The sequence below is a fragment of the Thioclava dalianensis genome (genome assembly GCF_000715505.1).
Lineage (GTDB): Bacteria > Pseudomonadota > Alphaproteobacteria > Rhodobacterales > Rhodobacteraceae > Thioclava > Thioclava dalianensis.
Genome location: NZ_JHEH01000004.1, coordinates 1 through 52849, shown reverse-complemented (window position 1 = coordinate 52849; position 52849 = coordinate 1). Strand labels below are relative to the sequence as shown.

General features: G+C 62.2%; 69 protein-coding genes and 1 tRNA gene (1 of these 70 cut by a window edge). 15 read left to right on the top strand and 55 right to left on the bottom strand.

The genetic code is table 11. The annotated features are described in order from the left end of the window. Both DL1_RS04520 and DL1_RS20740 read right to left on the bottom strand, forming a co-directional pair. Positions 1–534: the beginning of an ABCB family ABC transporter ATP-binding protein/permease gene (locus DL1_RS04520; RefSeq protein WP_038063136.1), read on the bottom strand. It extends 1320 nt beyond the left edge of the window; only the first 534 of its 1854 coding nucleotides appear in the window; the start codon lies at positions 532–534; its stop codon lies off the left edge, out of view. A 115-nt stretch (positions 535–649) separates the two neighbouring features. Continuing rightward, entirely contained in the window at positions 650–2065 is a 1416-nt protein-coding gene (locus DL1_RS20740) for a LysM peptidoglycan-binding domain-containing protein (protein WP_051693310.1), read from the bottom strand. A 44-nt stretch (positions 2066–2109) separates the two neighbouring features. Between DL1_RS20740 and DL1_RS04510 the strand changes: the two genes are divergently transcribed. Next, positions 2110–2664 (top strand): LOG family protein, encoded by a 555-nt coding sequence (locus DL1_RS04510; RefSeq protein ID WP_038063133.1) that lies wholly within the window; start codon positions 2110–2112, stop codon positions 2662–2664. Positions 2665–2668: 4 nt separating this feature from the next. On the opposite strand, the gene rarD is transcribed toward DL1_RS04510, so the two are convergent. The 7 genes from rarD to DL1_RS04475 all read right to left on the bottom strand — a co-directional run bounded on the left by rarD (position 2669) and on the right by DL1_RS04475 (position 8198). Next, complete coding sequence (gene rarD / locus DL1_RS04505) at positions 2669–3607, bottom strand: EamA family transporter RarD (RefSeq protein WP_038063131.1); 939 nt, start codon at positions 3605–3607, stop codon at positions 2669–2671. A gap of 136 nt (positions 3608–3743) precedes the next feature. Then, on the bottom strand, positions 3744–4199 hold the full coding sequence (locus DL1_RS04500; protein WP_038063128.1) for a host attachment family protein: 456 nt from the start codon (positions 4197–4199) through the stop codon (positions 3744–3746). Continuing rightward, complete coding sequence (locus tag DL1_RS04495; RefSeq protein ID WP_038063126.1) at positions 4199–4417, bottom strand: hypothetical protein; 219 nt, start codon at positions 4415–4417, stop codon at positions 4199–4201. Before DL1_RS04495 ends, DL1_RS04500 begins: the two co-directional genes overlap by 1 nt. A gap of 200 nt (positions 4418–4617) precedes the next feature. Then, a complete protein-coding gene (locus DL1_RS04490; protein WP_038063123.1) occupies positions 4618–5223 on the bottom strand; it encodes a superoxide dismutase in 606 nt (201 codons plus the stop codon). A gap of 206 nt (positions 5224–5429) precedes the next feature. Then, positions 5430–5690, bottom strand: a complete 261-nt coding sequence (locus DL1_RS04485) for a hypothetical protein (protein ID WP_038063120.1) — start codon at positions 5688–5690, stop codon at positions 5430–5432. Between the two features lie 145 nt (positions 5691–5835). Beyond that, a complete protein-coding gene (gene folE2 / locus DL1_RS04480) occupies positions 5836–6930 on the bottom strand; it encodes a GTP cyclohydrolase FolE2 (RefSeq protein ID WP_038063117.1) in 1095 nt (364 codons plus the stop codon). 92 nt (positions 6931–7022) lie between these two features. Continuing rightward, the gene (locus DL1_RS04475) at positions 7023–8198 is read right to left on the bottom strand and encodes an aminotransferase class V-fold PLP-dependent enzyme (protein WP_038063114.1); all 1176 of its coding nucleotides are present in this window, start codon (positions 8196–8198) and stop codon (positions 7023–7025) included. Positions 8199–8405: 207 nt separating this feature from the next. Between DL1_RS04475 and DL1_RS04470 the strand changes: the two genes are divergently transcribed. Continuing rightward, positions 8406–9323 carry an alpha/beta hydrolase gene (locus DL1_RS04470; RefSeq protein ID WP_038063112.1) on the top strand — a complete coding sequence of 306 codons (918 nt, stop codon included), beginning with the start codon at positions 8406–8408 and terminating at the stop codon, positions 9321–9323. A 31-nt stretch (positions 9324–9354) separates the two neighbouring features. Beyond that, entirely contained in the window at positions 9355–10047 is a 693-nt protein-coding gene (locus DL1_RS04465) for a glutathione S-transferase N-terminal domain-containing protein (protein ID WP_038063575.1), read from the top strand. A gap of 46 nt (positions 10048–10093) precedes the next feature. Here DL1_RS04465 and DL1_RS04460 read toward each other — a convergent pair whose 3' ends face one another. Then, entirely contained in the window at positions 10094–11290 is a 1197-nt protein-coding gene (locus tag DL1_RS04460) for an MFS transporter (RefSeq protein ID WP_038063108.1), read from the bottom strand. A 79-nt stretch (positions 11291–11369) separates the two neighbouring features. Between DL1_RS04460 and DL1_RS04455 the strand changes: the two genes are divergently transcribed. Beyond that, entirely contained in the window at positions 11370–11699 is a 330-nt protein-coding gene (locus DL1_RS04455; RefSeq protein ID WP_143081649.1) for an ArsR/SmtB family transcription factor, read from the top strand. On the opposite strand, the gene DL1_RS04450 is transcribed toward DL1_RS04455, so the two are convergent. The 3 genes from DL1_RS04450 to DL1_RS04440 form a co-directional block, all read right to left on the bottom strand. Then, on the bottom strand, positions 11696–12322 hold the full coding sequence (locus DL1_RS04450; protein ID WP_038063105.1) for an inner membrane-spanning protein YciB: 627 nt from the start codon (positions 12320–12322) through the stop codon (positions 11696–11698). The two genes, DL1_RS04455 and DL1_RS04450, sit on opposite strands and share 4 nt — an antisense overlap. A gap of 3 nt (positions 12323–12325) precedes the next feature. Further along, on the bottom strand, positions 12326–13228 hold the full coding sequence (locus tag DL1_RS04445; protein WP_038063103.1) for an EamA family transporter: 903 nt from the start codon (positions 13226–13228) through the stop codon (positions 12326–12328). Positions 13229–13424: 196 nt separating this feature from the next. Next, the gene (locus DL1_RS04440) at positions 13425–15329 is read right to left on the bottom strand and encodes a DEAD/DEAH box helicase (protein ID WP_038063570.1); all 1905 of its coding nucleotides are present in this window, start codon (positions 15327–15329) and stop codon (positions 13425–13427) included. Positions 15330–15543: 214 nt separating this feature from the next. On the opposite strand from DL1_RS04440, the gene recJ reads away from it, so the two are divergent. Next, a complete protein-coding gene (gene recJ, locus DL1_RS04435; RefSeq protein ID WP_038063568.1) occupies positions 15544–17286 on the top strand; it encodes a single-stranded-DNA-specific exonuclease RecJ in 1743 nt (580 codons plus the stop codon). Between the two features lie 145 nt (positions 17287–17431). After that, a tRNA-Glu gene (locus tag DL1_RS04430) sits at positions 17432–17506 on the top strand. Between the two features lie 189 nt (positions 17507–17695). Here DL1_RS04430 and DL1_RS04425 read toward each other — a convergent pair. Next, positions 17696–18712 carry an aldo/keto reductase gene (locus DL1_RS04425; RefSeq protein ID WP_038063101.1) on the bottom strand — a complete coding sequence of 339 codons (1017 nt, stop codon included), beginning with the start codon at positions 18710–18712 and terminating at the stop codon, positions 17696–17698. A gap of 187 nt (positions 18713–18899) precedes the next feature. Here DL1_RS04425 and DL1_RS04420 point away from each other — a divergent pair, with 187 nt between their 5' ends. Further along, a complete protein-coding gene (locus DL1_RS04420; protein WP_248642584.1) occupies positions 18900–19790 on the top strand; it encodes an AraC family transcriptional regulator in 891 nt (296 codons plus the stop codon). A gap of 13 nt (positions 19791–19803) precedes the next feature. On the opposite strand, the gene DL1_RS04415 is transcribed toward DL1_RS04420, so the two are convergent. Beyond that, positions 19804–20535, bottom strand: a complete 732-nt coding sequence (locus DL1_RS04415; protein ID WP_038063094.1) for an SDR family NAD(P)-dependent oxidoreductase — start codon at positions 20533–20535, stop codon at positions 19804–19806. A gap of 148 nt (positions 20536–20683) precedes the next feature. Between DL1_RS04415 and argB the strand changes: the two genes are divergently transcribed. From argB to DL1_RS04400, 3 genes are read left to right on the top strand one after another with little or no spacing between them, the layout of a single operon-like run. Then, the gene (gene argB / locus DL1_RS04410) at positions 20684–21562 is read left to right on the top strand and encodes an acetylglutamate kinase (protein ID WP_038063092.1); all 879 of its coding nucleotides are present in this window, start codon (positions 20684–20686) and stop codon (positions 21560–21562) included. Then, a complete protein-coding gene (locus DL1_RS04405; RefSeq protein WP_038063090.1) occupies positions 21559–22179 on the top strand; it encodes a ferredoxin in 621 nt (206 codons plus the stop codon). Before argB ends, DL1_RS04405 begins: the two co-directional genes overlap by 4 nt. After that, entirely contained in the window at positions 22176–22694 is a 519-nt protein-coding gene (locus tag DL1_RS04400) for a SixA phosphatase family protein (RefSeq protein WP_038063087.1), read from the top strand. The genes DL1_RS04405 and DL1_RS04400 overlap by 4 nt, the downstream gene beginning before the upstream one ends. 88 nt (positions 22695–22782) lie before the next feature. Here the strand turns inward: DL1_RS04400 and DL1_RS04395 are convergent, their stop codons facing one another. The 30 genes from DL1_RS04395 to rpmC all read right to left on the bottom strand — a co-directional run bounded on the left by DL1_RS04395 (position 22783) and on the right by rpmC (position 43970). Beyond that, a complete protein-coding gene (locus tag DL1_RS04395) occupies positions 22783–23574 on the bottom strand; it encodes an amino acid ABC transporter ATP-binding protein (protein WP_038063084.1) in 792 nt (263 codons plus the stop codon). Positions 23575–23585: 11 nt separating this feature from the next. Beyond that, entirely contained in the window at positions 23586–24902 is a 1317-nt protein-coding gene (locus DL1_RS04390) for an amino acid ABC transporter permease (RefSeq protein ID WP_038063081.1), read from the bottom strand. 1 nt (position 24903) lies between these two features. Beyond that, entirely contained in the window at positions 24904–26169 is a 1266-nt protein-coding gene (locus DL1_RS04385) for an amino acid ABC transporter permease (RefSeq protein WP_038063078.1), read from the bottom strand. A gap of 136 nt (positions 26170–26305) precedes the next feature. After that, positions 26306–27322, bottom strand: coding sequence for an amino acid ABC transporter substrate-binding protein (locus DL1_RS04380; protein ID WP_038063075.1), 1017 nt, complete (start codon positions 27320–27322; stop codon positions 26306–26308). 222 nt (positions 27323–27544) lie between these two features. After that, positions 27545–28255 (bottom strand): ATP12 family chaperone protein, encoded by a 711-nt coding sequence (locus DL1_RS04375; RefSeq protein ID WP_038063072.1) that lies wholly within the window; start codon positions 28253–28255, stop codon positions 27545–27547. Continuing rightward, positions 28252–28917 carry an HAD-IA family hydrolase gene (locus DL1_RS04370; RefSeq protein WP_038063069.1) on the bottom strand — a complete coding sequence of 222 codons (666 nt, stop codon included), beginning with the start codon at positions 28915–28917 and terminating at the stop codon, positions 28252–28254. The genes DL1_RS04375 and DL1_RS04370 overlap by 4 nt, the downstream gene beginning before the upstream one ends. After that, positions 28918–29955 carry an RluA family pseudouridine synthase gene (locus DL1_RS04365; protein WP_038063065.1) on the bottom strand — a complete coding sequence of 346 codons (1038 nt, stop codon included), beginning with the start codon at positions 29953–29955 and terminating at the stop codon, positions 28918–28920. Beyond that, complete coding sequence (gene crcB / locus DL1_RS04360) at positions 29952–30329, bottom strand: fluoride efflux transporter CrcB (protein ID WP_038063061.1); 378 nt, start codon at positions 30327–30329, stop codon at positions 29952–29954. The genes DL1_RS04365 and crcB overlap by 4 nt, the downstream gene beginning before the upstream one ends. A 44-nt stretch (positions 30330–30373) precedes the next feature. After that, entirely contained in the window at positions 30374–31690 is a 1317-nt protein-coding gene (locus DL1_RS04355; RefSeq protein ID WP_038063059.1) for a replication-associated recombination protein A, read from the bottom strand. Between the two features lie 131 nt (positions 31691–31821). Then, the gene (locus DL1_RS04350; RefSeq protein ID WP_038063056.1) at positions 31822–32406 is read right to left on the bottom strand and encodes an acyl-homoserine-lactone synthase; all 585 of its coding nucleotides are present in this window, start codon (positions 32404–32406) and stop codon (positions 31822–31824) included. Between the two features lie 48 nt (positions 32407–32454). After that, positions 32455–33066 (bottom strand): autoinducer binding domain-containing protein, encoded by a 612-nt coding sequence (locus DL1_RS04345; protein WP_038063053.1) that lies wholly within the window; start codon positions 33064–33066, stop codon positions 32455–32457. A gap of 245 nt (positions 33067–33311) precedes the next feature. Further along, positions 33312–33731, bottom strand: coding sequence for a 50S ribosomal protein L17 (gene rplQ, locus DL1_RS04340; protein WP_038063050.1), 420 nt, complete (start codon positions 33729–33731; stop codon positions 33312–33314). 142 nt (positions 33732–33873) lie between these two features. Continuing rightward, complete coding sequence (locus DL1_RS04335; RefSeq protein ID WP_038063047.1) at positions 33874–34890, bottom strand: DNA-directed RNA polymerase subunit alpha; 1017 nt, start codon at positions 34888–34890, stop codon at positions 33874–33876. 119 nt (positions 34891–35009) lie between these two features. Further along, positions 35010–35399: a 30S ribosomal protein S11 gene (rpsK, locus tag DL1_RS04330; RefSeq protein WP_038063044.1), complete on the bottom strand. Its 390-nt coding sequence runs from the start codon at positions 35397–35399 to the stop codon at positions 35010–35012. A gap of 15 nt (positions 35400–35414) precedes the next feature. Further along, positions 35415–35783 (bottom strand): 30S ribosomal protein S13, encoded by a 369-nt coding sequence (gene rpsM, locus DL1_RS04325; RefSeq protein WP_038063041.1) that lies wholly within the window; start codon positions 35781–35783, stop codon positions 35415–35417. Positions 35784–36056: 273 nt separating this feature from the next. Further along, positions 36057–36713, bottom strand: a complete 657-nt coding sequence (locus tag DL1_RS04320; RefSeq protein WP_038063038.1) for an adenylate kinase — start codon at positions 36711–36713, stop codon at positions 36057–36059. A gap of 24 nt (positions 36714–36737) precedes the next feature. Next, positions 36738–38102, bottom strand: a complete 1365-nt coding sequence (secY, locus tag DL1_RS04315) for a preprotein translocase subunit SecY (RefSeq protein ID WP_038063036.1) — start codon at positions 38100–38102, stop codon at positions 36738–36740. Between the two features lie 104 nt (positions 38103–38206). After that, entirely contained in the window at positions 38207–38674 is a 468-nt protein-coding gene (gene rplO / locus DL1_RS04310) for a 50S ribosomal protein L15 (RefSeq protein WP_038063034.1), read from the bottom strand. 143 nt (positions 38675–38817) lie between these two features. After that, a complete protein-coding gene (locus DL1_RS04305) occupies positions 38818–39435 on the bottom strand; it encodes a MarC family protein (RefSeq protein ID WP_038063031.1) in 618 nt (205 codons plus the stop codon). A 236-nt stretch (positions 39436–39671) separates the two neighbouring features. Next, positions 39672–39860, bottom strand: coding sequence for a 50S ribosomal protein L30 (gene rpmD / locus DL1_RS04300; protein ID WP_038063028.1), 189 nt, complete (start codon positions 39858–39860; stop codon positions 39672–39674). 12 nt (positions 39861–39872) lie between these two features. Next, positions 39873–40448 carry a 30S ribosomal protein S5 gene (gene rpsE, locus DL1_RS04295; protein ID WP_038063025.1) on the bottom strand — a complete coding sequence of 192 codons (576 nt, stop codon included), beginning with the start codon at positions 40446–40448 and terminating at the stop codon, positions 39873–39875. A gap of 114 nt (positions 40449–40562) precedes the next feature. Then, positions 40563–40922, bottom strand: coding sequence for a 50S ribosomal protein L18 (gene rplR / locus DL1_RS04290; RefSeq protein WP_038063022.1), 360 nt, complete (start codon positions 40920–40922; stop codon positions 40563–40565). A gap of 11 nt (positions 40923–40933) precedes the next feature. Further along, positions 40934–41467 carry a 50S ribosomal protein L6 gene (rplF, locus tag DL1_RS04285; protein ID WP_038063020.1) on the bottom strand — a complete coding sequence of 178 codons (534 nt, stop codon included), beginning with the start codon at positions 41465–41467 and terminating at the stop codon, positions 40934–40936. A gap of 10 nt (positions 41468–41477) precedes the next feature. Continuing rightward, positions 41478–41876 carry a 30S ribosomal protein S8 gene (rpsH, locus tag DL1_RS04280; RefSeq protein ID WP_143081648.1) on the bottom strand — a complete coding sequence of 133 codons (399 nt, stop codon included), beginning with the start codon at positions 41874–41876 and terminating at the stop codon, positions 41478–41480. A gap of 13 nt (positions 41877–41889) precedes the next feature. Continuing rightward, a complete protein-coding gene (gene rpsN / locus DL1_RS04275; RefSeq protein ID WP_038063018.1) occupies positions 41890–42195 on the bottom strand; it encodes a 30S ribosomal protein S14 in 306 nt (101 codons plus the stop codon). Between the two features lie 19 nt (positions 42196–42214). Then, positions 42215–42772 carry a 50S ribosomal protein L5 gene (gene rplE / locus DL1_RS04270; RefSeq protein ID WP_038063014.1) on the bottom strand — a complete coding sequence of 186 codons (558 nt, stop codon included), beginning with the start codon at positions 42770–42772 and terminating at the stop codon, positions 42215–42217. Continuing rightward, positions 42772–43077 (bottom strand): 50S ribosomal protein L24, encoded by a 306-nt coding sequence (gene rplX / locus DL1_RS04265; protein ID WP_038063011.1) that lies wholly within the window; start codon positions 43075–43077, stop codon positions 42772–42774. Before rplX ends, rplE begins: the two co-directional genes overlap by 1 nt. Continuing rightward, entirely contained in the window at positions 43077–43445 is a 369-nt protein-coding gene (gene rplN / locus DL1_RS04260; protein WP_038063008.1) for a 50S ribosomal protein L14, read from the bottom strand. Before rplN ends, rplX begins: the two co-directional genes overlap by 1 nt. 82 nt (positions 43446–43527) lie before the next feature. Then, complete coding sequence (rpsQ, locus tag DL1_RS04255; protein WP_038063005.1) at positions 43528–43758, bottom strand: 30S ribosomal protein S17; 231 nt, start codon at positions 43756–43758, stop codon at positions 43528–43530. A gap of 11 nt (positions 43759–43769) precedes the next feature. Next, positions 43770–43970, bottom strand: coding sequence for a 50S ribosomal protein L29 (rpmC, locus tag DL1_RS04250; protein WP_038063003.1), 201 nt, complete (start codon positions 43968–43970; stop codon positions 43770–43772). 191 nt (positions 43971–44161) lie between these two features. On the opposite strand from rpmC, the gene DL1_RS04245 reads away from it, so the two are divergent. The 4 genes from DL1_RS04245 to queE all read left to right on the top strand — a co-directional run bounded on the left by DL1_RS04245 (position 44162) and on the right by queE (position 46638). Then, the gene (locus DL1_RS04245) at positions 44162–44785 is read left to right on the top strand and encodes a 2OG-Fe(II) oxygenase family protein (protein ID WP_038063000.1); all 624 of its coding nucleotides are present in this window, start codon (positions 44162–44164) and stop codon (positions 44783–44785) included. Between the two features lie 91 nt (positions 44786–44876). After that, positions 44877–45578, top strand: coding sequence for a 7-cyano-7-deazaguanine synthase QueC (gene queC, locus DL1_RS04240; protein WP_038062997.1), 702 nt, complete (start codon positions 44877–44879; stop codon positions 45576–45578). Beyond that, complete coding sequence (gene queD, locus DL1_RS04235; protein WP_038062994.1) at positions 45578–45931, top strand: 6-carboxytetrahydropterin synthase QueD; 354 nt, start codon at positions 45578–45580, stop codon at positions 45929–45931. The genes queC and queD overlap by 1 nt, the downstream gene beginning before the upstream one ends. Next, positions 45928–46638: a 7-carboxy-7-deazaguanine synthase QueE gene (gene queE, locus DL1_RS04230; RefSeq protein WP_038062991.1), complete on the top strand. Its 711-nt coding sequence runs from the start codon at positions 45928–45930 to the stop codon at positions 46636–46638. Before queD ends, queE begins: the two co-directional genes overlap by 4 nt. Before the next feature lie 200 nt (positions 46639–46838). Here the strand turns inward: queE and rplP are convergent, their stop codons facing one another. Genes rplP through rplB form a run of 5 tightly spaced genes read right to left on the bottom strand, consistent with a single transcriptional unit; the run spans position 46839 to position 49481 of the window. Continuing rightward, positions 46839–47252, bottom strand: a complete 414-nt coding sequence (rplP, locus tag DL1_RS04225; protein ID WP_038062987.1) for a 50S ribosomal protein L16 — start codon at positions 47250–47252, stop codon at positions 46839–46841. 14 nt (positions 47253–47266) lie between these two features. Next, on the bottom strand, positions 47267–47974 hold the full coding sequence (rpsC, locus tag DL1_RS04220; protein ID WP_038062984.1) for a 30S ribosomal protein S3: 708 nt from the start codon (positions 47972–47974) through the stop codon (positions 47267–47269). Continuing rightward, positions 47974–48354: a 50S ribosomal protein L22 gene (gene rplV, locus DL1_RS04215; RefSeq protein ID WP_038062981.1), complete on the bottom strand. Its 381-nt coding sequence runs from the start codon at positions 48352–48354 to the stop codon at positions 47974–47976. The genes rpsC and rplV overlap by 1 nt, the downstream gene beginning before the upstream one ends. 5 nt (positions 48355–48359) lie before the next feature. Beyond that, positions 48360–48638, bottom strand: coding sequence for a 30S ribosomal protein S19 (gene rpsS / locus DL1_RS04210; protein WP_038062978.1), 279 nt, complete (start codon positions 48636–48638; stop codon positions 48360–48362). A gap of 3 nt (positions 48639–48641) precedes the next feature. Further along, positions 48642–49481 carry a 50S ribosomal protein L2 gene (gene rplB / locus DL1_RS04205; RefSeq protein ID WP_038062975.1) on the bottom strand — a complete coding sequence of 280 codons (840 nt, stop codon included), beginning with the start codon at positions 49479–49481 and terminating at the stop codon, positions 48642–48644. A gap of 408 nt (positions 49482–49889) precedes the next feature. Between rplB and DL1_RS04200 the strand changes: the two genes are divergently transcribed. After that, a complete protein-coding gene (locus DL1_RS04200; protein ID WP_038062972.1) occupies positions 49890–50186 on the top strand; it encodes an SH3 domain-containing protein in 297 nt (98 codons plus the stop codon). A gap of 113 nt (positions 50187–50299) precedes the next feature. Here the strand turns inward: DL1_RS04200 and DL1_RS04195 are convergent, their stop codons facing one another. The 5 genes from DL1_RS04195 to DL1_RS21155 form a co-directional block, all read right to left on the bottom strand. Then, positions 50300–50611, bottom strand: a complete 312-nt coding sequence (locus tag DL1_RS04195; protein WP_038062969.1) for a 50S ribosomal protein L23 — start codon at positions 50609–50611, stop codon at positions 50300–50302. After that, a complete protein-coding gene (rplD, locus tag DL1_RS04190; protein WP_038062966.1) occupies positions 50608–51228 on the bottom strand; it encodes a 50S ribosomal protein L4 in 621 nt (206 codons plus the stop codon). Before rplD ends, DL1_RS04195 begins: the two co-directional genes overlap by 4 nt. Continuing rightward, a complete protein-coding gene (gene rplC / locus DL1_RS04185; protein WP_038062963.1) occupies positions 51225–52088 on the bottom strand; it encodes a 50S ribosomal protein L3 in 864 nt (287 codons plus the stop codon). The genes rplD and rplC overlap by 4 nt, the downstream gene beginning before the upstream one ends. Positions 52089–52099: 11 nt before the next feature. Then, the gene (rpsJ, locus tag DL1_RS04180; protein WP_038062960.1) at positions 52100–52408 is read right to left on the bottom strand and encodes a 30S ribosomal protein S10; all 309 of its coding nucleotides are present in this window, start codon (positions 52406–52408) and stop codon (positions 52100–52102) included. 286 nt (positions 52409–52694) lie between these two features. After that, the coding region (locus DL1_RS21155) for an EF-Tu C-terminal domain-related protein (protein ID WP_487044143.1) at positions 52695–52849 on the bottom strand (155 nt) is incomplete at its 5' end.

The window sequence follows — 52849 nt, the reverse complement described above, 5'->3', positions numbered from 1 at the left end:
GACCATGGTCAGCTCAAGGATCAGCGGCCCGACCGAGAACAGCATGAAACGCAGCAGGAACTCGACGCCCTTCACCCCGCGCTCGATGACGCGGCTCAGCCCGCCGGTCTTGCGGGTGATGTGATAGCGCAGGCTGAGCTGGTGCATATGGGTGAAGGTTTGCAGCGCCAGATGACGCAGCGCGCGTTGGGCCACACGCACAAACAGCGCATCGCGCAACTCGCCAAACGCCACCGTCATCAGGCGGGCGACCCCATAGGCCACCGTGATGCCGACGGCCCCCACACCCAAAGCCCAAGCCGGATCGACCCCTTCGCCCGAAAGCGCATTTACCGCCGCCCGATAGACGAAGGGCGTCGAGACCGAGATCACCTTGGCCACGACAAGCGCCATCATCGCAAACACCACGCGGCGCTTCACCCAAGGCGCGTCCTTGGCCCAGAGGTAGGGCAGAACCGCGCGGATCGTGCGCCAGCCCCGGCGGCGCTCCTCCGCGCTCAGCTTGCGGCTTGCAGTCGTCTCGGAGGGAGGCATGCGCGTCTGGTCCTTTGCTTGGCGGTGCGGATCCCGGCGGCTCCGCGGGACCGGCGCAAACTAACCAGAGCCGCAGCGGTCTTCCACCCCTGAAACGGTCCGACGCGCCTCGGGCCTATTGCGCAGCGGGAATATTGAACACCTGCCCGGGATAGATCAGATCGGGATTGCGGATCTGGTCCCGATTGGCGTCAAACACGCGCACATAGAGAACACCGTCGCCATAGACCTCGCGCGCGATGGCCCAAAGCGTGTTGCCGCGCACGATCTGCACCACTTTGACACCGTCGCTCGCAGCGCCGGGAGCAGCCCCGGTCGATCCGCTGGCGGAGCCCTGCGCCCCCTCCTTGGCCACCACGATAGAACTCGGCTGGTCGAAACTGGTCTCGGCACGCGCCACGACCTTGCCCGCATCCGCCCCGTCAGGCGCAGTGGCATCGATGCGCAGGGAATGCCCGCCCGGTGTCAGCCCCGGCAGATCAAGCACCCAGCGCCCGGACTGGCCCGCCGTCGTCTGCCCCACCAGCTTGTCGTCGAGATAGGCGCTCAGCGTGGTGCCCGCAGGCGCGCCGCGCCCTTGGGCCGACGCGCCCTGCCCCCGCCCAAAGGCAATCGTGTCGATCACGAGCTGATCGCTGGAGGGTGCCAGCAGCCGCGCGCCCGACGCATCCGTCACAATCGGCGCGGGTGTCTGGCCCTGTACGGGATCTGCGGCGGCACCCTGAGCTGCAGCGCTGTCGGCCACGGGCGCGGTGCCATCCGCCGCAGGCGCGGCACTGGCGATCTCTGTCGTGCCCTGCGCGCTTTGGGCGGGTCTCAGCACGACGCTCTCGGCGCTTTCGCGCGCCACGCCGTCCGTGCCGGTCACCCGCAACGAGAGGGCACGCGGCGCGGTGCTGGGCGGCAGATCGAAGAGCGAGGCAAAAGAGCCCGACCCATCCGCCTGCGCCTTGGCCACGGGCTGCCCGTTGACAAGGATCTCGACGGACGCGCCGGGTGCAACCCGACCTGCCAGCGTGATCGAGCCGTCAGGCGTGGCGCGCAGCGCGTCGAACTGCACCTGCGCGGTGGCGTCACTGGCGCGCGCGTCGCCCCCGCTGCCCGCATCGGATTGCGGGGCGGCGGCAGTTGCGGTGTCAGAGGGGGTCGAGGGCGTGGCTGACGCCGCAGACTGGCTCGCCTCGGCGGTCGGATCAGCGCCCGTCTGCGGAGCTGTCGAGACGGCTGCGCTCTGCGTGGTCCCTGTCGCCCCGGTCTCGGCGGCACGCTCCGGGCTGGCAGCGCCCGGGCTCTGCATAGGGCCCGCGCCAGAGGCGGAGAGATCCGGCGTGCCGCGCTCGTACCAATAGGCCCAGCCCATCAGGGCCAGAACGACCAGACCCAGCGCCGAAACACCTCCCCACATCCCGCCAGACCACGCCGCAGCCTTGGCCTTTTGCTCTTGTACCGAACCCTCTGACATCCCCATCCCTTTCAACACCGCGCACGGCTTCTCGCGGCCATGCAGCTTGAGCGAGCTTAGCAACCCCATTATCACCGCTCAAGGAAAGCCTTTTTTCACGCATTGGAGTCGCAATGAGCAATTTACGATCAGTCTGTGTCTATTGCGGCTCACGTTCGGGGGCGCGGGACAGCTATGTCGCGGCGGCGCGCTCCACCGGCGAGATGATCGCCGCGCGCGGTTGGCAGCTTGTCTACGGTGCGGGCGATGTCGGTCTCATGGGCGAGGTCGCGCGCACCGCGCAACAGGCCGGTGGGCGCATCTTTGGCGTCATCCCCGAGCATCTTTTCCCGCGCGAGGTTGGCAAGCGCGACCTGTCGACCTTTGTCGTCACCGAGACGATGCATGAGCGCAAGAAGGTGATGTTCATGAATGCCCATGCGGTCGTCGTGCTGCCGGGCGGCGCGGGCAGCCTCGATGAGCTGTTCGAAGTGCTCACATGGCGCCAGATCGGCCTGCATGAAAAACCGATCTTCGTGCTCAATACCGACGGCTATTGGCAGCCACTTCTGGCGCTGCTTGATCACGTGATCGCCGAGGGCTTCGCCGATCCCAGCCTGCGCGACATGGTCATCGCCGTGGATACGGTCGAGGATTTGGAGACCGGGCTGGTGGCCGCCCTCGCCTAAGCGCCTAGCCCGGGCTATTGCCGCCCAGCGCCGCAGGCGGGCGCGGCTCCGCGCGGTGCTGGCGCAGCGAGACGCTGGAGTAAAGCGCCAATGCGCACCAGATCAGCCCCAGCGCGATCACATGCCAGATCGTGACGGGTTCCTTGAACAGAAATGCCGCGACGACAAGCTGCACGGTCGGGTTGAGATATTGCACCTGCCCGAGTGTGGCCAAGCGCACCCGTTGGGCGGCATAGGAAAACAGCAAGAGCGGCATGCCGGTCAACACGCCCGAGAAGACCAGAAGCGCGGTCATCTGCCAATCCGTCCCAAACACGCCCACCGCCGGAGACGTGCCCCACCAGCCGAAATGAAAGCCCAAAAGAACCGTCAGTGCGATCGGTGAGAGCATCAGCACCTCGGTGAAGACCGACACCATCGGCCCCGCCGTCACACCGCGTTTGATCACCCCATAAGCGCCAAAGCTGAAGGCCAGAACAAGCGAGATCCAAGGGGCCACGCCAAGCCCCAGCGTGAGCACGCCCACCGCAAGTGCCGCAAGCAGCACGGCGGCCCATTGCACCGGGCGCAGCGCCTCGCCAAAGACCAACCGCCCCAGCACGACGCTCACGATCGGCAATATGTAATAGCCAAGGCTTGCCTGCACGGCAAAGCCCGACTGCACCGACCAGATGAAGATGAACCAGTTAAGCGAAATCGCAAGGGCTGCTGCGAAAATCAGCAACGCGCCGCGTCCGGATCGAGCCGAAAGAGCCGCGCGCACCTCCCCCAGCCGTCCTTTCAACGCCAGGATGATGCCAAAGAACACCATCGACCATAAGGTTCGATGCGCCAGCACCTCGATGGGCGGAACCGCATCAAGAAATTTGTAATAGATGCTCGACAGTCCCCAGATGAGGCAGGCTGCGATCACCGCCCAAAAACCCTTGGCTACGTCTGACATTCTCGCCCCCGTCGTTTGTCTGCGCAAACTGTCGCATCACCCCGGAAAAGGAAACCGCGAAACGAAAGAGGTCGCGCGCATCGCGAATTTTGCGAAATGCGCACGACCCCTTAGGGCGCTCAAGGCCCGTTTCGGCTCAGGCGGCCTTGAGATGCCCGGCCACAATTTTTTCGATCTCGTCAATCGGGTGGTTGGTCAGCGTTTTGTCGATCTCGCCCACAACGATATTTGAAACCTCGCTATGCAGCTTTTGGCGCACTTCGCCAAGAATGCGCGGCGCGGCCGCGATTACCAGCCGTTCGATGCGCCCCTTATGGACCAGCTTGAACAAGGTATCGGCCAGATCATCGGCAAAGCGCATCTTCGCCAATTGATGCCAATCGGTATCGTCCAGCGCCGAGCGCTGCCCCATCCCGTTATCAGCCATACGACCCGGACGGTCGGTGCCCTGTGCGTGATCGGCGGGGTTTTCCTGCTCATCGATGCGGCGCACCACAAGATAGGGATCCTCCGCATCCATCGTGTTTTCCAAAAACAGGGCCTTTTCACCATCGGCGATCACGACCCAAGTGCCAGATTTCAGCTCGGTCATCACATCTTCTCCTTGTCGCCGCTGCCATCTTGGTCCTGACCCAGCGGGCGCGTCTTGCCTGCAGAGGTCTCATCTACCCGTTTCTTCTCATCCCGGGTGCCGACCTTGCGCTGCAATTCACCCCCGGCACTGCCTTGGGATGTCGGTGTCGCGGGCGTGTCGCCAAGGATTTCGCGGGTCTCGCTGCGGCCGTCTTGGGACTGGATACGCTCTGCCATCATGTCCTCCATTTTCGATGTGTCGCTGAAAACAAAACCCGCGCCATGCCGGGACGGTTCCTGATTGGACAGATGACGTCGTGACATGAGCGGTCCCGCGCCAGTCGCCGCGCCCGAGGGGCCGCGCATGAAAAAGGGCGCCCCAAGAGGGACGCCCCGAAAATTCTGGGATCGCGCAAAGGGCTGCGCGACCCTGCGTGTTACGCCGAGAGGCGCAGCGCCACGTTTTCCCAGTTCACCAGCTTCTCGAGGAAGTTCGACAGGTAAGCGGGACGCTTGTTGCGGAAGTCGATGTAGTAGGAATGCTCCCACACATCGCAGCCCAAAAGCGCGGTCTGATTGAAGCAAAGCGGGTTCACGCCGTTCTCGGTCTTGGTGACCTTGAGCGAGCCGTCAGTGTCTTTCACCAGCCAAGCCCAACCCGAGCCGAACTGCGCGCCACCGGCTGCGGTGAACTCTTCTTTGAACTTGTCGACGGAGCCGAAGGACTCAGTCAGCGCCTTTTCCAGCTCGCCGGGCATGGCGTTGCCGCCCGGGCCCATCATTTGCCAGAACTGGCTGTGGTTCCAGTGCTGCGACGCGTTGTTGAAGATGCCGCTTTGCGCGACCGCGTCGGGGTTGTAGGTGCCCTTCACGATCTCATCGACAGTCTTGCCAGCCCACTCGGTGCCCTCAATCGCCTTGTTGCCATTGGTGACATAGGCGTTGTGGTGGATGTCGTGGTGATACTCGAGGGTTTCCTTCGACATACCCAGATCGGCAAGTGCGTCATGGGCGTAAGGAAGATCGGGAAGTTCGAAAGCCATAGTATCCTCTCAGGTTTCGCTGTGGTTCCAGTGTCCAACAAGAAGGAAGGGCGCTGGGTTCCAAGGTCAAGCGGATTGCGACCGATCTCGAGATCATCGCGAGATCGACCGGTCGGTACCGACGCGGCGGACGCTATGCCATCGCAAGCCCGCGGCCAAGGGGGTGATCCCAAGGCCGCGGGCGCGCATCGCGTCGAAGACGGGTTTCAAATGACAGCGTAGCCTTCGCGCAGCGTGTGACGCAGCCCGGCGGTCAGCCGCCGGACGCGGTCCTTAGAGAGCCGGAAGTAGCGCGCGATCTCGGCATCGCTGAGACCCAGATCGATCAGGCAGGTCAGCGTGGCGCGCGGGTCCGGGCCAAGCACATCGCGCAGGCGCTCCGAGCGCGCTTGAGCGCGCGCGGATCGGGTCGAAGTGACGGGTAGCGAGTGGTGCGACGCAAAAGCCGCAGTGGCAGGCAAGATCATCGGCAGTCCCCCTGAAGGTGTTGACGATACCTCACAGAGTATAACCGATTCGTGATCTCAGGAGTCGCAAAACGCCCGATATTTTTTGCGCATGGGCGCCATATTGCCCAAGCGCGCGGGTGCTCAGACCTGCGCCCGCAAGCGCTCAGCCCTGATGTATCAATGTGCTGAACAGCTTGGGGTCCAGACTTGCCTGCGCGAAGGTGTCGCCCTCGGTCAGCACGGCAACCGCATCATGGCTGTGCAGGCTTTCCTGATGGCTCGCGACAATGCGAAAATCGCCCACGCGCGCCTCGGCCAGAAGCCCTTGGGCAAAGACCCGCACCGCATCCTCGACAAAGATCGGATTGGCGGCATTCAGCTCAGCGAAGGCCTGCTCATCCTCGCGCTTGACCATCACTTGCGTCTCGGTCGGAACGGCGGCGCGCGCCAGATCGATCAGGTCCTCGAACCACAGGACCTCGCCCGGCTCGATCACCGTAGAAATCCGCGCGACCGAGCGCTGCGAATGCGGCGTGGCGAGTTGCCCGCGCGTGGCGCGCGCATGCTCTGACAGCTCCAGCGAACAGGGGCATGTCGAGGAATAGACGTAATCGAGATGTACAATCTTGCAGCGCTGGCCCGCCACCTCGCTCAGCTCAAGCGCGATGTCGTAATATTGCCAGCCCGACAGACCCGAGCGCAGCGACGGACGCTTCACGGGGAAGGAAAAGCGCATCATCAGCCGCGCATCGAAGCTGTCGAGATCGTCCTTGTAGTCGTCAAGCGCCGCTTCCATCACCTCGAAGGAGAAACGCTCCTCCGCATGGCTGTAAAAGGAGCGCATCACGCGGCTCATATTGATGCCCTTTTTCTCCGCCTCAAGACTGACCGTGCCGGTAACCGACGCCTCCAGCGTCAGATCCCCCCCGTCGCGGGTGCGCAAACGGATCGGCAGGCGGAAATTGGAGATCCCGACATGCTCGATCCGGGTCTTGGCGCCCACGATCAACGACGACGGGCCGTTCTGAAGATCGGGCAGCGAGGCCTTGTAGGCGGCATCCACTTTGAAATCAGGATCGAAGCTGCGGCTCAGATCGGGATAATTCGCCACTTCATGTCCGGGCAGAAGACGTGCAATCGCCGGGTCAAGGCGCGCGACCTCCACCGGATCGGCCTGCGCGGCCCAAGCGCGCAGCGTATCGAGCGCTGCGCGGGCGTCTTGCTCATCTGGAGTGTCGATCTGGCCGTGCACGTTCATATCCTGTCCTCCGGTCTCGCCCGTTCCCCAGATATGGGGGGCTCACAGACAATGTCCAAGAGATTACGCACGTATCGATCGAACGGTTCAGCCTAAACGGCAGAAAGCGCCTGCTCGATATCTGCCAACAGATCCGCGCCATCCTCGATACCCATCGAGACCCGCACGAGGCCCGGCGTGATGTTGATCAGCGCCCGCTCCTCCTCGGAGAGGTTCTTATGGGTTGTGGTCGCGGGATGGGTCGCAATCGATTTGGCATCGCCCAGATTGTTCGACAAGAGCACGATCTCAAGCGCGTTGAGGAAACGGAAGGCCGCCTCCTTGCCGCCTGCCAGATCAAGCGCGACCATCGTGCCGCCCGACCCCATCTGCGCCATCGCCAACGCATGTTGCGGATGGCTTTCGAGGCCGGGATAGATCGTGCGTGCGAGCGCGGCATGCCCTGCGACCGCACCCGCCACCCGCGCGGCGTTGTCGGCCTGCGCGCGTACCCGCAGGTCCAGCGTCTGCAGCCCCGACAGCAAGAGCCATGCGTGAAACGGGCTCATCGCGCCGCCGGTATGTTTCACATAGGTCTCAAGCGGACCGCGCACATAGTCGCGGCTGCCCAAAACGATCCCGCCCAGCACGCGCCCGCCGCCATCGATATGCTTGGTCGCGGAATAGACGATCACATCGGCCCCCAGCTCGACCGCGCGCGAAAAGACGGGAGAGGCGAAAACATTATCCACCACGACGACCGCGCCGCCCGCATGGGCGATCTCGGCGACACCGGCGATATCGATCACTTCAAGACCGGGATTCGAGACGCTCTCGAAGAAGCAGATCTTGGTATTGGGCCGCATCGCCGCGCGCCATTCGTCAAGCTTGGTCCCGTCGATCAGCGTCACCTCGACGCCAAAGCCCTCCAAGACCTTGAGCACATGCAGACACGAGCCGAACATCTGCCGCGCCGCCACGATATGATCGCCCGATTTGACGAGGCAGCTCAGCGCGCCGTTGATCGCAGCCATCCCGCTTGCACAGGCAAACCCGTCCTCGGTGCCCTCGATCGCCGCCATCCGGTCTTCGAACATCCGCGTGGTCGGATTGCCGTAACGCGCATAGATGAACTCGTCATCGCCCTGATCGAGAAACCGCGCCTCGGCATCCTCGGCAGTCGGGTAGACGAAGCCTTGGGTGAGAAACATCGCCTCTGCCATCTCACCATATTGGCTGCGGCGAATGCCGTCATGGACAAGTTTGGTGCGGAATTTGCGATCGGTCATGATGTCTCTCCTGCAGCTGTTGAGTGCCGCGCAGTTCCGATACCGTCAAGCCTGCCTCGGGTCAACTCTGCAACGCGGACGTGCGCGCGGAGTGGCTTTGCCGCGTGGCGCACAAGGAGGTGAGCATGCATGCACGGCGCGGGCCGGAACCTCCCGAGACGACCCGGCGTTTGAAATCTGAGATCCCGCAGATATCGGACCAGACAGATGACGATGCACAACATCAATGCCCGAGAGCCGATCCCGGAGGCGCTTTTGGCGCGGGCCGCCCAACTCCCCGAAGGCGCGCCCATCGTCGTCATGATCCACGGCTATGGCTTCTCGCCGTCCGATCCGCGGCGCAATCCGCATGAGCATATCTTCGCGCTGGAACCGAGCTATGACCTGCATACCGCAGTGAGCTGGCCGCGCGCTCTGGGGATGGACTCCACCGCCCCCGATAGTGGCATTGCCGTGGGGTTTGGCTGGGAATCCACCGGGCGCCTGACGCGGATCTATGACGAGGCCGAGATCGCGGCGCAGCGCCTTGCCCGTCTTGTCGCCCGGCTCTCTGCACAGGCGGATCGTCCCGTCGCGCTGATCGCCCATTCGATGGGATGCCGCGTGGCGCTGCGCGCGCTGCGCCATCTGCATGCGGGCCGGGTTTCGCGCATGGTGCTGCTGGCGGCGGCGGAGTTCCAGAGCCGCGCCGAAGAGGCGATGGCCAGCCCCGCAGGGCGTGCCTGCGAAGTGCTCAACATCACCACGCGCGAGAACGACATCTTCGATCTGCTGATGGAATGGGGCGTCGCGCACGGCCATGAGCGCAGCGTCGGCAACGGGCTGACGCGCCCCTTGCGCAACTGGGTCGATCTGCAGATCGATGCGCCCGAGGTGATGCAGGCTCTCCACGAAATCGGCTACCCCGTGGCGCCTGCGCAAAAGCGGGTCTGTCATTTCTCGTGCTATCTGCGCGAGGGCCTGTTCGATCTTTACCGCGCCGCACTGGTGACGCCGGGCCGCCTGCCCCTGCCCTTCCTCGCCCAAGCGCTGCCCGAGGCGCAGGCTCCACGCTGGTCGCGCCTATTCGCACGCCCGCTGCGCGCCCGGCCCCCCTTGCCTTTGGGACAGCGCAGCGCAGATTGAGGGGCGGATGCAACTTGCGAAAGGCGACCCCATGATCGATCTCTATTACTGGCCCACACCCAATGGCTGGAAAATCTCGATAGCGTTGGAGGAAATGGCGCTCAAATACGAGACGCATCTGGTCAATATCGGCGCGGGCGACCAGTTCAAGCCAGAGTTCCTCAAGATCTCGCCCAACAATCGGATGCCCGCGATCGTCGATCACGAAGGGCCTGACGGCGCACCGGTTTCGGTCTTTGAAAGCGGCGCGATTTTGCAATATCTCGCACGCAAGACCGGCCAGTTCTACGGCGCGACCGAGCGCGAGAAGATCGCGGTCGATGAATGGCTGTTCTGGCAGGTGGGCGGCTTGGGCCCGATGGCGGGTCAGGCGCATCACTTCCTGAAATATGCCCCCAGCATGGATCCGCCCAATGATCTGCCCTATGCAAAGGACCGCTACCGCACCGAGACCGGGCGGCTTTACGGCGTAATGGACAAGCGGCTGGCCGAGAACCGCTATCTTGCGGGAGATTTCTACTCGATCGCGGATATGGCCGCTTGGGGTTGGGCCTCGCTGTGGGAAGGTCAGCAGCAGACGCTCGATGACAAACCCAACCTGAAACGCTGGCTCGACGAGCTGGCCGCGCGCCCTGCCGTGCAAGCTGGCCGCGCCGTGGCGGCAGACTCGCGCAATGATCTGTCGAAGGATCGCGAGGCGCAAAGCCGCCTCTTCAAACGCTGATGCGATGCAGCTGCGGGCGCGCGCCGCCCGCAGCCTACGCTATGCGTCAACCGCGCAGCTGACGCCAGCGCAACACCCCTGCGGTGGCCGCGCCCAAGATCACCAGCGCGCCATAGCCCGTCAGCGTGATCAGCAGCCCAAAGATCGGCACCATCAGCCCTGCGATCACCGCCGGAATGCCAAAGGCCAGATAGCACAGCGTGAAGATCGAGGCGAACAGCTCGGCCCGCCCGTCAGCCGGGGCCAGCGGCATCACGTTGCGCAGCGCGCCGAAGAAACAGGTCCCAAATCCCGTGCCCGCCACCGTCAGCGCGATGAGATAAAGCGTGAGGTTGCCGCTCCACGCAGCGATCAGGCAGACCAGTGTGCCAAGGCTGAGCGCCGCCGTTCCATAGAGCAAAACTCCCGGACCTTTCGCATTGCGCGCAACAAAGCAGGCCAGCGCCCCCATCCCCGCCAGAAGCGTCACGATCAGCCCGTGCGGCGTGTTGGCCTCGATCCCGAAGATATGGCTCATCATCGGCGCCCCAAGCGAGAGATAGAGCCCGCCCGTGGCCCAGCCCGCGAACATGGCAGGCGCGCAGGCCCAAAAAACCCTGCTGACCTCCGGGGGAACGCCCACACGCGGACGCAGGGCCTGCAACAGCCCCTCATGGCGCGGCGAGGTCTCGGGCAAGAGCCAAGCTGCGAGCGCAAGGATCAGGCTCAGGAGGATGAGCCCGTCGAACACCCAGAACTCGGGCGCTCGGCTGTAATCAAGGAACAGCCCCGCGATCAGCGCCCCCGTCCCTAGCCCCAATAGCGGCACGACGGTGTTGATCACGGCAGCGATCCCGGGGCGCGATTTTGGCTCCAGATCGGCAATTGTGGCGGAAAGGGTGGAAATCAGCAAAGCACAGGCCATGCCTTGCAACACCCGTGCCGCGATCAACCCGCTGATATCAGTCGCCTGCGTAAAGCACCAAAGTGAGAGCGCGAGCATCACAAAGCCCACACTGATCACCGGGCGTCGCCCGACATGATCCGAGATCGAGCCTGCGATCAGCAAGACACAGAGCAGCGCCACGGCATAGACCGCAAAGATCAGCGCCATGATGGCCGAGGAAAAGCCGATCTGCTGCTGCAAGATGGGATAGAAAGGCGACGGCGCGCCCGCGCTCGCCATCATCACAAGCGCGCCGAACGTCGCAATCGGGAGGCCGAAAGAGCGGGCCGGAGGGGCAATCGTCGCTGTCGTGGACATGGGGATGTCTCCACTTAGTTCGAATCTGTTCGAACCCTTATCTACTTCCCTTTGCCGATAGTTCAACTATATTCGAACCATGAGCGAGATAAAATCCGATACCGGCCCGAACCTGCCCCACCCCGCAGATGACGAGATCCAGCTTGCGAAAGTGCTGTTTGCGCTGAGCGATCCGGGGCGGCTGGAGCTTGTGCGCCAGTTGCAAGAAGCGCCGCTTGAAGCGGCGCGCTGCCATCTCACCGATCCCGAGATCCCGAAATCGACGAAATCGCACCAGATGAAAGTGCTGCGCGAGGCGGGGGTGATCCGCAATGAGCCCCACGGGCGCGGACGTCTCCTGAGCCTGCGCCGCGAGGCGCTTGAGCGCCGCTTTCCGGGGCTGCTAGAGGCCGTTCTGGGCGCGCTTTAAGCGTCGCCCTGCCCGTCCTCATCGGCTTTGGGCTTTTCGATCCCGTAGCGCTCGAACAGCTTCGACTGGGACAGAATGAACCCGATCAGGATGATCGGCAGCCCGAAGGTCTTGAAATCTACCCAGACGCTGTCGGACATCGTGCGCCAGACGATCTCATTGGCGATGGCAAGGGCGATGAACAGGGCGACAAAGCGCTTGGTCAGGATCATCCAGCCCGCATGCTCCATCGGGATCGCCTCATCCATCACCAGTTGCAGCCACGCCTTGCCGCGCAAAAGCCCCGCGCCCAGAATCGCGGCAAAAAGCAAGTAGATGATGGTGGGCTTCATCTTGAAGAAGACCGGATCGTTGAGCCACACCGACAGGCCGCCGAAGATCAGCACCAGCACGAGCGTGGCGATCTGCATCGGAGAGAGCTTCCCCGTCAGCCGCCACAGCAGGAAGGTCGAGATCGCGATCAGCGGCACGAACAGCGCGGTCGCCACGATGAAGCCGGAGTAATCACGCCCGAGAATCTCGTAATGGCCATCCTTGAGACGGTTGAATGCGATGAAGAACGCCACCAGCGGTCCCCAGTCGAGCGCGCCCTTTACCCACGGAGAGATCTTCTTGCCTGCCATTGCCTATTTCCCTGCCATTTCCACGATCACCGCGCCTGCCGCGATCAAAGCCATCAATACGGTGCGCCGCGGGCCCACCTTTTCTCCCAGAACCAACCAGCCGATGAGGGCTGCGAAGACCGTCGAAGTCTCGCGCAATACCGCCGCCTCGCCCACCTTGTCGAGACGTGTGGCCAACATGATCGATCCGAATGAGAAATAGGCGACAATCGCCCCCAATACACCCCTCTTGAGCAGGGGAACGACCTCACCCACCGGCAATTTGATCCAGCGCCGCGCGGTCACCACCGGCATGAACAGCCCGTCAAAGACGAAAAACCACGCCAGAAAGGTGAAGGGATCTGCGCTCGCGCGGATGCCATAGGCGTCATAGGTGGTGTAGAGTGCGACAAATGCGCCGGTCGCCACCGCAAGGCCCAGCGCGGGCAGCATCGTCTCGCGGTTGAGCGTGATCGTGCGCAGATTATAGATCGCCAGCCCGTAAATCCCCGCCAGCAAAACACCGACGCCGGCCCATTGCCCGAGCGTGAACCGCTCGCCAAAGACAATCCCCGCGCCGATCACTGCAAAGAACGGGGCTGTCCCGCGCACCACCGGATAGACAACGGTATAAGCACCTCGGCTATAGGTCATCGCCTGCAAGACCTTGTAGCAGACATGGATCACAAAGACGGTCGCGAAGATCGGCCACATGAAGGGCTCGGGCCACGGCACGACGAAAAGCGCCACCGGAAGGGCGAGGATCGCATAGGTCGCATCAATCGCCGCCCGGCTGAGCCACGGATCATGCCGCCCCTTCTGCAACGCCCCGAAAAGCGCATGCAAGAAAGCCGCGAGCAGCGCGAGACCCAGCGCGAGGTGACGCCCCGTCTCTGTGTCCGAGACAGATATGATCCAATCGCCCAAGGCCGTCCCCTCTCGCGGCTGTTGCGCCGACCTCCGCCGCGCATCTGTCCCCACGGGCCTGCCGGCCGCGCTCCGATTTAGACGATCCCCGCGCTAAGGGCCAGCCGCCGGGGCGACATCGCGCGAGAGGCCCTGCGTCACGAAAACGGCCCGCCCTGTCTTGCGACGGGACGGGCCGAAAAGGATCTGTTCAAGCTTACTTGCCTTGACCGCGATGCGGCTTGCCCTTGCCTGCGGGCTTGCCTTTGGCGGCATATTTCGCCTTGGGCTTGCCGGTCGGTTTGCCCTTCGCGCCCTTGGGTTTGTCGAATTTCGGCTTATCGAATTTCGGCTTGCCCTCGGCCTTGTCCAAACCGCCATCGGGGGCGGTATCGGGCTGCCATTTCGGACGCGGGGCGCGTGCGGGTGCCTCGGGTTTGTCGTCGCGCTTGGGATAGGGCTTGGGACCGGGGCGCGGACCGCGCGGCTTGCTGTCGTCAAAGCTGCGCGGGCCTTTCGGCGGGCCAGAGCGCCCGGCAGGGGCGAGGTTCGGCGGCGTATCAAGCTGGCGAGCACGCACGCCTTCTTCCAACTCGCCATTCGCCCCGAGTGCGGATTTGAACCCGGCCACGAAGGGCTGCGCCAATTCCACGAAGGTCTCGGATTTCTGCACCCGGATCGCACCGATGCCATCTTTCTCAAGATTGCCCGCGCGGCACAGAAGCGGCAGGATCCAGCGCGCCTCGGCCCGGTCGTCATGACCGACAGACAGCGCAAACCAGGTCGAGGGGCCGAAGGGCTTGCGATCCTTCGCAGGCGCCTTGGCATCGGGGGCCAAAAGCTCCTCGGGGGCGCATTTCTGCGCGCGATAGAGCCGCAGGCAGGCCGCCGCGATCTCCAGCGGCGAATGCTCGGCCAGAAGGCGCTCGGCGAAAGCGGCCTGCTCGGGGGTGGGGATTTCTTCCCACGCCGGATCAGCCATCAGATTGTCTTCATCGCGCTTGAGAATATCCTCAGCGCGCGGCGGCACCGTCCATTCCGCGTTGATCTTGGCGAATTTCAGCAGGCGCTCTGCTTTTTTCGTCGCGCGCGGCGGCACGATCAGCGCCGAGATCCCCTTGCGCCCGGCCCGGCCTGTCCGGCCAGAGCGGTGCAGCAGGCCTTCGGTATTCACCGGCAGGTCAGCATGGATCACAAGGTTGAGGTTGGGCAGGTCGATCCCGCGCGCGGCCACATCGGTCGCCACGCAGATCCGGGCCCGCCCGTCGCGCATCGCTTGCAGCGCATGGGTCCGCTCGGTCTGGCTCAGCTCGCCCGACAAGGTCACGACAGCAAAGCCACGATTGCCCAGACGCGCCGTCAGATGGTTCACGGCAGCGCGGGTATTGGCGAAAATGATCGCGCTTTCGCTGTCATGGTAGCGCAGCAGGTTGATGATCGCATGCTCGCTATCGGTCTGGCCCACGCGCATCGCCTGATACGAGATATCGGCGTGCTGGCTGGTGCCGCCCAGCGTGTTGATGCGCTTCGCATCGCGCTGGAATTTCTCGGCAAGCTTCGCAATCGGCGGCGAGACGGTGGCCGAGAACAGCAGCGTGCGGCGCTCTTCGGGCGCGGCGGCAAGGATGAATTCCAGATCCTCGCGGAAGCCCAGATCAAGCATCTCATCGGCCTCGTCGAGCACCACGGCGCGCGCATCCGACAGATCGAGCGAGCCGCGGCGGATGTGATCGCTCAAGCGGCCCGGCGTGCCCACGACGATATGGGCCCCGCGCTCCAGCGCCCGGCGTTCGTCGCGCATATCCATGCCGCCCACGCAGGAGGTCACCCGCGCACCGGTCTTGGCGTAAAGCCAGCTCAGCTCGCGCATGACCTGAAAGGCCAGCTCGCGCGTCGGCGCCACGCAAAGCGCCAGCGGCAGCGCGGCCGGTCCCATCCGTTCCGCATCGCCCAGCAACGTCGGCGCAATAGCAAGGCCGAACCCCACCGTTTTCCCCGATCCGGTCTGGGCCGAAACCAGCAGGTCGGACTCTGTGAGGCCGGGTGCGGTCACGGCCTCCTGCACGGGGGTCAATTTGTCATAGCCACGCTCGGCGAGCGCTTCGGTCAGGGGGGCGATCATGGGTGATGAAGTCCGTAAAATAGCGGCAAGGGCGCGAAGATGCCCGCGTGTCGGGGCAGCGCAAGCTGTGCCCCTTATAGTCCGGACGCAGCAAAGTATACAGGAAAAACGCGCATTCTTCTCAAACGCGGCGATTTGGCCCGCTCAAAGGCCACCCGAGCCGGGCTATCGCGGGCACTGGCACGCGCCGCGCGCATTCGATATGACCAATGCCATGAGCAGTTTTCTTTCCGTCGAGCAATCCCTGACCGGGCGGCGCTGGGTTGGCCCCACGGCCGAAACCGACCGTCTCGCCGAGGCGATGGCGCAATCCACCCATCTGCCGCTTCCGCTTGCGCGCATTCTGGTCGCGCGTGGCGTGTTGCCCGAAGATGCGGATGCGTTTCTGGAACCCACCTTGCGCGCGCTTCTGCCCGATCCGCGCTCGCTGCGCGATATGGAGCGCGCTGCCGAGCGGTTTCTCAAGGCGATAGAGCGGCGCGAAAAAATCGCTGTCTTTGGCGATTACGACGTCGATGGCGGGGCGTCTGCGGCGCTCTTGCTCATATATCTGCGCGAGATCGGGCTTCAGGCCACGCTGTATATCCCCGACCGGATCGACGAGGGCTATGGCCCCAACGAGCCCGCGATGGAGGCGCTCGCGCGCGACCACTCGCTGATCCTCTGCGTCGATTGCGGCACGTTGAGCCATGGCCCGGTTGCGGCGGCCAAGGGTGCCGATGTGTTGATCCTCGATCACCATCTGGGCGGCGAGACCTTGCCCGAGGCGCTGGCCTGCGTGAACCCGAACCGGCTCGATGAGACCGGCGAGCTGGGCCATCTTTGCGCCGCCTCCGTGGTGTTTTTGATGCTGGTCGAGACCAATCGCCAGATGCGCGAGGCCGGGCAGAAAGGCCCCGACCTGATGGCGATGCTCGATCTGGTGGCGCTGGCCACGGTGGCCGATGTGGCCCCGCTGATCGGCTGCAACCGCGCCTTGGTGCGCCAAGGGCTCAAGGTCATGGCGCGGCGCGAGCGCGCGGGACTGGTGGCGCTGTCGGATGTGGCGCGGCTCGACCGGGCGCCCAGCTCCTATCATCTGGGCTTCGTGCTGGGGCCGCGGATCAATGCGGGCGGGCGGATCGGAGCGGCCGATCTGGGCGCGCGGCTGCTCTCGACGCAAGACCCGCATGAGGCCGAGGCGCTGGCCGAACGGCTCGATCTGCTCAACACCGAGCGGCGCGATGTCGAGAACGCGGTGCGCGCCGCAGCGCTCGATCAGGCCGAAGCGCGCGGCGTCGAGGCGCCGCTTGTCTGGGCCGCAGGCGCGGGCTGGCATCCGGGCGTGGTGGGAATTGTGGCCGCGCGCCTCAAAGAGGCCACCAACCGCCCCGCCGTCGTCATCGGGCTGGAGGGCGGGATCGGCAAGGGCTCGGCCCGCTCGGTCAACGGCGTCGATATCGGGGCGGCCATCCAGCGCGTCGCAGCCGAGGGGCTTTTGCTCAAGGGCGGCGGGCACAAGATGGCCGCCGGTCTGACCGTTGAGGAAGACAAGCTGGAGGCCGCGATGGCGCGCCTGTCGGACCTGCTGGAAAAACAGGGCGCAGGCAGTCAAGGGCCGCGCGATCTAAGGCTCGACGGGTTGTTGATGCCCGGTGCCGCCACGCCGCAGCTTATCGAAGATCTCGACCGCGCAGGCCCCTTTGGGCAAGGCGCCCCTGCCCCGCGTTTCGCCTTCGCCGAAATGGAGGTCGTCTCGCCCCGCCGCATCGGCGAAAACCATCTGCGCTTCATGTTCGGCGACGGAATGGGCGCGCGGATCGAGGCGATTCACTTCGGGGCCTTCGACGGACCAATCGGCCCGACCCTGAGCGAGGGCAGTGCGGGGCGCTTTCACCTCGCAGGGCGGCTTGAGATCAATTCCTGGGGCGGCCGAAACAAGGTTCAGCTGCGCATCGAAGATGTCGCCCGCGCGTGAAGCCCTTGTTTTAAAGGCGTAAAAATGCAGCTCCGCCGGAAAGAGCAAAACTTTCGCAAAAACTTAAAAAACCCTCTTGCGAGTCACGCGTGGCTGGCCTAAACACCGCCCACGCCGACGAGGAAAGCACCTCGCAGCGCTGAGTGGCCCGTTCGTCTATCGGTTAGGACGCTAGGTTTTCAACCTAGAAAGAGGGGTTCGATTCCCCTACGGGCTGCCACTTTCTCTCTCATATCAGCCTTGAAGACAGGCACTCGCCCTGCGCCCCCCATCTGTGCGGTCGCGGGACTGTTTGTGTATTTGAGGCCCCGACTGGCCCCTCGATCCAACGGCAAAGCCCCGCCGGTTGACCGACGAGGCTTCTCTTTGAATGTACCCCCTTGGGGCATTCGCCCCGAGGACATGCCTCTCAGGCGCGATAGGCGCTCTGACGTTCGAGCATCCAACCGGGATATTCGGCGGGCAGCGCGCTGACCTTGTCGAGCACCTCCAACTCTTCGGCGCTCAGGCTGATCTCCGCAGCCCCGATATTGTCTGTGAGCTGATCGACACGTTTTGCGCCCACGATCACGCTTGTGACCCGCTTTTGATGCAGCAACCAAGCCAGCGCGATCTGCGCAACCGAGGCACCCTTCGACTCGGCGATCGGGCGCATCGCCTCGATCACGTCATAGGCGCGGTCCTTGTTGAGCGGCGGGAAGTCGAAATTGGCGCGCCGCCCGTCCGAGCCCTTACCCTCGCGGTCATATTTGCCCGACAGGAAGCCGCCTGCCAGCGGGCTCCAGACCATCAGGCCGATCCCAGTATCGTCCAGCATCGGCACGATCTCGCGCTCCAGATCGCGCCCGGCCAGCGTGTAATAGGCCTGAAGCGACAGGATCGGCGCAAGCTGGCGCGCCTTGGTGATGCCGACCGCCTTCACAATCTGCCACGCTGCCCAGTTCGAGAGGCCAATATAGCGGATATGGCCGTGCTGCACGAGCGTGTTGAGCGCCTCGAGGGTCTCCTCGATGGGCGTGGCGCTGTCGAATCCGTGGATCTGATAGAGGTCGATATGATCGAGCTGCAGCCGCTCAAGGCTCGCCTTGCACTGATCCATGATGTGATAGCGCGACGCACCGGTCGCATTCACGCCCTCGCCAACCCGGCCAAAGACCTTGGTCGCGATCACCACATCCTCGCGCTTGACGCCCAAGTTGCGCAGCGATTGACCGAGGATCTGCTCGCTCTTGCCGCCCGCATAAACATTGGCGGTGTCGATGAAGTTGATACCCGCATCAAGCGCCGTTTTGACAAGCCCGTCAGCCTCATCCTGCTGAAGTTGTCCGATATGGCCCCACATACCTTCGGAACCGCCGAAGGTCATGGTGCCAAGGCAAAGCTCGGAGACGAAAAGCCCGCTCGGGCCGAGACGGCGATACTGCATGGGAAGATCCTTTCCGTTTTCCTAATCCGCCGGGACGCTGCCCGGCTTGTCTCTCACGTGGGGCGCAACGCGTGCCCCGGCCACGCCGATCCTGTCGAATGATTGCACGATCCTGTCATGCCCCCATCGCGCCCTTTGCCAGCGCGACGCGCAGAGCTATCTTGAGCACATGCAACAGAGCCCCTTCGTGAGATTGACTAGGCAGGCCGAGGCACTGAGCGCCGATCAAGAGGCCATCGCCCGCATTGACGGGCTACGGGTGACGCGCCGCACCGCGCCGACGGGACCGTTTCACGGGCGTTATAGGCCCTCGCTCTGCGTCGTCTTGCGCGGCGCGAAGGTGAGCCGCTTGGGCAATCGCAGCTTTTGCTACTCCGCCGGAAAATGCCTGATCGCATCGCTCGAGGTGCCGATCATCGCGGAGGTGGTCGAAGCCTCACCCGAGGCGCCCTACCTCGCCTTTTCGCTGACGCTCGATCCGGTGACGATCAGCGACCTGCTCGTGGAGCATGACAATGCAGCGCCCCCTTTGCACGCCGACACTCCGGCGCTGAGCGTGGAGGCCCTGCCCGAGGCGCTGATCGATCCGCTGGAGCGACTGCTCGCGCTGCCGGCGCGCCCGAACGATCTCCCGGTACTCGAGCCGATGATCCGGCGCGAAATCACGTGGCTTTTGCTCAACGGCCCGCATGGTGCGATGCTGCGCCAGATCGGGCTTGCTGAGAGCCGTATGGCGCGGATCGCCCGCGCGGTGACGTGGATCCGGGCGAATTTCGCGCAAAGCCTTAATGTCGGGGAACTGGCCACCCTTGCCGGGATGAGCCCGACCACCTTTCATCGCCATTTCAAGGCCGCAACCGCGCTGACCCCCGTTCAGTTTCAAAAACAGCTGCGCCTGCAAGAGGCCCGCAGGCTACTGCTTTCCGAGGGAAGCGACGTGGCGCGCGTGGGGTTCGAGATCGGTTATGACAGCCCCTCACAGTTCAGCCGGGAATATCGCCGCCTCTTCGGCGCTCCGCCCGGACGCGACAGCGCACAGTTGCGCCGCGACATGACCGCCGCGACCTCCGAGCTTTAAGGGAGGGGCCCGCTCAGACGTGCTGGCCTGCATTGACCTCGATCTCGGTCCCGGTGACGTAGCTCGACGCATCCGAGCACAGAAACCAGATCACATCGGCCACTTCCGAGGGCTGCCCGAGACGGCGCAGCGGCAGGGTATCGACGATCTTCTGGGTGCCGGGCGAGAGAATCGATGTCTCGATCTCGCCGGGGGCAATCGCATTGACCCGCACCCCCAACGGCCCGAAATCATGGGCCATTTCCCGCGTAAGCGCCTTGAGCGCCGCCTTCGAGGTCGAATAGGCGGCCCCCGCGAAGGGATGCACCCGCAGCCCGGCAATCGAGGTCACGTTGACGACCGCCCCGCCCGCCGCCGACAGCTCATCGCGCAGGCCCCGCGCCAGCACGATCGACGAGAAGAAATTGACGTGGAAAACCTGCCCCCATGTCATCAGATCGGTGTCGATGGTGTTGAGCCGCGCGCCATCGGGCCCTTTGGGCGAGATCCCGGCATTATTGACCAGCGCATCGAGCTTGCCATCCAGCCGCTCGCGGATCACCTCAACCGCATTGATCGTGTCAGCAGGATCGGCCAGATCGAGCTGGATATGATCCTCGCGCCCGCCGCCCCAAGGGCATTCCTCGGGAAAGGGCTGGCGTGAACAGGTGATCACGCGCCAGCCTTCAGCGGCAAAGCGCTTCACCGTCGCATGCCCGATGCCACGGCTCGCCCCGGTCAGCAGCATCACCTTGCGCTCATCCATCTGAGTGTCTCCCTTGATCTTACGCGCCGAGCCTAGTGGCTTTTGGTGCAAGTGCAACGCCCCCCGGCCCTTTCCAAGCCCAAAGATTGCCGCTAGCAAGAAAGGGTCCGCGCCCCCTGTCAGGAACCAGCAGATGAGAAAACAGACGATGAATCGAGACTGGATCGCCACCGCCCGCACGCTCTCCGAAGCCCTGCCCTATCTGCAACGCTATTCCGGCGCGGTCGTCGTCGTGAAATTCGGCGGCAATGCGATGGGCGATGACGACGCGATGGCCGAATTCGCCCGCGACATCGTGCTGATGCGTCAGGTCGGCATGAACCCGGTCGTGGTGCATGGCGGCGGCCCGATGATCAATGAGATGCTTGGCAAGCTCGGGATCGAAAGCCAGTTCGTGCGCGGCAAGCGCGTGACCGACAAGGCCACCGTCGAGGTGGTCGAGATGATCCTCTCGGGGCTGGTGAACAAGCGCATCGTGCAGGCGATCAACGATCAGGGCGGACGCGCGGTCGGGATCTCGGGCAAGGATGACGACCTGATGGTCTGCGAGGCCGACGACCCGGAACTGGGCTTTGTCGGCCGCCCCGTCGAGATGAACGTGCAGGTGATCCGCGATCTCTACAGCGCGGGCATCATCCCCGTCATCGCCCCTGTCGCAACCGGCATGGCCGATAACGAGACCTTCAACGTCAATGGCGACACGGCCGCTGGTGCCATCGCAGGGGCCTTGCAGGCGGATCGCCTGCTGCTTCTGACCGATGTGGCGGGCGTCAAGAATGCCGAGGGCGACGTGATCACCCAGCTGACCCCCGAAGATGTCGAGGCGCTGATCGCCGATGGCACCATCGCAGGCGGAATGATTCCCAAGACCGAAACCGCACTCAAGGCGCTGCGCGACGGCGTGCGCGCCGTGGTGATCGTCGATGGGCGCGTACAAAACGCCTGCCTGCTTGAGCTTTTCACCGAACATGGCGCAGGCTCGCTGATCCGCTCCACAGCGCCACGCGTGCCCCCGCAGGCGCGGTGATCGCGGGACTTGATGCAGCGCTCGGAGCGCATAGGCTTTTCGTCTCGGGCGCGCTGCATGAAGGCGAGACGACGCTGATCCTGCTCTCTCCCGACGAGCCGGGGTTTTGGGATCACGTCACCGCCCAACCGGAATTTGCCGACGATGCGCCCGATCCGCTCGACCGCTGGTCCGCGCGGGTGGTGGGCGCGATCGCCACGCAGTTCGGAGCCGGTGCGTGCTACCCGTTTGAGGGCCCGCCCTGGCATCCTTTCGTGACCTGGGCGATCCGGTCCGGCCAAAGCTTCCCATCGCCCGTGCATATGACGGTGCATGCGCGCATGGGCCTCTGGGCCAGCCTGCGCGGGGCGCTCGTGCTGCCCGGGCGGCTTGCCTTGCCCGCCCCTGCGACATCCCCCTGCATAGGCTGCGACGCGCCCTGTATGACCGCCTGCCCGGTCGGCGCGCTCTCGCCCGCGGGCTATGACGTGGCCAGCTGTCACGCCCATCTCGACGGGCCCCGGGGCGCATCCTGCCGCGATTTTGGCTGCCTTGCACGTCACGCTTGCCCGGCGGGTCAAAGCTATGGCAGGCTGGCGCGACAATCCGCATGGCATATGAGGCAGTTCCACCCATGACACCACTCGGCTATCGCCGCCTGATCCTGACGCGCCATGCCAAATCTAGCTGGGATGACCCGCTCATCGAAGACCGGGACCGCCCGCTTAACGCACGTGGCCGCAGGGCCGCGATCGAGCTGGGCGATTTTCTCGCCTCGCGCGGGCTCGAACCCGAGGAGGTGCTGTGCTCTGACACGCAACGCACCCGCGAGACATGGGAGCGTCTGGCCGGCGCCGTCATCGAGACGCGCCCCGAGATCCGCTGCCTTGATGCGCTCTATCACGCCAGCCCCGAAACCATGCTCGAGGTGCTCCGCTCCGCCAATGCCTCAAGCGTGATGATGCTGGGCCACAATCCCGGCATCGCGGAATTTGCCCGCCAATTGCCCGCCCATCCGATTCACGACCCGGAATTCCGGCGCTTTCCGACGGGGGCCACGCTGATCATCGATTTCGCGATTGAGGACTGGTCCGAACTGGTCCCCGGCCAAGGCTCGACGCTCGATTTCTTCACACCGACCCGGCGCGGATAGAAAAAGGCCGGTGTCCCCACCGGCCTCTTCCTCTTGATCCAAATATCCGACTGTGGTCCGGGGGGTGTGTCCCCCCCGGCTTTGCCGTTCAGTGCCCGAGAATCTGGCTCAGGAACTGCTTGGTGCGGTCCGACTTCGGATTGTTGAAGAAGTCATGCGGGTTGTTTTGCTCCACGATCTGGCCATCGGCCATGAAGATCACCCGGTTCGCCACAGCCTGCGCAAAGCCCATCTCATGGGTCACACACAGCATGGTCATCCCCTCTTCGGCCAGCTCGATCATCGTGTCGAGCACCTCTTTGATCATCTCGGGATCCAGCGCCGAGGTCGGCTCATCGAACAGCATGATGCGCGGCTTCATGCAGAGCGAGCGCGCGATGGCCACACGCTGCTGCTGACCGCCCGAAAGCTGACCGGGATATTTGTCGGCCTGCTCGGGGATCTTCACCTTCTCGAGGAAATGCATCGCTGTATCGATGGCCTCCTTCTTGGGCGTCTTGCGCACCCAGATCGGGGCCAGCGTCAGGTTCTCGAGAATCGTCAGATGTGGAAAGAGATTAAAGTGCTGGAACACCATCCCCACTTCGCGGCGGATCTTGTCGATATTCTTGAGATCGTTCGTAAGCTCGATCCCGTCGACCACGATCTTGCCCTGCTGGTGCTCCTCCAGCCGGTTGATGCAGCGGATCAACGTCGATTTCCCCGACCCCGAGGGTCCGGCAATGACGATGCGCTCGCCGCGCTGCACAGTCAGGTCAATGTCACGCAGAACGTGGAACTGACCGTACCACTTGTTCATATTCTCGATCTGGATCGCGACCTCGTCGGAGACCTGCATGTGGCTGCGGTCTACGCTGCGTTCGATGTGCGGTTCACTCATGGGTGTCTCCCTTAGCGATGTTCACGCTGAAGCCGGTTCTCGAGATGCATCGAGTAACGCGACATCGCGAAGTTCAGGATGAAGAAGATGGCGCCGACAAAGACGAAGGGTTCCCAGTAGATCCCTTTCCAGTTGAAGTCGGCGCGGATGAAGTCCGGGATCCCCTTGAGCGGGTCGAACAGACCCACGAACACCACAAGCGTGGTATCCTTGAACATCCCGATGAAGGTGGAGACGATGCCCGGGATCGAGATCTTGAGCGCCTGCGGCAAGATGATCAGGCGCTGCGCCTTCCAGTAATCCAGACCCAGCGCATCCGCTGCCTCATATTGCCCACGCGGCAGCGCCGCGAGACCACCCCGGATCACCTCCGCGATATAGGCGGCGGCGAACATGGTCACGAGAATCATCACCCGCAGGATGATGTCGAAATTCGTGCCCGGCGGCAGGAAGTAGTTGAGCAGCAAGGAGGCCACAAACAGCAACGTGATCAGCGGGACGCCCCGGATGAACTCGATGAAGATGACCGAGAAGGTCTTGATCAGCAGCATGTCCGATTGCCGCCCGAGCGCGAGCACGACCCCTGCGGGCAGTGACATCGCGATGCCTCCCACCCCCAGCGTGATCGCCAGCAAGAACCCACCGAATTTCGACGAAGCGACACTCTCAAGTCCGACCGGGATCATCGCATGGAACAGCGAAATCAGTGGCCCCACAGCAAAGAGGAAATAGAGAATCGTCACGATCGCTCCGACCGAGAAGGCCATGATAGAGCCAAACCGCGCCACGGCCATGAAGACCACGCCGCCCAGCACGAACCCCGTCAGGACCAGCACCGGTCCCCAGACCGAACCGCCCCAAAGCAGCCACACGGCAAGGAACGGATAAATCGGGGTGAACCACGCGACTTTCTTGGGCACGAATTGGAACATCAACGGGCCAATGGCCACGAAGAGCAGCGCGAAGGCAAGAATCGGGCGCCAATACAGCTCCGGCGGATAGAAGCCGAAGATGAACTGGTGCCAGCGCTCCCGGATCACCGCCCAGCAGGCGCCAGAGGCATCTGGCCCCCAACGCTCGGCAATGATCTGGCGGCATTCCTTGATCGAGTTGGCCTCCCACACACCGTGCAGGAACCAGCCGTAGAAATGGCTCACAAACAGGTAGATCGCAAAGATCCCCAGCAGCGTGAGCACGGTATTGAGCCAGCCCGAGAACAGGTTCTCGCGCAGCCAGCGGATCGCGCCCGTCTCACCCGCGGGCGCGGGTTGTTGGGGCATCATCGTGTCGCGCACATAGGCGACGGAATGGGCTTCGGTATCGCTCATCTCAGCGCTCCTTCAGCTTGACACGATTGTTGAAGATATTCATCCCGCCCGAAATCAGCAGCGAGATCACGAGATAGATCAGCATCATCAGTGTGATCGCCTCCAACTCGCGCCCTGTCTGGTTGAGCGTGATGCCCCCCAGCGTGCCGCGCAGATCGAGGTACCCCACGGCGATGGCCAGCGAGGAGTTCTTCGTCAGGTTGAGGAATTGCGAGATCAGCGGCGGGATGATCACCCGCAATGCCTGCGGCAAGATCACCAGACGCATCGTGCGGCTGGGCCGCAAACCGAGTGCAAAGGCCGCCTCGGTCTGGCCCTTGGATACGGCAAGAATACCCGCGCGCACAATCTCGGCGATGAAGGCTGCGGTATAAAGCGACAGCCCCGCCCAGAGGGCCACGAAGGCGTTCGACACATTCGTGCCGCCGGTAAAGTTGAAGCCCTTGAGCTGTGGCTCTTCGGGGTTCACACCAAGCGCGAACAGCAGGACAACAACCGGGATCAGCCAGATCGCGAGGCTTTTCCAAAGCGTCGGTGGACGGACCCCCGTCGCTTCCTGAACACGGTTTGCACGGTTCACCAGCATCTTATTGACGAAATAGCTGCCCAGAAGGACGATCACGATCGCCAAGAAATCGAGCGAAATCGGGGCAAGCGCCGTGTCGAGCGAACCAAGCGTGCGGTCAAAATGGATCGAAGGGATCGCCGTGTAGCGATTGGTGAAGGCCACCGATTCCAGCACCATCGAGGCACCGGCTTCGCCGGTTTGCGCATTCACGCGGTACTGGTTGGGAGAGGGCGCCGCCTCGGTCAGCAATGCGATGGCGACGAGGATCCACAAAAGGACAGGGATGTTGCGGAAGACCTCGACATAGATCGTCATCAGACGACCCACGAGCCAGTTCTTCGACAAACGCAGCACGCCGATAATCACGCCGAGGAAGGTCGCGGTGATACAGCCGAGGAATGAAACCCAAAGCGTGTTGATCAACCCCACCAGCATGGCCCGGCCATGCGTCATGTCGTTATTATAGGGGATCAGAGCGTTGCCGATGTCATAGCCGGAGCGCTGCCAAAGGAAGCTGTAATTGAAATCCTTACCCAAATCATTGAGGTTTCGGATCACGTTGTCGACCAGCCATCCGACACCCGCCATGACCAGAAACAACACCACGATCTGGATCGTGATCGAACGGTATCGCGTGTCATAGATGAGCTGGCTGAGCCGAAAGCCTGTCGGCCCCGACGCGTCTTGCGCAGTTGTCATTGTTCGTTCCCCTGTTGCCGTGCAGCTTTTTTATGCGGCCATTCTATGACGGGCCTTGAGGGAGTTACCTCCCCTGCTCACGGGCTTTTTATAGTAAGTCAGGGGCGCGGATTGACCGCGCCCCTGCATGGCCCTCTTAGCGGAAGGGCGGTGCGTACATCAGACCACCTTGGGTCCATTGTGCGTTCAGGCCGCGGGCCAGACCGATCGGGGTCTGCTCGCCGATGGTGGCCGCGAAGATCTCGCCGTAGTTGCCACCTGCCTTGATTGCGTTGACCAGCCAGTCCTTGTCGAGACCGACCATCGCGCCCAGATTGCCCTCGGTACCGAGCATCCGGTTGATTTCCGGGTTGTCGGTGCCTTTGGCCAGCTCATCGATATTGGCCGAGGTGATGCCGTATTCTTCGGCAGCGATCAGGCCGTAGATCGTCCAGCGCACGATATCGGTCCACTGGTCATCGCCCTGACGCACGGCGGGGGCCAGCGGCTCTTTCGAGATGATCTCGGGCAGGATGACGTAGTCGGACGGGTTCGCGAAAGCGGCGCGCGTGGCTGCCAGACCCGACGCGTCGGTCGTGTAGGCATCGCAGGCGCCTGCGAGGAACTGCTGCTCACCTTCGGCATTCGAATCGACGGTGATCGGCTGATAGCTCATGTTGTTGGCTTTGAAGTAGTCAGCCAGGTTCAGCTCGGTCGTGGTGCCGGTCTGGATACAGACGGACGCGCCGTCGAGTTCCTTGGCCGAGGTCACGCCCGAATCCTTGCGCACCATGAAGCCCTGACCGTCGTAGTAGTTGGTCGCGGTGAATTGCAGCTTCAGGTCGGTGTCGCGCGAGAACGTCCAGGTGGTGTTGCGCGCCAGCAGATCAACCTCGCCCGAACCCAGCGCGGTAAAGCGCGTCTGGCCCGAGGTCGGCACGTATTTCACCTTGGAGGGGTCGCCCAGAACAGCGGCCGCCACGGCTTTACAGATCGCAACGTCAAAACCCGACCAGTTGCCGTTTGCATCAGGTGCGGCAAAGCCGACCAGGCCGGTATTCACGCCGCAGATCAGCTCGCCACGCGCTTTGACGTCATCAAGCGTCGCGGCTCCGGCGACTCCGGCAGCCAAGGAGGCTACGGTCAGCGCGCCGAAAAACACGGATTTCTTCATTTTTACCTCTTCCTGTTTCGCCGCTCTATCTAGGAGCGGTTCTTGATGGCCCATTGCGGGGCCCGATCACTGTGTCCCAGAACACAAAGTAACGAAAGTGTGGTCCAAATGTTCAAAGAAGGTCAAGGCCACATTCCCTTTTAAGACCCGACAATTGTAGAATTGATCGCCGGTCGCGCAGGAATTGCGCGGAACGTGAGAGAACGTCCGGCTCGCGGCCAATCACGCCCTGGCGAGATACCAAATGCGCTCTGCGTCAAGCAGTGCAGCGCGTTTGAGAGCGGCCAATTCGGCGGCTTCCTCGTCATCGCCCCATTGTGCGATCTGCCAGTCATCATCGATCCGCGAGAGCCGCCAAGCCTCTGCGGCATCGAGTCGCCCCTGCCCTACGGCAAGCCCCAGCACGAGCGATCCGGATATCGCGATCAGGTCATGCATCGCGGCCAGCTCGAACTCCGAGAGCGCGGCCAGCGCGGCGCGCAAAGGGGCCACAGCCTGCGGATCTTGCGCCACCGGCATCACCCCCGATGTAACCTGCAGATGCGCCCCGAACTCCGCGCGCGCCCAATCGAGAAGCGGATCCCAGGCATCGGCCTCGCGCCTTGCCAGCTCCTCAGGGCTTTCGGCGCGGTAGCACAAAAGATCCGTGTCGCCGTAATCGCCCAACATCGCCACGACCTCGTCGAACTGCACGCGCACCTTGTCGATCGCGGCATTGGCCGAGCGGGTGACCGGCATCGTATCGGGCCGGATCACGCCGTCCTGCGCATCCCATTCCGCCGCAATCGCCTCTGCCATCGCGCGGCTCGGCACGCGCAGTGCAGATTTCGCAGGGCTGCGCAGCGCACGGCTGTCCAGCAGCACGCCGAAATCGCCTGCAGTCCCCTCGACCGTGGCGGCTTTCCAAAATCTCTTTGCGGCCCATTCGCTCATGGTTGCATCTCCCAAAGCGTCATCAGCGCTGCCTCCAGCGCATCGAAATCCGAAACCATCTGCCCCGCCCCGGCAGCTTCAAGCTCGGCGGGCGGATGATAGCCCCAGCGCACGCCAATCGTCGCGACCCCGGCGCTGCGGCCCATCTCCATATCGTAGCTGGTATCGCCGATCATCACCGCACCGCGCGCCTCGACACCCGCCTCCGCCAGCGCCGTGAGCACCATCGACGGATGCGGCTTGGAGGGGTGATCATCGGCCACTTGCAGATTGACGAAGATCCCATCGAGCCCGTGATGCGCAATCAGCGCCACAAGCCCACGGCGCGATTTCCCGGTCGCCACCGCCAGCAACAGATCGTCGCGCGCAGCAAGCCGTTGCAGCAGCGCCTTGGCCCCGGGATAAAGCGGCGCGGGATCGACAGCCCGGGTGCTTTTATAGCTGTCCTTGTAGCCCTGCACGATGCGTGCCTGCGTGAGCGCATCAAGCTCGGGCGCGATCTGCGCCACGGCGACGGGCAGCGAGAGACCAACAATCTGAAGCACCTTCGAGGCGGGCGGCGCGGGCTGCCCCGCCGCCTCGAACCCCATCGCCATCGCATGGGTGATATGGGTCTGACTGTCCGAGATCGTGCCGTCGACATCGAAGATCGCAAGCTTCATCTAGAGATCCTCAAACGGATCGGCAGGCACGTCACGCTCATGCCAGTCGAGAAGATCCCATGTGCGTTTCATATGTTCGGGCAGCGGTGCGACCAGCGTGATCCGCTTGCCGCCCACCGGATGATCGAAGCTGATCTGACGGGCATGCAGATGCAGGTTGCGAGAGATCTCGCCGCCCAGTTGCGCGCCCCAGCCATCGCCGAGATTTTCCTGCCCCGAGCCGCCATATTTGCCATCCCCGATGATCGGGTTGCCAATCTCGGCCATATGCGCGCGCAGCTGATGCGTGCGCCCGGTGATCGGAACCAGCGCGACCCAGCTCACCCGCTGCCCCAGAATATGCATCGTGAAATAGTCGGTCGTGGCGCGTTTGGCACCTTCGGTCTTGTCGACCTTGGCGGGGTGGATGCAGTGCATCTTTTCGCCCTCGCCGCCGCGCCCATGGCCCGGCGCCTTCACCAGACCGAAGCGGATCGTGCCGAATTTCGGCTCGGGCGCGCCTGCCACGGCTGCCCAATAGATCTTGCGCGTGGTCTTGGCGCGGAACGATTCCGACAGCCTGCGCGCCACCCGGTCGGTGCGCGCGAGCAGCAAAACGCCCGAGGTGTCCTTGTCGAGCCGGTGCACCAGCTTGGGCTTGTCCTTATAGCCAAAGCACAGCGCCTCGCTCAGCCCGTCGACGTGACGGTTGCCCTGCCCCGAGCCGCCCTGCGAGGGCAGACCGGCGGGCTTGTTGAGCGCGATGATATGCTCGTCTTTCCACAGCACGCAGGACTGGATAAACGCCGCATCCGCATCCGAGATGCCAGTTGCCTCATTGGGCGGCGGCGCATCGGGGATCGGCGGCACGCGGATGGTCTGGCCGGGGGCCACGCGCGCATTGGCCTTCACCCGCCCCTTATCGACGCGCAGATCGCCCTTGCGGCACATCTTTTCGATCAGCCCTTGGCTAAGCTGCGGAAAGCGGCGCTTGAGGAATTTGTCGAGCCGCTGCTCGCCCTCTTCCTCGGTGACCGTGATGTGCTGAACCCCGCTCATAGCAGCGCCCGCATCAGATGAACGCCCGCGACAAGGCCGAGCAGACCGGCCCCGACCGACAGCGCGACATAGGTCGCAGCCAAGGTGACATTCCCGCGCTCGATCAGCGAGTAGGTCTCAAGCGAGAAGGACGAGAACGTGGTGAACCCGCCGAGAAAGCCCGTCGCGAGAAAAGCGTTCCAATGGGTCAACTGCTTGTCGCCCAGAAACACAACCAGCGCGCCCATCAGGAACGAGCCGATGATGTTCACTGTGATGACCCCCAGCGGCATCTGGTGAGAGCCAAAACTGCGCATCATCCCCACGCCCACGAGATAGCGCCCCGAGGCACCCAGCGCGCCACCCAGCGCGACCTGTAAGACCGTAATCAGCATTGGAGTCTCCTTTGCGGCCCTTGGACCGAAGGGGAGAGGAAATGTCAAGTTTGGCGACGTATGCGCTGCTTGGTGAACCATTCGAGCCGCTTTTTCAACTCGCGCTCGAAGCCGCGTTCAACGGGTTGATAGAGCACCGGGCGCGGCATCGTCTCGGGGAAGTAGTTCTGCCCCGAAAACCCGTCTTCAGCGTCGTGATCATAGGCATAGCCCGCCCCAAAGCCCTGCTCGGCCATCAGCTTGGTCGGGGCATTGAGGATATGGCGCGGCGGCGGCTCGGAGCCGGTCTTCTTGGCCGCCGCGCGTGCCGCTTTATAGGCCACATAGCCCGCATTCGATTTCGGCGCGAGCGCGAGATAGAGCACAGCCTGCGCCAGCGCCAGCTCGCCCTCAGGGCTGCCGAGGCGCTCATAGGTGTTCCACGCATCAATACACAACACCTGCGCCTGCGGATCGGCCAGACCGATATCCTCCACCGCCATCCGGGTGATCCGGCGCGCAAGGAAGCGTGGATCCTCTCCGCCCTCAAGCATCCGCGCGAACCAGTAGACGGCGGCGTCGGGATCCGAGCCGCGCACCGATTTATGCAGCGCCGAGATCAGGTTGTAATGCTCATCGCCCGACTTGTCGTATTTCGCCGCGCGCTTCATCAGCCGGGTCGACAGCTGATCGGTATCCATTGGCTTGTCGGTCTTCCAAGCGACGATCTGCTCGATCAGGTTCAACAGCGCGCGCCCGTCGCCATCGGCCATCTCCAAAAGCGCCTCACGCGCCTGACCGGTCAGCGGCAGGGGACGTTCCAGCGCCCGCTCGGCGCGCTGCGCGAGCCGTTCGAGATCCGCAAGATCCAGCCGCTCGAGGATCATCACCTGCGCCCGGCTGAGCACAGCAGCGTTCAGCTCAAAGCTCGGGTTTTCGGTTGTAGCGCCCACCAGAAGGATCGTGCCGTCTTCCATATGCGGCAGGAAACTGTCCTGCTGCGCCTTGTTGAAGCGGTGGATCTCGTCGACGAAAAGAAGCGTGCCCCTGCCCTGCCCGCGCCGCAACTTGGCAGCCTCGAAGACCTTGCGCAGCTCGGGCACCCCGGTGAAAATTGCCGAGATTTGCACGAAAGCTCGGTCAGAGGCATCCGCCAGCAGCCGGGCAATCGTGGTCTTGCCTACACCGGGCGGCCCCCAGAAAATGAGCGAGCCCAACGAGCCCGCCGCTAACATCGCGCCCAGCGGCGCATCTGGGCCGAGCACCTGCTCCTGCCCGATCACTTCCGAGAGCGCACGCGGCCGGATACGGTCGGCCAGCGGGCGCGAAGCCTGCGGCGCGTCAGACGCGGGATCGGAAGGGGTGTCGAACAAATCAGCCATATCACCGCGCAACCTAGTGCGAAGCCCCGATATGGGAAAGCCCCCGCGACATGGCGGGGGCTATGGCGAGAGCGACTATACGCCTCTTTTCGAGGCAAGATCTGAGACCGCCGCGCCCAATCGGTAGAGGATCAATGCATCTTGGTGGCGAGACTGATCTCGACGCAGACATGGTCACCACCAATATCAAGAACCGGGCCATTGGGAACGCAATCGAGCCCGACTCGGCGCGCCAGTCTCGGCGCAGAGCCCGGGATCAACCCGAGCACTTTCGACGCGCCGAACTGACGTGCTGAGATGACCATCTCATGAATGAGTTGGAACTGTACTTTCAGCCGATCTCTCGCCGCGACATGTTCCGAGACGAAAATGCGAGAACATTCCCAGATATGCTCTGCCACAGGGGCCTCTTTGTATAGCAATTGCGATGGGATCGATTCCAACAGGCCTTTTTGCGCGTCGCGGATCATATAAGAATAGATGCCGCATCTATGCGTGGTGGGCGTCAGCCGTACGCCAGCCAGAACCCGGCTGCGATCGTGGACTGCGACCCAACGGCTCGCCGCGGTGTCGTACTGATCAAACTCCATGCCGTCGACCTGAGGCAAATCCCATTGTTTCCAACCGATAAATGTCTGGTGACGCGCGCGAAAAAAATTTGCGAATAGTTCGCCATGATTGTGCAGATTTGCATAGGAAAGAGTTGTCGCTTCCATGAGTGTGTCTCCTTGGGGTAAAAAAACCTGGGAGAGCGCCACGGCAGCTCAGAGCAATCTGTATTCTCGTGCTTTGCGCACCGCCTCAGAGGTGGTTCGGGCTTCAAGTCGAATGCGGGCAGACTTCAACCTCGCCTTAAGTGCGCTTTCCGATATCCCCAGTTTTGCAGCGGCAGCGGCGTGACGATCTCCATTTGAAATGCAAATTAAAGCTTCGACTTGCGGCTTGGTCAGGCCGTCCGAGGGCGTGTTTTCCTCGTGCAGACGCATTGCGATATCCTGCAACCGCAACATCTCTTGATCGGAAAATTCTCGATCCCCCCGACCAATGCCAACCATTGAGCGTGACGAGATAGGGCCGCAGGACGTGCTAGCCCCGAACCGCAAACCGTAAGTAGCAGCTTGCCCAATGACATCGAACGGATCTGGGAGAGAAATTTCGCTCCAACGGGTCACGCCCGTCATACCAATCCCCCAAAAAACCAGAGGATCGCGTAGGTAGAACGCATTTTCGTTGTAAAAAGCCACCCAAGCATCGGGAAACGTGCTGTGATATAGCAATGGCGACGCATGACGAATGTGAAGCCCCACGGTAAACCCAAGTGGGGAAAGGTCTGCTAGCTCTGCTAGCATTTCTCGAGTCGCGCGATTGAAAGACATGTCTTTTTAGATAGTTATAGAAAAATTCAGTCAACTTTAAAGTGCGTTAATCGACCTTCACCTTAACGTAATTAACCATTTTTTTCCGCATAACCTGAGGTAAACAAAGCGCGTGATCACAGCACAGGCGCAACCTGTAGTAATGCGACCACAATCACCCCGGAGCAAATCAAAAAAAATCCCGCCAAACTGGCGGGATTTTGAACCGTTCTGGGGTAGCCGAGCACCGGTGCGGCGCCCGAGAATCAATCCTCAGCAGCCTCTTCGGCTTCGACGCGTGCTTTGTCGCCAGCGCCTTTGGCGGAGACGTCACGGTCGACGAATTCGATGATCGCCATCGGCGCCATGTCCCCGTAGCGGAAACCGGCTTTGAGGACGCGCACATAGCCGCCCTGACGCTCTTTATAGCGCGGCCCGAGGATGTCGAAAAGTTTTGCGACATACTGGTCTTGCTTGAGCTGGCTTGCGGCCTGACGGCGGGCGTGCAGATCGCCGCGCTTGGCAAGGGTGATCAGCTTCTCGATGACCGGGCGCAGTTCTTTCGCCTTGGGCAGGGTCGTCTTGATCTGCTCGTGCTCGATCAGCGAGCCTGCCATGTTGGCGAACAGCGCCTTGCGGTGCTCATGGGTGCGGTTGAGGCGGCGGTAGCCACGTGCGTGACGCATGATGTATCTCCAATATTGCGTTTTGCTTTGTCAGGCCGGCGATGCGTGTCACCGGCTCACCTTGGGGCTTGCGCCCAGATAGTCCCCGGCAGGTCCGGGCATTGCGTGAGGGGCGTTTATCCAACGCCCCTCAATTCGTCAATCAGAATTGGTCTTCGAAGCGTTTGGCCAGATCTTCGATATTTTCCGGCGGCCAATCTTCGACTTCCATCCCGAGATGCAGACCCATGCCCGAGAGCACTTCCTTGATCTCGTTGAGCGACTTGCGCCCGAAGTTCGGCGTGCGCAGCATCTCGGCTTCGGTTTTCTGGATCAGATCGCCGATATAAACGATGTTGTCGTTCTTGAGGCAGTTGGCCGAACGCACGGAGAGTTCCAGCTCGTCCACTTTCTTGAGCAGAAGCGGGTTGAACTCGAGGCCGTCGTCCTGATCTTGCTTGCCTGCCGATTCCGGCTCGTCGAAGTTGACGAAGATCGACAGCTGGTCTTGCAGGATGCGGGCGGCGAATGCGACTGCATCATCTGCAGAGAGCGACCCGTCGGTCTCAACCTTCATCGTCAGCTTGTCATAGTCGAGCACCTGACCCTCACGGGTGGGCTGGACCTCATAGGCAACCTTCTTGACCGGCGAGTAGATCGCATCGACCGGGATCAGACCGATCGGGGCATCTTCGGGACGGTTCTTGTCGGCAGCGACATAGCCTTTGCCGGTGTTCACGGTCAGCTCCATGAACAGATCCGCGCCGTCATCGAGGTGGCACACGACATGCTCTTTGTTGAGCACCTCGATACCTGCCGTCTCAGTGATGTCGCCTGCGGTGACAACGCCCGGCCCCTTGGCCGAGATCGAAAGACGCTTGGGCCCTTCGACATCCATGCGCAGCGCCACGCCCTTGAGGTTGAGAACGATATCCGTCACGTCCTCGCGCACACCGGCAACCGACGAGAACTCGTGCAGCACGTTGTCGATCTGAACGCTCGTGATCGCGGCGCCCTGAAGCGAGCTGAGCAGAACGCGGCGCAGTGCGTTGCCGAGCGTCAGACCGAAGCCGCGCTCGAGCGGTTCGGCGACGATCGTCGCCTGACGCAGCGGGTCATTGCCCGGCTTGACGTCCAGTTGCGTGGGCTTGATCAATTCGGCCCAATTCTTGTGGATCATGCGATTGCCTCCATACTTGTCCCAGACCCATGTCCAAAGTCGGGACGCCCGAGGAAAAACCGAAAAAACACGCCCGGGCCGCGCGGATAGTCCGCACGGCCCGGCCGCTGAAATTCAAATCAGACGCGGCGACGCTTCGGCGGGCGACAGCCGTTATGTGCGATCGGCGTCACGTCGCGGATCGAGGTCACGGTCAGACCGACCGCAGCCAGGGCGCGAAGAGCCGACTCACGACCCGAACCCGGGCCCTGCACTTCAACGTCGACAGTTTTCAGACCATGATCCTGCGCTTTTTTGGCAGCGTCTTCAGCAGCCATCTGAGCGGCGTAGGGGGTCGATTTCCGCGAACCCTTGAAGCCCATCGTGCCAGCCGAGCTCCACGAGATCGCGTTGCCCTGCACGTCGGAGATCAGGATTTTGGTGTTGTTGAACGAAGAATTCACATGGACGACGCCAGTGGCGATATTCTTGCGTTCCTTGCGCTTAGCGCGAACCTTTTCACGAGCCATTGTCTCTGCCTCCCCTTACTTCTTCTTGCCAGCGATTGCTTTCGCCGGACCTTTGCGCGTGCGCGCATTCGTATGGGTGCGCTGGCCGCGCACGGGCAGGTTGCGGCGATGACGCAGACCGCGGTAGCAGCCCAGATCCATCAGACGCTTGACGTTCATCTGCACTTCGCGGCGCAGGTCGCCCTCGACGGTCAGATTGGCGTCGATATATTCGCGCATTGCGAGAACTTCGCTGTCAGACAGCTCGTTGACGCGGCGAGCGAGATCAATGCCAACAGCTTCGCAGATTTGACGTGCGGTATGTTGACCGATCCCGGTGATGTAGGTCAGTGCGATCGGGACGCGTTTCCCGGTCGGAATGTTGACGCCAGCAATACGTGCCAAAGCGTTTATCCTTTCGTTGCGAGCCCGTAACCCCAGGCCCTTTTTTCACAACACAAAGCCCGAAACTGGCGCTTCGGGCCCGCGACTGCTTTCCCTAAAGAATCTTCCCCACGGAGAAATGATTCTAGCAAGAGACGCCGTGACCTAGAGGGAAACACCCACAGCGTCAAGAGCCCGACCGCGTTTGAGAGAAATTAACCAGAACCCGGTATGGAAAATGCGCGCCACAGGGGCGCGCAATCCAATCTCGATCTCTCAAGACGCCTCAGGCGCTCAATCGCCTTGCTGATCGAGCACACGGGCAATCGCCCCCGCGACCTCCCCGATCTCGGCCAGCCCGTCGACCTGAAACAGATCGCCGGAATGGTAATAGTAACCAAGCAGCGGCGAGGTCTTCTTGTAATATTCCATCAGGCGGGTGCGCAGGCTGTCGGCATTATCGTCGGCCCGGCGCTTGAGATTGGTCGAACCGCACACATCGCAGGTGCCTTCGACTTTGGTCGGCTTGGTCTTGTCGTGATAGACCTCGCCGCAATTGCCGCAGGTGAACCGCCCGGTGATCCGCTCGACCAGCGCCTCGTCATCGACCTTCATCTCGACCACGGCATCAAGCTTTTGCCCCATCCGCGAGAGCGAGTGCCCCAGCGCATCAGCCTGAGCCAGCGTGCGCGGGAAGCCGTCGAAGATGAACCCCGTACCCTCGTCGGCGGCGAGCTTCTCTTCGATCAGACCGATCACGATCTCGTCGGTGACAAGCTGCCCCTTGGCCATGACCTCGGCGACCTTGTTGCCCATCTCGGTGCCGGACTCTTTCGCTTCGCGCAGCATGTCCCCGGTCGAGAGTTGCACCATGCCCCGCTCTTCAACGAGACGGCGTGCCTGAGTGCCCTTGCCCGCTCCGGGCGGGCCAAGAAGGATAATGTTGGTCATAAAGTCTCTCCCCGGAATATTCGCTCAGCGGCGCGCGGGCGGCTTGCGCGGCCCCTTTTTCTTGCCACGACCACGCAGCTGCGACCGCTCGATGAGCCCCTCATATTGATGGGCCAACAGATGCGACTGGATCTGGTTGATCGTATCCATCGCCACCGACACCACGATCAGCACCGAGGTGCCGCCGAAATAGAACGGGATCGAGAGTTGCGAGCGCAGGATTTCGGGCAACAGGCAGACCGCGGCGAGATAGGCAGAGCCGATGATCAGGATGCGCGACACGACGTAATCGAGATACTCCTCGGTCTTCTTGCCGGGACGGATGCCCGGAACGAAGCCACCTTGGTTCTTCAGATTATCGGCCACCTCGTCAGATTTGAACGAGACGTTGGCGGTGTAGAAATAGGCGAAGAACACGATCATCGCGACGTAGAACAGCAGATAGAGCGGCTGTCCGGGGCCGAAATAGGCAAGGATCGTCGACATGATCGGGCCGGTATTGGAGCCCGAGAAGGTCGCGATTGTCGTCGGCAACAGCAGCAGAGAGCTGGCGAAAATCGCCGGGATCACGCCTGCCGGGTTGACCTTGATCGGCAGGTGGCTGGAGCCGCCATCATAGATCTTCATACCGACCTGACGGCGCGGATACTGAATATGGATCTTGCGCAACGCGCGTTCCATGAACACCACGAAGGTGATCACCACCGCGATCATCACGATAACGCCAAGGATCACAGGCGTCGAGATCGCCCCTGCCCGGCCCTGCTCAAGGAAGCGTGCCAGAGCGGCGGGAATTTCGGCCACGATGCCGGTGAAGATGATCAGCGAGATGCCGTTGCCAATGCCGCGCGCAGTGATCTGCTCGCCCATCCACATCAGAAACATCGTGCCGCCAACCAGCGTGATCACCACAGCTGCGATGAAGAACAGGCCCGGATCATGCGCCAGATCGCCTTTCTCAAGGCTGACCGCCAGACCCCAGGCCTGGAAGGTGGCCAGAGCCACTGTGGCATAGCGGGTGATCTGGTTGATCTTCTTGCGCCCCTGCTCGCCCTCTTTTTTCATCTGCTCCAGCGCCGGGACCAGAGCGGTCAGGAGCTGGACGATGATCGAGGCCGAGATATAGGGCATGATGCCGAGCGCGAAGACGCCCATCCGCCCCAGCGCACCGCCGGTGAACATCGAGAGGACACCTCCCAGACCCGAGCCTGCGCTTTGCATGAAGTTGCGCAAAGCCTGCGCGTCGATGCCCGGGACCGGAATGTAGGTGCCCAAACGGTAGATGATCAGCAACCCGATCGTGAACAAGATGCGCTGGCGAAGCTCGGTCGCTTTGCCCAGGGCGTTCCAGCTCAGGTTCGCCGCCATTTGCTCTGCAGCAGATGCCATATGCCTGTCTCTTTCATGTAAGCAGCCGCCAGACCGTTTCCCGGTCGGGCGGCGCCTTGGAAAACTAAGACTGTGTAATCGGGCGCGCGCCCGCTCACAACAGCTTATTCGGCAGCGTGAGCCACCGTGATCTTGCCGCCCGCCTTCTCGACCGCTTCAATCGCGGATTTCGAGGCGCCGGTGACGACCAGCGTCACCTTAGAAGTCAGATCACCCTTGGCCAGCACCCGAACGCCATCAAGCTTGCGGCGCACAACACCGGCCGCGATCAGCGCGTCCTCGGTGATGTCGGATTTGATGTCGAGTTTGCCGGCGGCGATGAACTGCTCGATCTGGCCGAGGTTCACAACGCTGAATTTCTTTGCGTTCGGGGGCGTAAAGCCACGCTTGGGCAGACGACGATAGAGCGGCATCTGGCCACCCTCGTAGCCGTTCAGAGCCACGCCCGAGCGCGATTTCTGACCTTTGATACCACGGCCACCCATCTTGCCCTTGCCCGAACCCGGGCCGCGGGCGACGCGCTTTTTCTTCTGGGCCGCGCCGTCATTATCGCGCAGTTCATGCAGTTTCATGTCGCTTCTCCTTGCCGGAACACCACCCTGAAGCGAAATCGGTGGGACACGGCGTTTCATGTTTGATTCTGATGCGGCCATCAGGCCACCGTGGGCGTATAGAGGGAATGCGATCCGCGATCAAGGGCCGACCGCTGGCGATCTCAGCTTGCGGTAAGGCTGAGCACTCCCAGCGCCTGAAGCCCGCTGAGAACCGAGTCCACCGCCACTGTGGCAAGGATGATCCCCATCACCCGGCTGACCACATTCGCACCGGTATTGCCGATCAGCCGCTTGAGCGGCTTGGCGGCGAGCAAGAGCGCCAGCGTCACCAACAGGACCGCCAGCAGCAAAGCCCCCGTCATTATCTGATCCGAGATCGTGTTCCGGTGATTGTCGGTCAGGATCACTATGGCCAGCATGGCTCCCGGCGAGGCAATCGAGGGGATCGCCAGCGGGAACACCGCCCCCGAGAGATGATCGCGCTCGGCCTCCTCGATCTCTCGGGCGGATTTCCCCTCGCCAAAGATCATCGTCATTGCAAAGAGGAACAGCACGATCCCACCCGCAATCTGGAACGAGCCCAGACGCAGGCCAATCGCCTCGATCACAATCTGGCCGAAGATCAAAAAGAACGCGAGCACCACCGTTGCGATCAGGACCGCGCGCAGCGCAAAGCGCCAGTGCAGCTTGTCGGGCACGTGGCGGGTGGCGAAATAGAATACCGGCAAGGTGCCGATCGGATCGACCACCACCAAAAGCGTCACGAACTCACGGAGCATTACGCCTGGATCCAAATGCTTAACCTCATTGCTTTACCGCCTCCCCTGTCTCTTCCTTGCCGAGCCGCGCGAGATTCGGCAAGGCCTAGCCCCCCTCCCCGGCTCCGCCCCCCCCCCGGCGGAATGACGCATGAGAGCGCGCGCATGCGGAGGGCCGCCAGAACGTAGGCGCTGAATGTGAAAACGCCCCGGCTGATCCAGCCGGGGCGTCTCTAACACTCGAACGAAGCTGAAGCTCAGCCGCGCTCTTCGATGATGCTCACCAGATGCGGGATCTTGGCGACCATGCCGCGCACGGCGGGGGTGTCTTCAAGCTCGCGGGTGCGGTTGAGCTTGTCGAGGCCCAGACCCTTGAGGGTCGCGCGCTGGATCTGGGGACGACGGATCGGCGAGCCGATCTGCTTGACTACGATGGTTTTGGCCATTGTCCGGTCTCCTTACGCTTCAGCGGCTTCGGCGGCGGGCGCCTCGGCAGCTTCCGGCTTTTTCAGGATGTCGGCGACTTTCTTGCCACGGCGGGCTGCCACCTGACGGGGGCTGGCCTCTTTGCCAAGCGCGTCGAGCGTCGCACGGATCATGTTATAGGGGTTCTGCGAACCGATCGACTTCGCGACCACGTCCTGAACGCCCAGCATCTCGAACACGGCACGCATCGGACCACCTGCGATGATCCCGGTACCAGCCGGTGCAGTCCGCATCACGACTTTACCAGCGCCATGACGGCCCTCGATGTCGTGGTGCAGGGTGCGGCCATCGCGCAGCGGCACGCGCATCATGTTGCGCTTGGCCGACTCGGTGGCCTTACGGATCGCCTCGGGGACCTCTTTGGCCTTACCCTTGCCGAAGCCGACGCGGCCACGCTGGTCACCGACCACCACGAGAGCTGCAAAGCCAAAGCGCTTACCACCCTTCACGGTTTTCGAAACGCGGTTAATCGCGACTAGGCGATCTGCGAATTCCGGGGTCTCGTCACGGTCGTCGCGACGGCTCCGGCGGTTGTCACGTTCTGCCATCAGGCAAATCCTTTCGTGATGGCGTGGTCTCACGCCGTTGTTTTCAATCCAAGTGAGGCCCCGCGATAGGGACACCCCCGGATCATCGGGGGGACGCGAACGTCCCCCGCAAGATCAGAACTTCAGACCGCCTTCGCGGGCTGCATCGGCAAGCGCCTTGATCTTCCCGTGGAACAGGAAGCCGCCGCGGTCGAAATAGCACTCTTCGACACCGGCTTTCTTGGCACGCTCGGCAATCGTTGCGCCGACTTTGGTCGCCGCTTCGACGTTGTTCTTGCCCACGAGGCCGAGATCTTTCTCGAGCGTCGAAGCAGAAGCCAGCGTCACACCGTTGACGTCGTCGATCAGCTGAACGCTGATGTTCTTCGACGAGCGGTGCACCGAAAGACGCGCACGGCCATTGGCCATCCCGCGCAGTTTGTTCCGGACGCGCAAGCGGCGCTTGAGGAACAGATTTCTCTTGTTGTTCGCCATTTTCGCGCCCCTTACTTCTTCTTACCTTCTTTGCGGAAGATATACTCGCCCTTGTAGCGAATGCCTTTGCCCTTATAGGGCTCGGGTGCGCGCCACTCGCGGATGTTGGCCGCAACTTGGCCCACCTGCTGCTGGTCGATACCTTCCACAACGACTTCGGTCTGCTTGGGGGCCGTCACGGTGACGCCCTGCGGCACTTCGAAGTTCACCTCGTGCGAGTAGCCGAGCGACAGTTTCAGGACATTGCCCTGCATCTGTGCGCGGTAACCAACGCCCTGGATCTCAAGCTCCTTGCGGAAGCCCTCGGTCACGCCTTGAACGAGGTTTGCAACCTGGCTGCGGGCAAGACCCCACTGCTGGCGCGAACGCTTGGACAGGCCACGCGGGGTGACTTTGACGCTGTTGTCTTCGACCGTGATGGTCACATCGTCGGTTGCGGTGAAGCTCCGGGTGCCTTTCGGCCCCTTCACTTCGATGGTCTGGCCCGACAGGGACGCCGAAACGCCGCTGGGAAGCTCGACCGGTTTTTTACCAATACGAGACATTGAGCCCTCCTTAGAATACGGTGCAAAGCACTTCGCCGCCAACATTGGCAGTTCGTGCATTTGCATCCGACATCACGCCCTTGGAAGTCGAGACGATGGACACGCCCAGACCTTGACGAACCGAGGGCACGTCTTTCGCGGCCATATACACGCGACGACCAGGGGTCGAGACGCGCTTGAGCTCGCGGATGACGGGAGTGCCTTCGTAGTACTTCAGGCTAATTTCAAGCTCCGGGTGGCCATTGGCCGACGAAGCAGCTTCATAACCGCGAATGTAACCCTCGTCCTTGAGCACATCGAGAACCCAAGCACGCAGCTTGGAGGCCGGGGTGCGGACGGTGGATTTACCGCGCATTTGCGCGTTGCGGATGCGGGTCAGCATATCGCCGAGAGGATCGTTCACAGACATATCTCGGTCTCCCTTACCAGCTCGACTTCACCATGCCGGGGATCTGGCCGTAGGAGGCCAGTTCGCGCAGCATGATCCGCGAGAGTTTGAGCTTACGGTAGTAAGCATGGGGGCGGCCGGTCAGTTCACAACGATTGTGAAGGCGGACTGCCGATGAGTTGCGGGGAAGCTCCGCGAGTTTCAGAGACGCTTTGAAGCGCTCCTCCATCGGGCGGTCCTGATCCGCGATGATTTCCTTGAGCGCGGCGCGTTTGCCTGCGTACTGTTTGACCAGACGCTGACGCTTCACTTCGCGCGCTACCATGGATTTCTTAGCCATTACTCTTCTCTCCCCGCGATCAGCTGTTGAACGGCATGTTGAAATGCTTCAACAGCGCCTTCGCTTCGGCATCCACTTTGGACGTGGTGCAGATGATGATGTCCATGCCCAGAACTTCGTCGACTTTGTCGAATTCGATTTCCGGGAACACGATGTGCTCTTTGAGGCCCATGGCGAAGTTGCCACGACCATCGAAGGACGGCTTCACGCCGCGGAAGTCGCGCACGCGCGGCATCGCAACGTTGATCAGACGATCGAGGAATTCATACATCCGGTCGCCACGCAGCGTGACTTTGCAGCCCAGCGGCATGTCTTCACGGACGCGGAAGCCAGCGATCGACTTCTTCGCCATCGTCATGACGGCCTTCTGACCGGCGATGAGCGTCAGCTCTTCGGCAGCCTGTTTGACCTTCTTGGTATCCTTGACGGCCTCGCCAACACCCATGTTCAGGACGATCTTGTCCAGACGCGGGATCATCATGGCGTTCTTGTAACCGAACTCTTCGGTCATCGCAGCGCGGATGCTGTCGTTATAGACAGCGCGCAGGCGCGGTGTATAGCTTGCTTGATCGAGCATCAGATCGCCTCCCCGGTGGTTTTGGCGAAACGCACCTTCTTGCCGTCTTCCTCACGGAAGCCGACGCGGGTGGCTTTGCCGTTCTTGTCCATGAGCGACAGGTTCGACAGGGCAATCGGCATTGCCTTGGGCTGACGCCCACCCTGTTCGGTCTGGCTCTGACGGGTGTGACGGATCGCAACGTTCACGCCATCGACGATGGCTTTGCCAGCTTTCGGCGAGACGGAGGTGATTTCCCCCTGCTTGCCTTTGTCTTTGCCAGCGAGAACGATGACCTTGTCACCTTTGCGGAGTTTAGCAGCCATTACAGCACCTCCGGAGCAAGCGAGATGATTTTCATGAAGCTCTTGGCGCGCAGTTCGCGCACAACCGGCCCGAAGATACGGGTGCCGACCGGCTCGCCATTGTTGCCAAGGATGACAGCGGCGTTGCGGTCGAAGCGGATGGCGGTGCCATCTTCGCGGCGAACTTCTTTGGCGGTGCGCACGACGACGGCCTTACGGACGTCACCTTTCTTTACGCGGCCGCGCGGGATGGCTTCCTTGACGGAAACGACGATGACATCGCCGACCGACGCATAGCGACGGTGCGAACCACCCAGGACCTTGATGCACTGAACTCGGCGAGCGCCGGAGTTGTCAGCAACATCCAGATTGGTCTGCATCTGGATCATTTAGGTGTCTCCCGACCTTTGGGGATGCCCGTGCAGTTCAGGGACCCCAGGGTTTCGATTAAGCCGAAACGGCGTGGGGCCCTCAGGCCGTCACAACCGTCCAACGCTTGGTCTTCGAAATCGGCGCGCATTCTTCGATACGAACAATGTCACCGGTTTTGAATTGATTTGCCGCATCATGGGCGCGGTATTTCTTCGATTTCCGGATCGTCTTTTTGAGAACCGGATGCGTGAAGCGACGCTCGACCGAAACGGTGATCGTTTGGTCGTTCTTGTCCGAGGTCACGGTGCCTTGCAGAATACGTTTGGGCATGGAAGCTCTCCTTAGTTCGCGGCTTCAGCAGCTTTTTGGTTCAAAACGGTATTGATCCGCGCAACATCGCGGCGAACTTTGCGCATACGCGCGGTGTTCTCGAGTTGACCGGTGGCTTGCTGGAAGCGGAGGTTGAAGGCTTCCTTTTTCAGCGAAACGAGCTGGTCTTTCAGCTCATCAGGCGTCTTCGCCTTGAGTTCTTGGGCGTTCATCCCTTGGTCCTTTACTTGGCATCAGCGGGCCCCTCACGGGTGACCCAGTCTCTGATGGGTTATGTCGGTCCTGTCTCCAGGAACTTGGGGCATCTAGCAGAGCGAATCGTATATGGCAAGGATTGATTGGCCTTCGCGCTCCGATAGCGTAGGACAGACCCAAATCGCCACCCAAATGCACGAGCACCCCCATGTCCCAGACCGAGTCCCTCTTCGTCACCCGCCTGTACCGCGCGCCGCTCTCCGACGTCACCCCGGCCGTCGATCCAGCCGAGCTGGACGCCTCATGCTATGCCATCGCCGAGGATGACGAGGCCGGCCAACAATGGTGCGAGGATAACGACTATCCGGGCTATACCAGCTACGCATCCCTGACCGATCTGCCATGGCGCTTCCCGATCTTCAAGGATCTGGTCGATGCGCTGGACAAACATGTCGCAGCCTTTGCCGAGGATCTGCAATTCGATCTCGGCGAGGGCAAGCTGGTGCTGGAGGATCTCTGGATCAACATCCTGCCCGAGGGCGGCACCCATAGCTCGCACATTCACCCACATTCGGTGATCTCGGGCACCAGCTATGTCGCGATGCCCGAGGGCGCCTCGGCGCTCAAGCTCGAAGATCCGCGCCTTGCGATGATGATGGCCGCGCCCACGCGGATCAAAGCCGCCCGGCGCGAGCTGCAACCCTTCATCTATGTCAAACCCGAGATCGGCGAGGTGCTGCTCTGGGAAAGCTGGCTGCGCCACGAGGTGCCGATGAACATGTCCGAAGAGAACCGGATCTCGGTGAGCTTCAACTATAAGTGGGTCGAGTAGCGCCCCGCCCCCCTTGGCACGCACGCCTGCCTGCGTTACGAGGCGCTTTCCCGGTCGCAGCCTACCCGGGTAACAAAACAAGGGTAAACATATGAAGACGATTGTTATCTGCTCCGGCGGCCTCGATTCCGTGTCTCTTGCGCATATGGTCGCGCAAGAGCGAGAGCTGACCCGCCTGATCTCCTTCGACTATGGCCAGCGCCATCGCAAGGAACTCGACTATGCCGCGCTTTGCGCACAGCGCCTCGGCGTGCCCCATGATGTGATCGACCTGCGCGCGATCGGGGCGGCGCTCAGCGGCTCTGCACTCACCGATGATATCGACGTGCCCGACGGCCATTATGCCGAAGAAAGCATGCGCATCACCGTCGTGCCCAATCGCAATGCCATCATGCTCACCATCGCCTTTGGCGTGGCCGCCGCGCGCGGCGACGCTGCGGTCGCGACAGCCGTGCATGGCGGCGATCATTTCATCTATCCCGATTGCCGCCCCGCCTTCACCGAGCAGTTCGAGGCGATGCAGAAAGCAGCGCTGGACGGCTATGCGGATGTGTCGCTCTACACGCCTTTCGTGCACCGCACCAAGGCCGATATCGTGACCGAAGGCGCGCGCCACAACACGCCCTTCGCGCGGACATGGTCGTGCTACAAGGGCGGCACCCATCATTGCGGACGCTGCGGCACCTGCGTCGAGCGGCGCGAGGCGTTCCATCTGGCGGGCATCCCGGACCCCACCACCTATGAGGATCTGACGTTCTGGGCCGAGGCCATCGCCCGCAAGGAGCGCGCGTGATGTACAAGATCAGCAAGGAGTTCCACTTCTCCGCCTCGCACCAGCTCAGCCACTTGCCCGATGACCACCAATGCGCCCGGCTGCACGGCCACAACTACGTCGTGGTCGTAGAACTGGCAGCCGCCGAGCTGAATGCCGACGGCTTCGTGCGCGATTATGGCGAGCTGAAGCCGCTCAAGAGCTATATCGACGCGCAGTTCGATCACCGGCATCTCAACGAGGTCATGGAGCGCCCCAGCACTGCCGAAAACATGGCCCGCCATTTCTACGACTGGTGCGTCGCGCGCTGGCCCGAGACCTCTGCCGTGCGGGTCAGCGAAACACCCAAGACCTGGGCGGAGTACCGGCCATGAGCCGCCTGCGCATCGCGGAGATCTTCGGCCCGACGATCCAGGGCGAAGGCGCGCTGATCGGAGAGCCCACGGTCTTCGTGCGCACCGGCGGATGCGATTACCGGTGCAGCTGGTGCGACAGCCTGCACGCGGTCGACCCCGCCCACCGCCACCTGTGGCAAGCGATGACAACCGACGCCGTCTGGGCCGAGATCACACGCCTCTCACGGGGTCGCCCGCTCACCGTGTCGCTCTCCGGCGGCAACCCCGCCATTCAGGACTTCACGGCGCTGATCGCACTTGGCCAGGCACAGGGCTACCGCTTTGCCTGCGAGACCCAAGGCTCAATCGCCAAGCCGTGGTTTGCGCAGCTCGACACGCTCGTGCTCAGCCCCAAGCCGCCCTCAAGCGGCGAGAGCGTCGACTGGCCCGCGTTCGACGCCTGCCTGAGCGCGGCCAAGGGGGCCGCCCAGATCGTGATGAAGATCGTGATCTTCGATGAGACTGATTACGCTTGGGCGCGCGCCGCCACTGATCGCTATCCCGCCCTCCCGCTCTATCTGCAACCCGGCAACCCCGAGGTCGACCCAGCCACCCCGGTCAATCCGCAAGACCTCTCCGACAGGCTTTTGTGGCTGGTGGACAAAACCATGGCCGATGGCTGGTTCGCCCCGCGCATCCTGCCCCAGCTTCACGTCCTGCTCTGGGGCAACAAGCGCGGCGTCTAGCCCCACAGCTCAAGCGTCTCGCCCCTTCATCTTGACCGAAAATACCTCGGGGGTGAATTCGGCGCAGCCGAAGAGGGTGCAGCGCCCCCGGCCTTCCCCCACCCAAAGCAAAAGCCCCCGCCGATCGCTCGGCGGGGGCTTTTGTCTATCTGTCTTACGAACCGATGCGGGATCGCAGCTGCCAAGGGCAGCTACGCCCTTTACCAGTCCTGACGCTCGACGATGCGGCAGGCGACCGAGAGTTTCGCGGCGCCAAGGCGCAGGGCCTCGCGAGCGATGGTCTCGTTGACGCCGTCGATCTCGAACATCACGCGGCCGGGCTTGACGCGGGCGGCCCAGTAATCGACCGAACCCTTACCTTTACCCATCCGAACTTCGGTCGGCTTCGCGGTCACCGGGGTATCCGGGAAGATCCGGATCCAAACACGGCCCTGGCGCTTCATGTGGCGGGTGATCGCGCGGCGAGCCGCCTCGATCTGACGCGCCGTGACACGCTCGGGAGCGGTGGCCTTGAGGCCGAAGTGACCGAAGTTCAGGTCGAAACCGCCTTTGGCTTCGCCGTGGATCCGGCCTTTATGCACTTTGCGGAACTTCGTCCGTTTCGGTTGCAACATGACTAACTACTCCCTCAGCGATCGCGGCGCGGGCCGCGCGGTGCCGGACCCTCTTGGGCCTCAGCATGCTTGCGGTCGCGTGCTTGCGGATCATGTTCCATGATCTCGCCTTTGAAGATCCAGACCTTCACCCCGATGATCCCGTAAGGGGTCGTGGCTTCGGACAGCGCGTAATCGATATCGGCCCGCAGCGTATGCAGCGGCACACGGCCTTCGCGATACCATTCGGTGCGCGCAATCTCAGCCCCGCCGAGGCGGCCGCCGACATTCACACGGATCCCGAGAGCACCCATGCGCATCGCGTTCTGAACCGAGCGCTTCATGGCGCGACGGAACGAGACACGACGCTCAAGCTGCTGTGCGATCGACTCGGCGACAAGCTGCGCGTCCAGCTCCGGCTTGCGGACCTCGACGATGTTGAGATGCAGCTCGCTGTCGGTGAAGTTCGCCAGCTTGCGGCGCAGCGACTCGATGTCTGCGCCTTTCTTGCCGATGATGACGCCCGGACGTGCAGCGTGAATGGTCACGCGGCATTTCTTGTGCGGACGCTCGATGATGACACGGCTGACGCCGGCCTGCTTGGCTTCCTCATGGATGAACTCGCGGATCTTGATATCCTCGAGCAGGAGGTTGCCGTAGTCTTTGGTGTCGGCATACCAGCGGCTGTCCCAGGTGCGGTTGACCTGGAGGCGCATGCCGATCGGATTGACCTTCTGACCCATTACGCTTGCTCCTCGATCTGACGCACCTTGATGGTGATTTCCGAAAACGGCTTCATGATCTTGCCGAAACGACCACGTGCCCGCGGACGGCCACGCTTCATCACCAGGTTCTTGCCGACCCAGGCTTCGACGACGACGAGCTCATCCACGTCAAGACCGTGGTTGTTCTCGGCATTGGCGATTGCCGATTGCAGGCATTTCTTGACGTCGCCCGCGATCCGCTTTTTCGAGAAGGTGAGGTCGGACAGAGCCTTGTCCACCTTCTTGCCACGGATCATCGCAGCCACCAGATTGAGCTTTTGCGGCGAGGTCCGAAGCATTTTGGTCTTGGCCATTGCTTCGTTGTCCGCCACGCGGCGCGGATTCTTTTCCTTACCCATGACGATTACTTCCTCTTGGCTTTTTTGTCGGCCGCATGCCCATAATAGGTGCGGGACGGCGAATATTCACCGAATTTCTGACCGATCATCTCTTCGGTGACGTTCACCGGGATGTGCTTATGGCCATTGTAGACCCCAAAGGTGAGGCCCACGAATTGCGGCAGGATGGTGGAACGGCGCGACCAGATCTTGATCACATCGCTTTTGCCCGACTCGCGCGCTTTTTCTGCTTTCTTAAGCAAAAAGGCGTCAACGAAAGGGCCTTTCCATACAGAACGAGACATATCTTAGCGACCCTTCTTCTTCGCGTGACGCGAACGCAGGATGTACTGGTCCGTCTTCTTGTTGACGCGGGTACGCTTACCCTTGGTGGGTTTGCCCCACGGCGTCACCGGATGACGGCCACCCGAAGTCCGACCTTCACCACCACCATGCGGGTGGTCGATCGGGTTCATTGCAACACCACGAACGGTCGGACGCACGCCCATATGGCGCTTACGACCCGCTTTGCCGAGGTTTTGGTTGGAGTGATCGGCGTTGGACACGGCACCGATGGTGGCCATGCATTCCTGACGCACGAGACGCAGCTCGCCCGAGGACAAGCGCAGCTGTGCGTAGCCACCGTCACGACCCACGAACTGGGCGTAGGTGCCTGCGGCGCGCGCGATCTGACCACCTTTGCCGGGCTTCAGCTCGACATTGTGGACGATCGTACCGATGGGCATGCCGGAGAAGGGCATTGCGTTGCCCGGCTTCACGTCATGCTTCGCACCTGCATACACCTTATCGCCAACAGCGAGACGCTGCGGGGCGAGGATGTAGGCCTGCTCACCATCTTCGTAATTGATCAATGCGATGAAGGCGGTCCGGTTGGGATCGTATTCGATCCGCTCGACGGTGCCAGGAACATCGAATTTGCGACGTTTGAAGTCGACGATGCGGTAGAGACGCTTGGCGCCACCACCCTTGTGCCACATCGTAATCCGCCCGGTATTGTTCCGGCCACCTGTCTTGGTCAAACCCTGCGTGAGGGCTTTGACCGGACGGCCTTTCCAAAGCTCCGAACGGTCGATCAGAACCAGCCCACGCTGGCCCGGCGTCGTTGGCTTATACGACTTGAGTGCCATGCTTTCTGTCTTCCGTTGCTTTGCGGCGAGTTGCCCCGCCTATGATTGGTATAGGGCCCCTAAGGTCCCCGAATGCAAAAATCACCGGCCCCGGAACGAATCCGAGGCCGCGAGACTGGCGCGTAGCTAGCAGGGTTGGCGGGGGCTGTCTATAGGGCAGAGGCGCAGAACGCGCATAGACGGGGCTGAGCCTCAATTTTTCTGCGCGATCCCAAGTGCAGCCATGCCCGAAAGGGCTCGACGGAGCTCGCAACGCTTGGACAGGCGGCACAAACCGCACCCTTGAACGATGGCACTGCGCGCATCCTTGCGCAAGGCCCCGCCCTGCCGATTCCTCCCTACGGACCGTTTTCTCTTCCACATACGGGCTGTACACTCGCGCAAAACACAAGACCGAGGAGCAGAGCGATGCACAGGATCAAACAAGGCGCGCTGGTGGCGCTGACAGCCGTGACCCTCGCCCTGCCCGCGCAGGCGGGCTGGCGCGACACATACGAGGTCTACGGCGTTCATGGCGAGGATATGCTCAAGCTGCGGATGGGACCGGGCGTGGGCTATAACGTGATCGTGGGGCTACCCAACGGCACCGAGGTGCTGGTGAAGTCATGCGAGCGGATCGGCAACACCCGCTGGTGCAAGGTGGCGCTCAAGGCCGCTCAGGGACTGACGGGCTATGCCTCTGACAGCTACCTGCGCAAAAAATGAGACCCGCGCGCGTGGGGCCCCTGCCCTGCGCGCTCCGCCCCAATGCTCGCCCCCCATGCGAAAAGGCCCCCGCTTGCGCGAGGGCCTTTCCAATTCCTGACATCTAAACCGGATCACAGACCGGTGGAGACGTCGATCGTGTTGCCCTCTTCGAGCGTCACATAGGCTTTCTTCACGTCCGAACGGCGACCGGGGGTGCCGCGGAAACGCTTGGTTTTGCCTTTGATGATGGTGGTGTTAACCGCCTTCACCTTGACGCCGAACAGCGTCTCGACAGCCTCTTTGATCTGCGGCTTCGAGCTGTCTTTCGACACTTCGAAAACCACGGCACCGTGCTCGGAAGCCATCGTGGCTTTCTCGGTGATGATCGGCTTGACGATGACGTCGTAATGCTCGGGCTTTGCGCTTACTTCTGACTTGCTCATTTCAGACGAGCCTCCAGTGCTTCGATACCCGCCTTGGTGATCACCAGGGTGTCACGGCGAAGGATATCATAAACGTTGGCACCCATCGAGGGCAGCACGTCGATGCCTTCGATGTTGCGCGCGGCTTTGGCGAAGTTTTCGTTCACCTCGGCCCCGTCGATCACCAGCACGCGCTTCCAACCCAATTCCTTGGCCGCTTTGGCCAGATCTTTGGTTTTGGCACCTGCCATCTCGATGTTCTCCAGAACGATGAGATTGCCGGTCGCGGCTTTCGACGACAGCGCATGCTTCAGACCGAGCGCCCGGAACTTCTTGGGCAGGTCATGGGCGTGGCTGCGCGGGACCGGGCCTTTGTAGACACCACCCTTGCGGAAGATCGGAGCCTTGCGCGAGCCGTGGCGTGCGCCGCCCGTGCCCTTCTGGCGATAGATCTTCTTGGTCGAATAGGACACGTCCGCACGGCCAAGCGTCGAGTGAGTGCCGGCCTGTGCTTTCGCACGCTGCCAGCGCACCACACGGTGCAGGATGTCCGCGCGCGGCTCGAGCCCAAAGATTTCGTCGGCGAGGTCGATCGAACCGGATTTCCCGGCGTCGAGTTTGATTACGTCGAGTTTCATTCTTTGTCTCCCTCAGGCGCTGCATCGCCCTCGGCCTTGTCGGCCTCGATCGATGCTTCCGCGGCTTTCAGCGCAGCTTCTTCGGCAGCAGCGGCTTCGGCTTCAGCGGCCTTGCGGGCTGCTTCTTCCTCAGCAGCAGCGGCGGCAGCAGCCTCTTCGGCAGCTTTCGCAGCGGCTTCAGCAGCCGATTTCAGCGCAGCCGGGTAGATGATGTTCTCGGAGAGCGGCTTTTTGACCGCATCCTTGACCGTCACCCAACCGCCCTTGGCGCCGGGAACCGAACCTTTGACCATGATCAGGCCACGGTCGGCATCGGTTTTGACCACTTGCAGGTTCTGCGTCGTCACGCGGGCAGCACCCATGTGACCGGCCATTTTCTTGCCTTTGAAAACCTTGCCCGGGTCCTGACACTGACCGGTCGAACCATGCGAGCGGTGGCTGATCGAGACGCCGTGCGTCGCGCGAAGACCACCGAAGTTGTGGCGCTTCATCGCACCGGCAAAACCCTTACCGATCGAGGTGCCCGCGATATCCACGAACTGACCTTCGAAGTAGTGGTTTGCGGTGATTTCTTCACCAACCTCGATGAGGTTTTCTTCTGCAACGCGGAATTCCGCGACCTTGCGCTTGGGCGCCACATTCGCCTTGGCGAAGTGACCGCGCATGGCGGCCGTCGTGCGCTTGGCTTTCGCCTCGCCCGCACCAAGCTGAACAGCCGTGTAGCCATCCGTGCTGGAGGTGCGCTGAGCAACGACCTGCAATTTGTCGAGTTGAAGAACGGTCACCGGAACCTGCCGGCCGTCTTCAAGGAAAAGCCGGGTCATGCCCAGCTTCTTGGCGATTACACCAGTCCGAAGCATTGTGACCCTCCTTACACCTTGATCTCGACGTCGACACCGGCCGCGAGGTCGAGCTTCATCAGCGCGTCCACGGTTTGCGGGGTCGGATCGACGATGTCGAGAAGACGCTTATGCGTACGGATTTCCCACTGGTCGCGCGACTTCTTGTCGATGTGCGGACCACGGAGAACCGTGAATTTCTCGATTTTGTTGGGCAGCGGAATGGGTCCGCGGACCGTGGCACCCGTGCGCTTCGCGGTGTTGACGATTTCCTGGGTGCTGGCGTCCAGCACACGGTAATCGAACGCCTTGAGCCGGATGCGGATATTTTGGCCGTTCATGTGTCATGCCTCTCGCATGGCGTGAAGGTTGAGAGGCAGGCGACACCTCATGCGTGCCTGCATCGAACCTTTAATCTTGGCAGATTAGAGGCGTCCCCTACGGGCCTCGCCTGAGTCTGTCAAGAGCAAATGGTGCGCCTCTCGACGCACCATTCAGTTTCAGCATCAATGTCAAAGCCCGGGGCCGAAAAACCGGCCCCGGAGCCAGCGATAGGTCGAAGCCCCGCGCCAATGCAAAAGGGCCGCCCCGGAGGGCGGCCCTTCACAAAAGCGATCTGATCTCAGATCACTTGAGGATTTTCGAGACGACGCCTGCGCCGACGGTGCGGCCGCCTTCGCGGATTGCGAAGCGCAGACCGTCTTCCATCGCGATCGGTGCGATCAGCTCGACTTCGAACTTCAGGTTGTCACCCGGCATGACCATCTCGGTGCCCGAGGGCA

Bases quoted from the DNA above. Each gene is read 5' to 3' on its own strand.
- DL1_RS20740 (WP_051693310.1), bottom strand. From the start codon at position 2,065: ATGGGGTTGCTAAGCTCGCTCAAGCTGCATGGCCGCGAGAAGCCGTGC.
- DL1_RS04510 (WP_038063133.1), top strand. From the start codon at position 2,110: ATGAGCAATTTACGATCAGTCTGTGTCTATTGCGGCTCACGTTCGGGG.
- rarD (WP_038063131.1), bottom strand. From the start codon at position 3,607: ATGTCAGACGTAGCCAAGGGTTTTTGGGCGGTGATCGCAGCCTGCCTC.
- DL1_RS04500 (WP_038063128.1), bottom strand. From the start codon at position 4,199: ATGACCGAGCTGAAATCTGGCACTTGGGTCGTGATCGCCGATGGTGAA.
- DL1_RS04495 (WP_038063126.1), bottom strand. From the start codon at position 4,417: ATGGCAGAGCGTATCCAGTCCCAAGACGGCCGCAGCGAGACCCGCGAA.
- DL1_RS04490 (WP_038063123.1), bottom strand. From the start codon at position 5,223: ATGGCTTTCGAACTTCCCGATCTTCCTTACGCCCATGACGCACTTGCC.
- DL1_RS04485 (WP_038063120.1), bottom strand. From the start codon at position 5,690: ATGATCTTGCCTGCCACTGCGGCTTTTGCGTCGCACCACTCGCTACCC.
- folE2 (WP_038063117.1), bottom strand. From the start codon at position 6,930: ATGAACGTGCACGGCCAGATCGACACTCCAGATGAGCAAGACGCCCGC.
- DL1_RS04475 (WP_038063114.1), bottom strand. From the start codon at position 8,198: ATGACCGATCGCAAATTCCGCACCAAACTTGTCCATGACGGCATTCGC.
- DL1_RS04470 (WP_038063112.1), top strand. From the start codon at position 8,406: ATGACGATGCACAACATCAATGCCCGAGAGCCGATCCCGGAGGCGCTT.
- DL1_RS04465 (WP_038063575.1), top strand. From the start codon at position 9,355: ATGATCGATCTCTATTACTGGCCCACACCCAATGGCTGGAAAATCTCG.
- DL1_RS04460 (WP_038063108.1), bottom strand. From the start codon at position 11,290: ATGTCCACGACAGCGACGATTGCCCCTCCGGCCCGCTCTTTCGGCCTC.
- DL1_RS04455 (WP_143081649.1), top strand. From the start codon at position 11,370: ATGAGCGAGATAAAATCCGATACCGGCCCGAACCTGCCCCACCCCGCA.
- DL1_RS04450 (WP_038063105.1), bottom strand. From the start codon at position 12,322: ATGGCAGGCAAGAAGATCTCTCCGTGGGTAAAGGGCGCGCTCGACTGG.
- DL1_RS04440 (WP_038063570.1), bottom strand. From the start codon at position 15,329: ATGATCGCCCCCCTGACCGAAGCGCTCGCCGAGCGTGGCTATGACAAA.
- recJ (WP_038063568.1), top strand. From the start codon at position 15,544: ATGAGCAGTTTTCTTTCCGTCGAGCAATCCCTGACCGGGCGGCGCTGG.
- DL1_RS04425 (WP_038063101.1), bottom strand. From the start codon at position 18,712: ATGCAGTATCGCCGTCTCGGCCCGAGCGGGCTTTTCGTCTCCGAGCTT.
- DL1_RS04415 (WP_038063094.1), bottom strand. From the start codon at position 20,535: ATGGATGAGCGCAAGGTGATGCTGCTGACCGGGGCGAGCCGTGGCATC.
- argB (WP_038063092.1), top strand. From the start codon at position 20,684: ATGAATCGAGACTGGATCGCCACCGCCCGCACGCTCTCCGAAGCCCTG.
- DL1_RS04400 (WP_038063087.1), top strand. From the start codon at position 22,176: ATGACACCACTCGGCTATCGCCGCCTGATCCTGACGCGCCATGCCAAA.
- DL1_RS04395 (WP_038063084.1), bottom strand. From the start codon at position 23,574: ATGAGTGAACCGCACATCGAACGCAGCGTAGACCGCAGCCACATGCAG.
- DL1_RS04390 (WP_038063081.1), bottom strand. From the start codon at position 24,902: ATGAGCGATACCGAAGCCCATTCCGTCGCCTATGTGCGCGACACGATG.
- DL1_RS04385 (WP_038063078.1), bottom strand. From the start codon at position 26,169: ATGACAACTGCGCAAGACGCGTCGGGGCCGACAGGCTTTCGGCTCAGC.
- DL1_RS04380 (WP_038063075.1), bottom strand. From the start codon at position 27,322: ATGAAGAAATCCGTGTTTTTCGGCGCGCTGACCGTAGCCTCCTTGGCT.
- DL1_RS04375 (WP_038063072.1), bottom strand. From the start codon at position 28,255: ATGAGCGAATGGGCCGCAAAGAGATTTTGGAAAGCCGCCACGGTCGAG.
- DL1_RS04370 (WP_038063069.1), bottom strand. From the start codon at position 28,917: ATGAAGCTTGCGATCTTCGATGTCGACGGCACGATCTCGGACAGTCAG.
- DL1_RS04365 (WP_038063065.1), bottom strand. From the start codon at position 29,955: ATGAGCGGGGTTCAGCACATCACGGTCACCGAGGAAGAGGGCGAGCAG.
- crcB (WP_038063061.1), bottom strand. From the start codon at position 30,329: ATGCTGATTACGGTCTTACAGGTCGCGCTGGGTGGCGCGCTGGGTGCC.
- DL1_RS04355 (WP_038063059.1), bottom strand. From the start codon at position 31,690: ATGGCTGATTTGTTCGACACCCCTTCCGATCCCGCGTCTGACGCGCCG.
- DL1_RS04350 (WP_038063056.1), bottom strand. From the start codon at position 32,406: ATGGAAGCGACAACTCTTTCCTATGCAAATCTGCACAATCATGGCGAA.
- DL1_RS04345 (WP_038063053.1), bottom strand. From the start codon at position 33,066: ATGTCTTTCAATCGCGCGACTCGAGAAATGCTAGCAGAGCTAGCAGAC.
- rplQ (WP_038063050.1), bottom strand. From the start codon at position 33,731: ATGCGTCACGCACGTGGCTACCGCCGCCTCAACCGCACCCATGAGCAC.
- DL1_RS04335 (WP_038063047.1), bottom strand. From the start codon at position 34,890: ATGATCCACAAGAATTGGGCCGAATTGATCAAGCCCACGCAACTGGAC.
- rpsK (WP_038063044.1), bottom strand. From the start codon at position 35,399: ATGGCTCGTGAAAAGGTTCGCGCTAAGCGCAAGGAACGCAAGAATATC.
- DL1_RS04320 (WP_038063038.1), bottom strand. From the start codon at position 36,713: ATGACCAACATTATCCTTCTTGGCCCGCCCGGAGCGGGCAAGGGCACT.
- secY (WP_038063036.1), bottom strand. From the start codon at position 38,102: ATGGCATCTGCTGCAGAGCAAATGGCGGCGAACCTGAGCTGGAACGCC.
- rplO (WP_038063034.1), bottom strand. From the start codon at position 38,674: ATGAAACTGCATGAACTGCGCGATAATGACGGCGCGGCCCAGAAGAAA.
- DL1_RS04305 (WP_038063031.1), bottom strand. From the start codon at position 39,435: ATGCTCCGTGAGTTCGTGACGCTTTTGGTGGTGGTCGATCCGATCGGC.
- rpmD (WP_038063028.1), bottom strand. From the start codon at position 39,860: ATGGCCAAAACCATCGTAGTCAAGCAGATCGGCTCGCCGATCCGTCGT.
- rpsE (WP_038063025.1), bottom strand. From the start codon at position 40,448: ATGGCAGAACGTGACAACCGCCGGAGCCGTCGCGACGACCGTGACGAG.
- rplR (WP_038063022.1), bottom strand. From the start codon at position 40,922: ATGGCGAACAACAAGAGAAATCTGTTCCTCAAGCGCCGCTTGCGCGTC.
- rplF (WP_038063020.1), bottom strand. From the start codon at position 41,467: ATGTCTCGTATTGGTAAAAAACCGGTCGAGCTTCCCAGCGGCGTTTCG.
- rpsH (WP_143081648.1), bottom strand. From the start codon at position 41,876: ATGTCTGTGAACGATCCTCTCGGCGATATGCTGACCCGCATCCGCAAC.
- rpsN (WP_038063018.1), bottom strand. From the start codon at position 42,195: ATGGCTAAGAAATCCATGGTAGCGCGCGAAGTGAAGCGTCAGCGTCTG.
- rplE (WP_038063014.1), bottom strand. From the start codon at position 42,772: ATGCTCGATCAAGCAAGCTATACACCGCGCCTGCGCGCTGTCTATAAC.
- rplX (WP_038063011.1), bottom strand. From the start codon at position 43,077: ATGGCTGCTAAACTCCGCAAAGGTGACAAGGTCATCGTTCTCGCTGGC.
- rplN (WP_038063008.1), bottom strand. From the start codon at position 43,445: ATGATCCAGATGCAGACCAATCTGGATGTTGCTGACAACTCCGGCGCT.
- rpsQ (WP_038063005.1), bottom strand. From the start codon at position 43,758: ATGCCCAAACGTATTCTGCAAGGCACCGTGACCTCGGACAAGAACGAC.
- rpmC (WP_038063003.1), bottom strand. From the start codon at position 43,970: ATGAACGCCCAAGAACTCAAGGCGAAGACGCCTGATGAGCTGAAAGAC.
- DL1_RS04245 (WP_038063000.1), top strand. From the start codon at position 44,162: ATGTCCCAGACCGAGTCCCTCTTCGTCACCCGCCTGTACCGCGCGCCG.
- queC (WP_038062997.1), top strand. From the start codon at position 44,877: ATGAAGACGATTGTTATCTGCTCCGGCGGCCTCGATTCCGTGTCTCTT.
- queD (WP_038062994.1), top strand. From the start codon at position 45,578: ATGTACAAGATCAGCAAGGAGTTCCACTTCTCCGCCTCGCACCAGCTC.
- queE (WP_038062991.1), top strand. From the start codon at position 45,928: ATGAGCCGCCTGCGCATCGCGGAGATCTTCGGCCCGACGATCCAGGGC.
- rplP (WP_038062987.1), bottom strand. From the start codon at position 47,252: ATGTTGCAACCGAAACGGACGAAGTTCCGCAAAGTGCATAAAGGCCGG.
- rpsC (WP_038062984.1), bottom strand. From the start codon at position 47,974: ATGGGTCAGAAGGTCAATCCGATCGGCATGCGCCTCCAGGTCAACCGC.
- rplV (WP_038062981.1), bottom strand. From the start codon at position 48,354: ATGGGTAAGGAAAAGAATCCGCGCCGCGTGGCGGACAACGAAGCAATG.
- rpsS (WP_038062978.1), bottom strand. From the start codon at position 48,638: ATGTCTCGTTCTGTATGGAAAGGCCCTTTCGTTGACGCCTTTTTGCTT.
- rplB (WP_038062975.1), bottom strand. From the start codon at position 49,481: ATGGCACTCAAGTCGTATAAGCCAACGACGCCGGGCCAGCGTGGGCTG.
- DL1_RS04200 (WP_038062972.1), top strand. From the start codon at position 49,890: ATGCACAGGATCAAACAAGGCGCGCTGGTGGCGCTGACAGCCGTGACC.
- DL1_RS04195 (WP_038062969.1), bottom strand. From the start codon at position 50,611: ATGAGCAAGTCAGAAGTAAGCGCAAAGCCCGAGCATTACGACGTCATC.
- rplD (WP_038062966.1), bottom strand. From the start codon at position 51,228: ATGAAACTCGACGTAATCAAACTCGACGCCGGGAAATCCGGTTCGATC.
- rplC (WP_038062963.1), bottom strand. From the start codon at position 52,088: ATGCTTCGGACTGGTGTAATCGCCAAGAAGCTGGGCATGACCCGGCTT.
- rpsJ (WP_038062960.1), bottom strand. From the start codon at position 52,408: ATGAACGGCCAAAATATCCGCATCCGGCTCAAGGCGTTCGATTACCGT.